Raw genomic sequence first — 57671 nt, forward strand, 5'->3', positions numbered from 1 at the left:
ATCACGATGGTGACGAAAACGATGGAGCCAAGTTGCACGGCCATTCCGGGAAAAACACCTAGAACAGGACCGGCGATCACGCCCGCCAGACCGGCCATCGCGGTGCCGACGCCAAAGACGCACATAAACACCAGCGGCACGTTGTGGCCCAGGTTTTGCACGGTTTCGGGATAGCTGAGCGCGGCCTGGATGGTCATGCCGATCCGGGTCTTGGTCAGGATGTACAGCAACGTCAGGAAGATCCCCATCGCCACGGCAATCATGAACACCTTGTAGGCAGGAAAGGCATTTCCGGCGATGGCGAAGGCCGCGAAATCTAGTGCTTCGGGCTCAGAGAATGGAAGTTGGCTTTTTCCCCAAAAGAACTGAACCGTTTCTTCGATCAGCAGGGCCAGACCGAATGTAAAGATCAGTTCCGGCACATGTCCGTATTTGTGGACACGTCTTAACCCGTACCGTTCGACCACGGCCCCTATAACTCCGACGATAAGTGGCGCGATCAGCAGGCCGGCCCAGAACCCGGTCACAAGACTGATCTGATAGGCGAAATAGGCACCCAGCATATAAAAACTGGCATGGGCAAAATTCAGAACGCCCATCATGGAAAAGATCAGTGTCAGACCGCTGCACAGCATGAACAGCAACAATCCGGTCACAAACCCATCCAACACGTTCACGAGGAACAGCGCCATTGCTTGTCTCCCTGCATTGATTGAGTGGTAGCCTGCTGGCCCGCCCGGATTTCAGGCGGACCACCAGAGTGGTTAGGGGTTTATGGGCGCTTCATCTCGCAAGTGGTGGCCGAGTCATTGGACGCCAATTCAACAACCGTCTCTGCAACCATACCACGGCCAGATTTGTCATATTCGAACGCGGCCTCTGGCGTCTGGCCCTGCACTGTCACGGTCTGGATAGTTTGGTGATCGCTTTCACGCATCACGGTCTTGCCGGTGACGATACTGTCGTACTCCATCCCCTCAAGAGCGTAGGCAATGGCCTTGATGTCAGTGGCGTTGCCAACCTCGTTGATCGCAGCTGCCAACATTGGCGCGACATTGGCCATTTGCGGCTGCCCAAAGTCCAGATCAGGGAAGCTCTCGTAGAATGCAGCGACAAACTCCTGCGCTTCGGGCGTTGCTGGCGGGTTCACTTGCCCGGCACCGACCAGCTTGACGATGCCGTCGCCTTCTTCACCGAAGGCCGCCGTGATGCCCGAGGTCGCGCCGTAGTAGGTGTAGATCGGCTTGTTAAAGCCGGCCCCCATGACCGCCTTGCCCAGACCGACCATGTCTCCGCCCCAGTTGCCGGTGATCACGGCATCCGCGCCAGAGCCGACGATCTTGCGCGCGTAGGGCGTGAAATCCTTTACCTTGCCGATCGGGTGCAGCTCATTCCCCACGATTTCGATATCCGGGCGCTTTTCCTTGAGGAAACGCTGCGCAGCCGCGGCGACGGCCTTACCAAAGGAATAGTCCTGGCCAATTACATAGACCTTCTTGATATCCGGGTTGGCCGAAATGTCATCGGTCAGCGCGTCCATCTTGATATCGGCATTGGCGTCGAAGCGGAAATGCCAGAACTGGCACTTGTCATTGGTCAACGCCGGATCAACGGCCGAGTGATTGAGGAAGATGACCGGGTCATCCGGGTTGCGGCGATTGTGTTTGGCAACGGCCTCGGTCAACGCATTGGCAACACCGGACGACGCGCCTTGCGCAATGATGCGGATCCCCTGATCCATGGCGACTTGCAGCTGAATCAGCGATTCCTTTGCACTGATCTTGTTGTCGAAGGGCACCATCTCAAACTCTGCCTGCCCATCCAGAAGCGCGCCGGGTTCGTTAACCAGTTCTTTGACGCTGTGACGATAGATCGCCAAGCCCTGCGTTCCAGTTGTGGCAAACGGCCCAGACAGCGGATCGATGAATGCGATTCGCACTTTCTCCTGTGCTGCTGCGGCGCCCGCAGTCAAACCAGCGGCAAGTGCGGTCGCCATCATCAAATTGAACTTATTCATTTCTTCCTCCCTGTTGACAGCAGGCGGTAGGTTTCAGCCTGTCCAAAGATCCACACATAGGTGAGTGATCGATCACTATATTCATTTCTACTTGTTAGTGTGTCAACGAATTACTGATGAATTTTAAAACTTCTGATCCGTCGGGGGCTGGTTTCGAAAAAGCGCTGAAAATTAACTCATTCCTATGAGGTCGCAGTCGCCAAATCCTATTTTGCCTCTGAAAACAAAAAGAAAAAACAAACTGAACAGCATTCAAGCCACAGACTGAATCCACCACAACCATCACTCAAAAACCGCACAAACAAATCGTTGACATTTTTTTTCATCACGTAATATCATTAGTGTACTAACGAGAAAATTCTCATCAGGACAGACACTTTGCGGTATCTCTCACCCTGCACGCTCGACGACGCGTTTAAATTGTTGGCCACCCAAGACCTGACGGTTGTCGCTGGCGGAACTGATTTCTTTCCGTCTCGGCAGCGTCATGAACTGCACACTGACATATTGGACGTGACTCGGATCGCTGGTCTTTCAGGTGTCACCCTTACGAAAAACCGCTGGAAAATCGGAGCCGCGACAAACTGGACCGATATCGTCCGGGCCGACCTGCCAGCTGCGTTTCGGGGGCTGCAAATGGCGGCACGGGAAGTCGGCAGCCTGCAAATCCAAAACAGCGGCACGATTGCAGGAAACCTGTGCAACGCGTCGCCCGCAGCTGATGGGGTACCCCCGCTTCTTACATTGGAAGCCAGCGTTGAACTTGGGTCAACCCACGGCCTTAGAGAAGTGCCGCTGTCAGAGTTCATCACGGGTGTGCGTCAGACAGCACGGACCAGCGACGAGATCGTAACAGCCGTCTATCTACCCCATCCTCCCAGCGGGGCCGTCGGGCATTTCGAAAAACTCGGCGCGCGGCGGTACCTGGTCATCTCGATCACAATGACATCGGCAGTCATCGGTCTCGATGAAAACCGCCGGATCAACTACGCACGGATCGCGGTGGGTGCTGCATCGGCCGTAGCGCAGCGGCTGGAAAATCTCGAAGCTGACCTGATCGGCAAATCCCCTGACGCCGTCGAAATTTCGCCAGATCACCTGGCGCCGCTCAGCCCGATCGATGACGTCCGCGGAGACGCCGGATACCGCTTGGATGCCGTGGCGGAGCAATGCGTCCGCGCAATAAGGGAGGCGGGCCAAAGCCATGGATAAGCGCGCAGACGAAGTCACAACCGAATTCACTCTGAACGGAACCCCGGCCAGCGCCGCGCCGCGCGTAGGCGAACGCCTGTCTGAAATGCTACGAGAGCGGTTGGCGGCCCGGGACGTCAAGATCGGCTGCAATGCGGGCGATTGTGGGGCCTGCACGGTGCTCGTTGACGGCGATCCGGTCTGCGCATGCCTAGTGCCCGCGCAGCAGGTTGCCGGACGGGTGGTAGAGACGGTTGCCGGACTGACACAAGCAGATCAGATCGCGGCCCGTCTGGCAGAAAGTTTTCAGAACCACGGGGCAGCGCAGTGTGGCATCTGCACGCCCGGCATGATGACCGCAGCGGTTGCGTTGCTGCGTGAGACACCAGAACCAAACACCGAACAGGTTCAGGATGCCCTTGGCGGCGTTCTGTGTCGCTGCACCGGCTATCGCAAGATCATCGACGCTGTCGTCGCCGCTGGCACAGTTCATCAACACGGTACGATAACCGGGCATGCGGGCGATGCCATCCGACGCGTTGACGGGCCGGACAAGGTTACGGGTGCCGAACTGTTCGGTGATGACGTGGCTCCGGCTGGCACGCTGGAAATTCTCGTGATCCGCTCACCGTATCATCGGGCAGGGTTCACTTTTGGCAATCTAAAGGCGTGGGTCAGCGCCACCCCGGGAATTGAACTGGTTCTGACGGCCGCCGACATTCCCGGCCGAAACGTGTTCGGCGTTATCCCCGATTTCGCGGACCAACCCGTGTTTGCTGAAACCGAAGCCCGATTCCGCGGCGAGGCGGTGGCCGCAATTGTCGGATCGCCCGAGGTTCTCGCGACCTTCGATCCCTCCAGTTTCCCTGTAACCTGGGAGGAACGGCCCGCCGTACTGGAATCCCTCGAAGCCATGACACCCGAGGCGGCGCAACTGCATCAGGATCGCGATGAAAATGTCATGTGCGGAGGGTTTGTAAAATGCGGCGACCCTGAAGGGGCGCTGGCCGACGCGGATGTCGTTGTCGAAGGTCGTTTTCGTTCCGGTTTTGTCGAACATGGATACATCGAACCCGAAGCCGGTTTCGCTGAAATCGTAAATGGCCGGGTTGAGGTACATGCCTGCACGCAGGCACCGGTGATGGATCTGGATGCACTTGAGATCATTCTGGGCATGCCCCGTGATCAGATCCGGATTGTACCAACCGGTGTTGGCGGCGGTTTCGGCTCCAAACTGGATATCTCAGTACAACCCTATCTGGCGCTCGCAGCGCTCAGAACCGGCAAGCCGGTGCGGTTGACCTATTCGCGGACCGAGTCGATGCAATCCACCACAAAACGCCACCCCTCTGATCTGCGGGTCAGGATCGGCGCGGCCAGGGACGGTCGGATCAGCGGTATGACCTTCGATGGACTATTCAATACGGGCGCTTACGCCAGCTGGGGTCCGACCGTGGCCAACCGAGTGCCGGTTCATGCCTCGGGTCCGTACAAAATCACCGACTACCGAGCGGAAGCCAAAGGCATCCACACGCATTGCCCGCCGTCCGGAGCTTTCCGCGGCTTCGGGGTTCCTCAGTCGGCCATCGCTCAGGAAAGCCTGTTTGATGAGCTTGCGGACAAGCTTGGCATCGATCCGCTCGATTTCCGCATCCACAATGCGCTGGATAACGGTGTGCCGACAGTCTGCGGGCAGGTCTTCGATCAGGGCGTTGGAATTCGCGCCTGCCTTGAGGCGCTGCGCCCATCATGGGCCAGCGAAAACGCGGCGGCCACGGCATTCAACGCGGAAAACGACACGCTCAAGCGCGGTGTCGGGTTGGCGGCCGGGTGGTATGGGTGCGGCAACACCTCGTTGCCGAACCCCTCGACCATCAAATCCGGCGTTCGGTCGGACGGCACTTTGGTCCTTCACCAAGGGGCAATGGATATCGGCCAAGGCGCAAACACGGTCATCACTCAGATTTTTGCTACGGCGGTCGGCGTTCCGGTGTCGCAGATTGAACTGATTGGTGCTGACACGGATGTTACACCCGACGCGGGCAAAACCTCGGCTTCGCGCCAAACCTATGTCTCAGGCAGTGCCGCGCGTCTTTCGGGCGAGGCACTGCGCGCACAGATCCTGTCGCGCGTCAATGCCGGTCCCGAGGCGGTGATTTCGCTGAACGCAGGCACAATAGGTGTGGACGACAAAGGTCAGAAGCACTCCATCGACCTGACCGCTCTGGCACCCGATGCCGAAGGTTACGTCCTGCGCGCCGAGGAAACCTATGATCCGCCCACAAAACCGCTGGACAAAAACGGTCAGGGGGTCCCCTACGCTCAGTTCGGCTATGCCGCGCATCTGGCGGTGGTCGAAGTGGATATGAAGCTTGGGACGGTGAAGCCCATCAAATTCGTGGCGGCACATGACGTCGGTAAGGCGATCAATCCGATGCTGGTCGAAGGTCAGGTTCAGGGCGGGATTGCCCAAGGCTTGGGTATGGCGCTAATGGAGGAATACCTTCCGGGGCGCACTGAGAACCTGCACGACTACCTGATCCCGACCATCGGTGACATCCCTCCGATCGAAACCCTCATCATCGAAGAAGAGGATGCCCACGGCCCCTATGGTGCCAAAGGTTTGGGTGAGCACGTTCTGATCCCGACCGCACCGGCCCTTTTCAACGCAATCAAACGCGCCTGTGGCGTTCGGCTGACCCAGGGTCCGGCCACGCCCGCAAAACTGCGCGCAGCAATCAAGGAACTTACAGATGGCAACTGAGCGCACGACACCGGAGAAAATCCGCTGCGACGCCTGCCCGGTGATGTGTTACATCGCAGATGGCAAGGCCGGGGCTTGCGACCGCTATGCCAACCTCGGCGGTGATCTGGTCCGACTGGATGCGCTTACCATCATCGAAAGCGCGGAAGACACGCGTCTTGTTCCATTCCTGAAAGATGGCAAAGACCCCGAAGACTGGGACGGCGACATCGTGCAGGGCAAGAGGCCCTTTGTGACCGCCGTTGGCGCGGGCACCACCTATCCCGATTACAAACCAGCGCCGTTTATCGTCAGTCAGGACGTGAAGGGCGTTGATATGGTCACCGTCGTGACCGAGGGGATTTTCTCGTATTGCGGTGTCAAAGTGAAGATCGACACGGACCGCCATATCGGCCATGAGCGCGACGTTGTTCGTGTGGATGGGGAACCGGTCGGGCATGTGATGACTTCGGAATATGGCTCGAAAATGTTGTCTCTGGGTGGGGTGGAACACCTGACCGGCGGCACCAAGAAAGAAGGCCGTATCACCTGTGACGCCTTGCTGCGCCTGTGCAATCGCGAAGCCGTAGAGATGGTGATTGGTGACGAAGGGCATGAGACAACTGTCGTCGTGCAAGCGGGCAAGGCCCCCATCATCAACGGGGTCGAGGAAAAGCTGATGCGCGTGGGCTGCGGCTCGGCCACCATTGGCATGTTCGCCAAGCAATGGGTCGATCATGTGGACGACGTCGTGGTCGTCGATGACCACATCACCGGCGTATTGTCCGAGCACCAGGCTGGCAAAATGCTGGATGTCAAACCTACGGGGATCAAAATTAATGGGCGGCGATCAACACCGGGCCGCTATTTTCAAGTGGCTGAACCCGGCACCGGTTGGGGCGGCACCGACATTGAAGACCCTTTGAAAATCCTTGGCGATTTCAACCCGAAATTCGCCCGTGAAGGCATGAGTCTTCTCATGGTTTCCACCACCGGTGAACAATATGGCTATTTCGAGTTGGACGCGGACCTGAAACCGCACTCGGCCGTGGTTCCACCCGCACTCAAAGCCTCTGCTGAATTGATCGCCGAGAATTGCGAACCGTCGGTTTGCTCGGTTCTGTTCATGGGCGGCGCGGGCGGCAGCCTGCGGGCCGGTGTCACGGAAAACCCAGTGCGGCTAACGAAATCCGTCAAGGACTCGCTGACCTTTGTGTCCTGTGGCGGGGCTGAAGCGTATGTCTGGCCGGGCGGCGGCATCACCGTGATGGTGGATGTCATGGACATGCCCACCGGGTCGTTCGGATACGTTCCCACCCCGGCGCTGGTCGCCCCCATCGAGTTCACGATGCGCGTCAGTGACTACAGCACGTTGGGCGGGCACATGAACGAAATCAAGCCGGTCTCGGAAGTCGTCTCGGATGAAACCCGCAAGGTGGACCAGTTCGAAAACCAGCCTGATCCGATGTCATCGACCAATTACCGCTGGGCGAAAGGAGCTTAACCGTAGATGCAGCCCGTGTCCGCCATATTACCCTGTGGTCGCAGATTGCACCTGCAACACGGCCCGATCGACCTTATAGTCGAGGCAGAGGGCGCGCGGGACATTGCTTTTGAAGCTGCGCGAACTCGGTTCCAGACCATCCTGCAGGGCTTGGTGGATGAACTTACGCTGTTGAAGACACCAATGACCCAAAATGGACCGCGACCTCAAGGGTTGGTAGCCCTGCGCATGGATGCGGCGGCACGTCCCCACTCAGACGTGTTCGTCACCCCTATGGCAGCCGTTGCCGGAGCCGTCGCCGACGAAATCCTGACCACTATACAACGGGCCACACCTTTGGATCGCGCCTCGGTCAACAACGGCGGCGATATCGCCCTGTATTTGGGACACGATCAGACTTTTCGCATCGCCATGAGCGGGCTCGACGGGCGCGATCTGGGCCGCATTGCCATCAGTGCAGCGGACGGCATCGGAGGCATTGCCACATCTGGTCGCGGCGGACGCAGCCTGAGCCTGGGCATTGCTGACAGCGTAACGGTGCTGGCACAAAATGCCGCGATGGCGGATGTGGCGGCGACGCTGATAGCCAACGCAGTGGACCTCCCAGGACATCCCGCAATTCGTCGCACGCCCGCCAATCAATTGAGCGACGACAGCGACTTGGGTGAAATGCTCATTCCAGTTTCCGTGGACCAACTCTCGCCGAAAGACACCCAAAATGCCCTGTTGCGCGGCCTAAACACTGCCAAACACATGCAAGCGCGGGGATTGATCACCGCCGCCCACCTGTCGCTTGGCCACCAATCCTGCCAAACCGGAGCATCCCGGTTGGTGACATCCTCCACTCAAAAGGTTCCTGAATATGCCTGAAGTTCAACTGCGTAAAAAACTGTTTTCGCTTGAAGAAATCTACCATGAAGGAGGACCTCTGTCCGACACGCCGCTGGTAAGGGTGGCGGCCCTGGCTGTGATCGCCAACCCGTTTGCAGGCCGGTATGAACCTGAGATTCAGGGCTTCATGGAAGATCTCAAACCGCTCGGACTGGAATTGGCGCAGACTCTGATCGACATGCTGGGCGGTCCGGAAAACGTCGAGGGTTACGGTAAGGGCTCATTGGTCGGCGAAGGCGGAGAGCTGGAGCACGGCGCGCTGTGGCATGCCCCCGGCGGTTATGCGATGCGGCAGCTGCTGGGCACGGCCAACGCCATTGTGCCATCGTCCAAGAAAGTCGGCGGCGTCGGGGCACGGCTGGACGTCCCAATTACACATATCAACGCCTCATACGTGCGCAGCCATTTCGACAGCATGGAGGTCGGCTGCAACGACGCCCCCCGCGCAAGCGAACTGGCTTTTGCACTGGTCATGACAACCGGTCCACGCGTGCATTCACGCTCGGGCGGGCTTGAGGCCTGGGATATCAAAGGAGAGGACGGGTTAAGATGACAAAGATCCGCAAGATCGCAGTCAATGTCGAGGAAACACATATCGAGGCAGGTCGTCAGATCTCGCCCGCGACGCGTAAGGCCGTAGCGGTTGCAGTGATCGAAAACCCCTTTGCCGGTCAATATGTTGAGGACCTGACACCGTTGATGGACACCGGTGCAGAGCTGGGGGCCCTGCTGGGCCGCCGCTGTGTCGAAGCGCTTAACATCACGCCAGAACAGGCTGAAAGTTATGGCAAATCAGCCATGGTCGGAGAGAATGGCGAGCTGGAACATGCGGCAGCAATTCTGCACCCAAAACTGGGCGCGCCGCTGCGCAAAGAGGTAGAGAAAGGAGCCGCGCTGGTGCCCTCATCGAAAAAGATGGGCAGCCCCGGACAAGTGCTCGACGTGCCCTTGGGGCACAAGGACGCGGCCTATGTCCGCAGCCATTTCGACGGGATTGAAGTGCAATTGAACGACGCGCCCCGCGCAAATGAAATCATGGTGGCCGTGGCGGTCACAGACAGCGGTCGACCACTGCCGCGCGTGGGTGGGCTGACAAGCGCGGAGGCAGAAGGCAAAGACGGGTTGCGCTAAATGCTGCAACTGCACTGTAAAGGGCTGACAATACATTAAGAAGCCAGGATAACTGGCCGTGAACAATGATCATTGGGAGGAAGTTGACATGAATCTGATCAGACGCACGGTACTGGGCGCGCTTGCCGCGTTGCCCCTGGCCGGTTTGACGGCCGGGTCCAGCCTGGCTCAGGACACGATCGTGTTGGGTGAGGTGAACAGTTACACCCGCCTGCCCGCATTTACCGAGCCTTACAAAAAAGGCTGGCAGTTGGCAGTCGAACAGATCAACGCCGCAGGCGGGATCAACGGCAAACAGCTTGAGGTGATCAGCCGCGACGATACCGGCGACCCGGCGACGGCGATCCGCATCGCCGAAGAGCTGGTCTCGAAGGACGGGGCCGTTCTGATCTTTGGCACGTTCCTTTCCAATATCGGTCTGGCGGTTTCCGATTTCGCCAAGCAGAAGAAGGTCCTGTTCCTCGCCTCCGAGCCTCTGTCCGACGCCATCGTCTGGTCGAAGGGCAATAAGTACACTTATCGCCTGCGCCCCTCGACCCATATGCAGGCTGCCATGCTGGCCGAACAGGCAGCCAAGCTGGACGCTGTGAAATGGGCTACGGTCGCGCCGAACTATGCCTACGGGCAGGATGCGGTGAAGGCGTTCAAGGCGGAACTGACTAAACTGCGTCCCGACGTGGAATTTGTCGAGGAACAGTGGCCGCCGGTCTTCAAGATTGACGCTGGTTCCACCGTTCGCGCGCTTGAGGCCGCGAAGCCTGATGCAATCTACAACGTCACCTTTGGTGGCGACCTCGCGAAATTCGTCCGTGAAGGTTCCCTGCGCTTCCTATTCGAAGATCGAGACGTAGCCTCGCTGCTGACGGGCGAGCCCGAGTATCTTGACCCTCTGGGAGCTGAAGCGCCCGAGGGTTGGATCGTCACCGGTTATCCCTCGACCGACATCGAAACGGACGACCACAAAGCGTTTGCGGATGCCTATATCGAGAAGTTCGGCGAAGCGCCCAAAACAGGTTCGATCGTCGGCTACAACTCGATCTTGGCCATTGCCGCAGCGCTGGAAAAGGCGGGTTCCACGGATACCGACGCTCTGCTGGCGGCAATGGAGGGCTTGTCCGTCGAGAACAGCCCGACCGGCCCCTTCACCTTCCGCGCCGCTGACCACCAGTCCACAATGGGGGCTTATGTCGGCAAGACCGGCATGGTTGACGGAAAACCGTCCATGGTCGACTGGGCCTATGCAGACGGGGCGGATTACCTTCCCAGCGAAGATGAAGCAGCGGCCTTGCGTCCGGCAGAATAAACCGGTTCTGGCGGGGCAATACCTGCCCCGCCCCACAATAAGAACACAAACAAGGGACGGTGGCCCGATGGGGTTCTATTTTGCACAGCTATTGACTGGATTGGCGAACGCTTCCTCGCTGTTTCTGATAGCGTCCGGGCTTTCGATCATCTTCGGCGTCACGCGGATCGTGAATTTTGCGCACGGTTCATTCTATATGGTGGGCGCTTACCTCGCCTACACGCTGGTCACGCTCTGGAGCGGCAGTATTCTGGGCTTTTGGGTCAGCGTCATTCTGGCCGCCATGATCGTCGGGCTGATCGGCCTGTTGATCGAATTGACCATCCTTCGGCGCATCTATCACGCGCCCGAGCTGTTCCAACTGGTTGCCACTTTCGGCGTCGTCCTGATCTTTCAGGATGCGACATTGGCAATCTGGGGTGCCGAAGATCTATTGGGCCCCCGGGCACCGGGCCTGAATAGTGCAGTCCGGATCATGGGCGAACCGATCCCTGAATATGACCTCGCCCTGATCGCGATCGGCCCGGTCGTCTTGTTGGCTATATGGCTTCTGTTTCACAAAACCCGCTGGGGTGTTCTGGTGCGCGCAGCCACGCAAGATCGTGAAATGGTCGGAGCACTTGGCGTCAATCAAGCCTGGCTGTTTTCGGCCGCCTTTGTATTGGGATCTTTCCTGGCCGGCCTGGGCGGAGCGCTGCAAATACCGCGTGAGGCTGTGTCTCTGCAAATGGACCTGTCAATCATCGGCGAGGCGTTCGTCGTGGTGGTAATCGGCGGCATGGGAAGCGTCTCCGGCGCGTTTGCAGCCGCGGTTCTGATCTCGGTCCTGAACGCATTTGCCATCCTTATTTTCCCGCAGATATCGATCGTCTTGCCGTTTGTCATCATGGCCATTGTCCTGATCTTCCGCCCTCATGGCCTGTTCGGCAAACCCGGCAGCGAAAAGGGTGCACCGGAAGAGCCGGACCAGCCGCTAAAGCTTATGGATCAGAAATCCACGATGGTATTGGTGGCTGCACTCGGCGTATTGGCGCTGAGCCCGGTGTTCACTGCGGATTTCACCACCGTCCTCATGGTGGATGTGATGGTGGCCACCTTGTTTGCCGTGTCGCTGCATTTCATGATGGGAATTGGGGGCATGGTCAGTTTCGGGCATGCCGCTTACTTCGGTGTCGGGGCGTATGGGGCTGCAATGGCCGTTAAGTTTCTTGGTCTGGGAATGATCCCGGCCATGATCTTCGGACCGATCTGCGCAGTTTTTGCGGCCCTGTTCTTTGGCTGGTTCTGCGTGCGCCTGTCAGGCGTCTACCTCGCCATGCTGACACTGGCTGCTGCTCAGATTTTGTGGGGCGTCACCTTCCAGTGGCAGGAGTTTGCAGGCGGGGACGATGGCATCCTTGGCGTCTGGCCCGCGAAATGGGCGAGCGCGGACAAGGTGTATTTCTACATCGCTTTCGTCCTGTGTATTGGTGGTATCTGTGCTCTGCGACGTGTTGCGTTCTCGCCCTTTGGCTACACCCTGCGCGGCATTCGCGACAGCCAGACCCGAGCCGAAGCCATCGGGGTCGATACCCGGTTCCACCAGTGGATGGGCTTTGTGCTGGCGGGCGGTTTCGCTGGCCTCGCCGGCGTCGTCTTTGCCTTTTCCAAAGGCAGCGTCTTCCCCGACAGCCTAGGCATCGCACTCAGCATCGATGGCCTGATCATGGTCCTGCTGGGCGGCATTCATGCGCTGGCAGGGCCGATCTTTGGTGCAGGCGCATTTGTGCTGATCGAAGATTGGGTTACGCGGCTGGACTATTGGCGCTTTATCTTTGGCGCGATTATTCTGGTCGTTGTTCTGCTGGCGCCTGACGGCATCGCGGGCGGTGTCCAACGCCTGATGCGCGGGCTGAAAGGAGGTCGGGCATGACCAATGTTCTCGAAGTCCGCAACCTGTCCAAGTCCTTCGGCGGCGTACAAGCGGTAAAGGATGTCAACTTCGACCTCAAAGAAGGCGAATTCCTCGCCCTGATCGGCCCGAACGGTGCAGGAAAAACAACCTGTTTTAACATGTTGAACGGCTATCTTAAACCAAATACGGGATCAGTGTCCCTACGCGGACAGGCGCTGATCGGCCACCCTCCGCGCAAGATCTGGCGGATGGGCGTGGGCAGAACGTTCCAGATTACGGCGACATTTCTGTCGATGACCGTTGTCGAGAACGTGCAGATGGCGCTGATCTCGCACCACCGGAGGGTGTTCGATCTGTTCTCGCGTGCGACGCGCTTGTACGTGGACGAGGCGATGGCGTTGCTGGAGCTGGTATCAATGCAGGATCAAGCGGGGCGAGCCTGTTCCGAACTTGCCTATGGCGACCTCAAGCGGCTGGAGCTGGCGATTGCACTCGCCCATGAACCTGCCTTGTTGCTGATGGATGAACCAACGGCGGGCATGGCCCCGTCCGAGCGCCTTTCCCTTATGGCCCTGACCGCTGAGATCGTGGCCAAGGGGGGCGTCAGCGTGGTATTCACCGAACATGACATGGATGTTGTCTTTGCCCATGCCCACCGCATTCTGGTCCTGAACCGGGGGGAGTTGATCGCCGAAGGCACCGGGTCGGAAATCCGCACCAACCCGCTGGTGCAAGAGGTGTATCTCGGCGGGGGGACCGTCTTTGAAGCGGAGAGCGTCCATGCTTGATGTTACGAACCTTGGGGCTTGGTATGGCCGCGCGCAGATCCTCAATGGTGTTTCGCTAAGCGTCGGCGAAAACGAGGTGGTCGCGCTGATGGGCCGGAATGGTGCAGGCAAGTCGACCACCATGAAATCCATCATGGGATTGGTGCGTCACATTGATGGCGGCATTAGGTATGGGGACCATGACATTCAGGGCAGTACGCCCCACGCCATCTGCCGTGCCGGCGTGGGCTATGTTCCCGAAGACCGCCGGATTTTTGGAGATCTGACGATCGAGGAAAACCTCGAAGTGGGTCGCAGGGCACCACGCCCCGATGCCCCCGAGTGGACGCAGGAGCACTTGTTCGAACTATTTCCAAACCTTGCAGAACGCCGCAAAAACCTGGGTAAGCAGTTGTCCGGCGGGGAGCAACAAATGCTGACCATCGCTCGCACTCTGATGGGTAATCCAAAACTTGTCCTGCTGGACGAGCCGTCAGAAGGGATCGCGCCCGTCATCGTCGAACAAATGGCCCGTGTCATCGCCGAACTGAAACGCGAAGGGCTGTCGGTTCTGATCAGCGAACAGAATCTGCATTTCGCGCGGATCGTCTCGGATCGCGCCTACATCATCGAAAAGGGGGAAATGCGGTTCGAGGGCAGCTTCAAAGACCTCGATGAAAATCCAGAAATTTCAAACACCTACCTTGCGGTGTAATATGTTAATCTTGTGAGGGTCGTGGCTTTGTTTATTATAGCACAAACAATTGAATCAGGCAGGGACCGTCATGACGGAATCCATTGAAAACTACGCGCTGGACGAGCAGGTTGGCTATTTGTTGCGACTGGCCAACCAACGCCACGCGTCGATTTTCCAGTCGCATACGTTGGAAGGATTAACGCCTACACAGTTTGCAGCGCTGATCCGCATCGCCGAACTGGGTAAATGCTCACAAAACCGGCTGGGGCGGCTGGCGGCGATGGACGTGGCAACGATCAAGGGAGTCGTCGACCGGCTGCGTCAGAAAGGGCTGACGATCATCGAGCCTGACCCGGACGACAAGCGGCGAACACTGATTTCCCTGTCCCCTGAAGGCGAGGCCTTGGTCGCGCGAATGAAGGACATCGGCCAGAAGATCACCAACGAAACCCTCAAGCCGCTGACCGCAGCCGAGCAGCGCAATCTGATCCGGATTCTGCGCAAGATCTCATGATCTGACTGGTCGTTTGGCCGAGGCTTTTTCCAGTTGCAATTCAGACCGCGAGAACCGGATTGGCGTGCGCAAACCAGGCACACCCTCAGGGGTGATCTGCATCCCGCGATGTTGGATCTGCGGATCATTCAACGCCTCTTGCACGGAATTGATAGGACCACCTGGCACACCATGTTTTTCAAGGGCCGATAACAGATCGGTTTTTGGCCATCCGAGGCAGGCTTGCGTCAGAGCTTCGGCCAGAACGGTGCGGTTTGCGACCCGGTCCGCATTCGACAAGAAACGTGCGTCATCAATCAATTCCGGCAAGTCAAGTATTCCGCAAAGACTTGCAAATTGCCGGTCATTTCCACAGGCAATGATGATGTGACCATCCGCCACCGGAAACACCTGATACGGTACGATGTTGGGATGCGCATTCCCCAAACGCGTCGGACACTGGCCCGAGGCAAGATAGTTCATCGCCTGATTGGCCAGAACACCGGTCATGCAATCCAGCAGGCTCAGATCCACATGCTGGCCAAGGCCAGAGCGTTCCCGTTCAGCCAGTGCAGCCTGAATACCGATCACCCCATAAAGGCCAGTAAAGATATCGGCAAATGCGACACCGATCTTTTGCGGCTCTCCCTCTGGGTCGCCGGTCAGGTCCATAATGCCGCTCATGCCTTGTATCAGAAAATCATAACCGGCCCGATGGGCATAGGGCCCGTCCTGCCCGAACCCGGTGACCGAAGCATAAACCAGCCGAGGGTTGATCTGCTTGACGCTGTCATAGTCCAGACCAAATTTTTTCAGTCCGCCGACTTTGAAGTTTTCGATCAGAACATCCGCATCCCGGATCAGTTTTAGCAACTGATCCCTGTCGCCCTCTTCCCGGAAATCCAGCGCAATGCTGTCTTTTCCCCGGTTTGCTGAATGAAAATAGGCAGCAGTTTTGTCACCATCACGCTCAATGAACGGCGGTCCCCATTTGCGGGTGTCATCTCCGTCCGGACTTTCGACCTTGAGCACTTCGCCCCCCAGATCGGCCAACGTCTGTCCGATCCATGGCCCGGCCAGAATCCGCGCCAGCTCAATCACTTTCAAACCTTGCAATGGTGTGCTCATAGCCTGAACCTTTCAAAAAAATCCCCAGAGGTTCAAGACCTCCGGGGGAACTACTGGGAGTATTTCGTGTTAGCTGACGACTTGTGGCAACCGAGTGGCAGGCGGGGTGTTTCGGCTGCGCTCCGAACGCACGATGCCATCGATGATCGTCATTCCAACGCCCGGCAGATTGCCCAGTTGCACGGATTCGAGAATGTTCTTGCCCGGTGCGTGCTGCGCCTGATCCATCAGGACAAAATCGGCACAATACCCTTTCTCAATCAAGCCCGTGCCCAGTTCGCGTTGCCGCGACGTGTTGCCATTACCAAAGCAGAACGCAATCTCGGCTGGGACATTGCCCAGGGACGACAACATCGCGACCATCCGCATGATGCCCAGCGGTTGCACACCTGACCCTGCGGGGCCGTCGGTGCCCAGAATAATCCGGTCCATCTGTTTTAGTTCGCGCGCGGTGTTCAGCGTCAGGAGGGCTGCGCGTTCGTTCCCGTTGTGCACGATTTCCAATCCTGCGGTGCAGCTTTCGCACAGACACACGATCTGATCGTCGGGCAGTGCGGAATGACCGCCATTGATGTGCCCGATAACGTCTGTTCCTGTTTCCAGCACCATATCCGCATCAATCAGGCCAGAACCGGGAATAGAAGGACCGCCGGTATGGATTGTGGATTGAATTCCATATTTCCGCGCCCAGTCGACCATCTGCTTCGCGGTCTTTCCGTCCTTGACAGTACCCAGGCCGACCTCACCCAGCAGCGTGACGCCGGCATCAGCCATCTCCTTGAAGTCTTCCTCGACCATGCCGTGTTCGATCACTGGGGCACCGGCATGAACCTTAACGCCCGAAGGGCGGAAGTTCTCGTACCAACGCTGTGCGGCAATCGCCATCGCCTTGAGACCTACAACATCCTTGGGCCGCCCTGGCATGTGCACCTCTCCGGCGGAAATCAGAGTGGTCACGCCACCGTGCAGCGTCGAGTCGATCCAGTGAAGCTGTTGTTGGCGCGGGGTATAATCCCCCACCACCGGATGAATATGGCTGTCGATCAAGCCCGGTGCCAGCGTGACGCCATTGGCGTCCACCACCGTTTCCGCGCCTTCGGTGTCCAGGTCTTTTTCATAACCCCACTCGGAAATCTTGCCGTCGACTGCGATCAGGCAATCTGCCTCCAGAATCGGCTCCTCCATCTTGCCTGACAACATGAGCCCGATGTTTCTGATGACCAGTTTTTCTGCCATTCCGCCCTCCCGATACGTTCCGGATATCGTTAGCACACTAACTTGTTTCGATATTTGGTCAAGAGCTGAACGTTTGAAATATTCGTTAGTATAGAAACGTATTGACAGCCGAGAAAATCTCATAGTACTCATTCGTATACTAACAATTAGGCGACCACATGACCTACGTCGTTACCGAAAACTGTATCAACTGCAAATTTACTGACTGTGTGGAGGTCTGCCCCGTGGACTGTTTCTACGAGGGTGAAAACACACTGGTCATTCATCCCGACGAATGCATCGACTGCGGCGTCTGCGAACCGGAATGCCCGGCCGACGCAATCCGCCCGGACACCGAGGACGGGATGGGAAAGTGGGTCGAGCTAAACGGAAAGTTTGCCGAAACCTGGCCCGTAATCACCGAAAAGAAAGATCCCCTGCCTGACGCTGACGAATGGAACGGCAAGGAAGGTAAGCTGGCGCATTTTTCAGAAGTCCCGGCAGAATAGGAGACCAAAATGTCATTGGACACCTCACCCAAAACTGAGTTTCCCGTTCCGGCGGGCGTCTTCGCCCAAACCGTGACTGAAGTGAAGCACTACACCGATCGGCTGTTTAAGTTCCGCATCACGCGTCCTGCTTCGTTCCGGTTCCGATCTGGTGAATTCGTCATGATCGGCCTGCCCAACGCGGAAAAGCCCGTGTTCCGCGCCTATTCCATCGCATCGCCTAGTTGGGATGAAGAGATCGAGTTCTACTCGATCAAGGTTCCCGGCGGCCCACTGACCGAACACCTGCAGAAAATCCGCGAAGGCGACACGATTTTGATGCGCAAAAAGCCCACCGGCACATTGGTCAATGACGCCCTGTTGCCGGGCAAACGACTGTGGATGTTCTCGACTGGCACCGGCATTGCACCTTTTGCGTCGCTGATCCGCGGCCCCGAAACCTATGAGAAGTTCGACGAAGTGATCCTGACTCATACCTGCCGCGAAAAAGGTGAGCTGGACTATGGCAAGGACCTTGTCGCAGCGCTCAAATCTGATCCGCTGGTTGGCGAGCTGGCACAGAATTTGCGGCACTATTGCACCCTGACGCGTGAGGACTATCCGTTCAAAGGCCGGATCACCGATCTGATGGCATCCGGCAAAGTGTTCGATGATCTGGGCCTACCGCCGATCTCACCTGAAACGGATCGCGGGATGATCTGCGGCTCGATGGCGATGCTGCAGGATACTAAAGCCGCGCTCGAAGGGTTCGGGCTTGAAGAAGGCGCAAACAACAAACCCGCTACTTTCGTGGTCGAACGCGCCTTCGTGGATTGACCAACCGGGGCATTGCCCCGCCCGACACCGGGATCCGGTGAAACGCTCTCACACCGGATTCCGCGTGTCTTGGGACTTACTGATTGTCCCGCTTTCCTGTCTTGTTTAGAAACGCCTCCATCCCTGCCCGCGCCTCGGGAGAGGATTGGGCAATTGCCGCCGCCAGGCTTTCGGTAAAGAAGCCATCGCTGGCCGACATGTCGTTAATGCGCGTGATCGCTTGCATCATCATGTAATTGGATAACGGAGCGTTCTCGGTCACGCGTCGGGCCAGTTCCATCGCCTTGTCGAACACAGTTCCGTCCGGCTCAACATAATGCGCCAGCCCCAACTGCAAGCCTTCGTCCGAGCCATAGCGGCGACCCGTCAGCATCATCTCCATCATCCGGCTGGCCCCGATGATCCGGCCAACACGAACGGTTGCGCCCCCGCCGACAAAAATCGCTCGGCGTCCCTCGGGCAGTTCATAAAACGTACGCCGCTGTGACACCCGAATGTGTGCGGTCATGGCAAGCTCCATCCCGCCGCCCAGGACACCGCCGTTCATTGCGGCGACGACTGGCACCCGGCCATACTCGATCTTGTCGAAGATCCGATGCCACAGGCGGCATTCGTGCATCGCCCCCGCCGCATCGCGCATCGAATGCTCTAACAGGTCTAACCCGGCGCAGAAATGCTGGCCCGAACTGCGGATCACGACCGCGCCGACCCCATCCGGCAGAGTGTCGAAATAGTGCTCAATCTCGAACAGCAGCCCGTGATTGATCGCATTGAACTTGGCGGGCCGATCCAGCGTCAGAATTCCGATCGCGCCGTCTGTTTCTGAGGTTATATGTGTGTAGTCCATAGCAAAGCCTTACTTGGGTTCCAGACGGATCGCGCCGTCCAAACGCACGCATTCTCCGTTCAGCATGGTGTTTTCGATCATATGCCCCGCCAGCCGCGCGAATTCCGCAGGCTGCCCAAGACGCGGGGGAAAGGGAACCTTGGCACCCAAACTGTCTTGAACCTCTTGCGGCAGCAAATCCATCATCGGAGTCGAGAAAATGCCCGGAGCTATTGCCATCACCCGCACCCCCGAGCGTGCGAATTCCCGCGCGGCTGGCAGGGTCAGGCTAGCCACACCACCTTTTGATGCTGAATAGGCCGCCTGTCCGATCTGCCCCTCAAATGCCGCCGCTGATGCAGTGTTTATGATGATGCCCTTCTCGTTATCCTCGAGCGGTTCGTTCCGCATCATCCTTTCAGCAGCTAAACGCATGACGTTGAATGTGCCAATCAGGTTGATCTGAACGGTTCGTGCAAATGCTTCAAGCGAGGCCGGGCCGTCGCGCCCGACGATCCGCTCTCCGTGAGTGACCCCAGCGCAGTTGACGACGATGCGCGGCGAACCATTCGCGGCAATCGTGGCGTCCAACGCTTCCGTCACCTCGCCCTCGCTTGTCACATCGCAAGGCGCGGCAACGGCGCCAAGATAGGCGGCCGCCTCCTCCAGTTTGTCCCCCGGCAAGTCGAACAGCGCAACTTCCGCCCCGCGCGATGCAAGATACTCCGCAGTGGCATATCCCAATCCCGAAGCACCCCCCGTCACGATTGCAGATACGTTTTCGATTCTCATTTCCTGTCTCCATGTGCAGTTCGGGCGCAGTGACGCAACGAAATCAGGCCGCAAACTTGCGAGAATTCCTGCCGCATCTTACCCCTCAGATTCACCATTAGTGAACGATCAATAATACATTTGCATACTAACAAATTTTTGGATAGCCTGATTTTTATAAGCCGCACCGTCAGTGACCGGGTGACAGAGGGAGGACAGATGAACATTTCGGCCCAGCAAAGCGACGAAACCGCAATGCGATCAGAAAAATTCGCGCCAGCTAGGGTATTGCGCGAAGATTTGGGCGAAGGTGCCTTTGTGCTGCGCAGTCCATACCCGCTGCAAATAGCCGTTCAGTGCGCCTCTGAATACCTGGAACGCTGGGCTGAAACGACGCCAGATCACCTGTTTCTGGCAGAGCGCGGCGCGGGCGGAAACTGGATCGGCGTTACCTATGCCGAAGCCTTGGCGCAAGCCCAAGCATTGGCTTCGTTTCTTCTGAATAAGGGCCTGAGCAAAGACCGCCCGCTGTTGATTCTGTCGGGCAATTCTGTTCGCCATGGCCTGCTGATGCTGGCAGCGATGCACGTGGGTATACCCGTCGTGCCCATCTCTGTCCCTTACTCACTGTTCGACGAGTCGCTGGCCAAATTGCGCCACATCGTCCAGACCACCAATCCCGGCATGGCCTATGCCGACGATGCCGAAAGCTTTGCCCGGGCATTTGAATTTCTCGCTTCGGAAGGCATCGAACAGCTGTCGGACAACGGCGCGCTGACCTTTGAGCACGCACTGGAAACCGATACGGACGCACAGGTTGCCGAAGCGCGGGCCAAAGTGGGTCATGACACGATGGCCAAGATCCTGTTCACCTCGGGCTCGACCGGGTTGCCCAAAGGGGTCATAGTCACGCAACGCATGATGTTGGCCACGCAAGAAGCGGTGGTACAGATTTGGCCGTTTCTGGAAAATGCCCCGCCGATAGTGGTGGATTGGCTGCCCTGGAACCACACGTTCGGCGGCAATTTCAACTTCAACATGATCCTGCGCAATGGCGGCAGTTTCTATGTCGATGATGGCAAACCGGTACCGGGCGAGATTGAAAAGTCGATCCGCAATATGCGCGACGTCTCTCCGACCCTGTTCTTCAACGTCCCACGCGGTTTTGACATGCTGTTGCCCGTCCTGCGCGAGGATGCCGCCTTTCGCAGTGCCTTTTTCAAACGGCTCGACCTAATCTTTTTCTCGGGTGCCGGACTGCCGGATCACCTTTGGGAAGGCCTCGAACAGTTGGGGGTTCAGGAACGGGGTGAGACAATTCCGTTTGTCAGCGCCTGGGGCCTGACTGAGGCGATGATGGCAACGTGCGTGCACTTCCCCATAGACAAGGCAGGCGTGATCGGAGTGCCGGGGCCCGGATCCGAGCTAAAGTTTCTGCCCAATGGCGGCAAAATGGAAATGCGGGTGCGTGGTCCGCATGTGACAACCGGCTACCTAAACAACCCAGAAAAAACCGCCGAGGCCTTCGATGACGAGGGGTACTTCCTGACCGGTGACGCGGGACGGCTGCAAGACCCCCAAGACCCCTCGAAGGGCATCGTTTTCGACGGGCGCATTTCTGAGAATTTCAAGCTGATGACGGGCACCTGGGTCGCTGTCGGCAATCTGCGCGTGGCCTTGTTGCAGGCGCTCAGCCCGATTGCCTCGGACGCCGTTATCACCGGCCATGACCGGACCGAGATTGGCGCATTGGTGTTTCTCAACGCGGATGAGTGTAAGGCCCTGATCGGGCGTGATGACACTCTGGCAGGTTATGCAGACGATCCCGCAGTACGCGCCTTCATCGCCGAACGGCTGGTTGCATATAACGCCGGGCAAACCGGAAGCGCCACGCGGATCAAACGGGTTCGGATTGAGCGCGACGCCCCCTCGGTCGAGAAAAACGAAATCACAGACAAAGGTTACATCAATCAACGCCTTGCGCTGGAGCTGCGCGCCGAGGCGGTGACAGCGCTCTATGGCGGGGCAGAAGATGTAATCGTATCCGGAAAGGCCAAATCGTGATCGACTATACTGCCTCAGAGGCCGAAATTGCCTTTGTCCTGAAACACATCGGTCAGCCGGAACGCCTGCCGGGTTGGAGCGACGATCTGGCCGAAGCCGTGATCTTCACACTCGGCCGGTTTATCAACGCCGAGATCGCCCCGCTGGACAAAATTGGCGAAGAACAAGGCGCACGGCTGGAAAATGGCCGGGTGCGGATGCCGCCGGGCATGGTTGCGGCCTACAAACGCTATGCCGATGCCGGATGGCCCGGTCTTTGCGCCCCCGAAGAGTATGGCGGGCAAGAGCAGCCACACGTTCTGGGTGCGGTACTGGCGGATATGCTGGCTGGTGCGTGCATTTCCTATGAAATGGTGCTGAGCCTGGCCCAGGGCTGTATCCGAACGGTAAATGCCTCAGGCAATGAGGATCAAAAAGCACGTCTTTTGCCGCCGCTGATCTCGGGTGAATGGATGGCTTCGATGTGTTTGACCGAGCCGGATGCCGGATCGGATCTGGGCCAGATCAAGACCTTGGCGACGCCGGACGAGAATAGTTACACGCTCAGCGGCAACAAGATTTTCATCTCGGGCGGCGATCATGACTACACCGACAACGTTCTGCACCTGGTCCTGGCCCGTACACAGGGCGCAGCACCGGGGGTACGAGGCCTGAGCTTATTTGCCTGCCCCGCCGTTTTGCGGGACGGTACTCGCAACCACGTCCAAACCGTTAGAATAGAAGAGAAGATGGGGATGCACGCTTCGCCCACCTGCCAGATGGCCTTTGATGGCGCGCAGGCCGAATTGCTGGGTGAAGAGGGCAAGGGCCTTGCCGCCATGTTCACCATGATGAATGCCGAGCGTCTGGACGTGGCCCTTCAGGCTGTGGGTCAGATGGATGTGGCTTTTCAACGCGCCCGGATCCATGCTGCGGGGCGCCGCCAGGGCACAACGACAGAAGGCATTGCACGGATTACCGAACACGGTGATGTCCAGCGGATGTTGTTGGATATCTATGCCTACACGATGGGGTGCCGGGCGATGGTCTATCGCACCTTTGTCGACATGGATCTGGGCGCCGATCAGGGCCTGCTGGATATACTCACCCCGACCTGCAAGGCGTTTGCGACCGACGCCGTCAATGCAGCCTCAAGTCAGGCTGTGCAAATCCACGGTGGCTACGGGTTCTGTAAAGAGTACCGCGTGGAACAAATCATGCGCGACAGCCGTATCATGGCGATCTACGAGGGCACCAATGGCGTTCTGGCCACAGGTATTGCCCGCCGCGCCATCCGGACGAACAACGGCGCAGCTGCGGACGCTTTTGCCGAACTGGTTTCAACTGGCCCTGGCTCGATGGAACTGGCCGACGCAATCGACGCCTGGAAAGCGGCCACTCAGGCAATGCAGACGTGCGCTGACATTGGGCCTTCGGTCTCGGACTATATGCGCCTGACCGGGCTGGTTTACTTTGGACGGGTCTGGGCCGATCTTGAAGCCGCCGCAGAAGACGCCCCAGAACCCGAATTGTTGCGCGCAGCAGCCGCGCATGTCCGCGCCCGTATCCTGCCCGAAGCCGGGCTGCTGCGCCACCGCATCCTCAATCCTGAACCCACACATTCTGCGGCGATCTTTGCTGCCTGAAAACCAAGGACGACGAATGACTGACTTTACCCTCCCCGAAGCCAGCCCGCAGGCCGACGCGGCGTTCCGCGCAGGACTTGCGGCGGGCAAATTTCTGATCCAACGCTCCAAAACAACAGGCGAGTATAACTTCTACCCACGCGCCCTGTCGCCCACCACAGGCGCAGATGATCTGGAATGGGTCGAGGCCAGCGGCAAGGGCACCGTCTATGCCTCGACGATCATTCGCCGCCCAGAGAAATTCGGCGGAGACATCAACAATGTGCTGATCGATCTGGACGAAGGCCCGCGGATGTTCAGCCGCATCGTCGATGTGGACAACGAAGCGATCACCATCGGCATGAAAGTGCAGGCCGTGGTGATGACACCCGATTTCGGACCCAACGCAAAATCCGGTGAACCGGCTGTGTTTTTCAAGCCCGCGGAATAAGGAAACAAACATGGCACATGCACTTCGCGGTAAATCCGCAATCGTCGGCAAAGGCTATTGGGGCTTGGGCAAAACACCCAATACCTCACCCATGGAGCTGATAGCCAAAGCCACACAGAATGCGCTGACTGACGCCGGCATGGACCTGTCCGAAATCGACGGCGTCTGCGGCGGCACCTTCTACCACTTCTTCCCCACCCTCTCGATTGCCGAGTATCTTGGGATCAAACCAACTTGGGCAAACTCGGACATGGTTGGGGGGTCGTCCTTCATGTCCTATCTGGTCGAAGCGACGATGGCGATACAGGCGGGCCTGTGTAGGAACGTTCTGATTTGCTATGGATCGAACGCGAAATCTGCGCGTGATCTCAATGGCCTGATCGAAACTCCGCAATGGGAACGCGCCTATGAGCCGATGGTTCCGGTGCCGGGGTATGCCTTTACCGCGCAGCGCTACATGCACGAGTTCAACGTGCCTAAGGAACATTTTGGGCACGTCGCCATTTCCGCCCGGAAATGGGCGCAACTGAACCCTGACGCCACGATGCGATCCGATCTGACGATGGAGGAATACCTGAACTCACCGATGGTGGCCGATCCTCTGGCCGTTCTGGATTGCTGCCTGATGTCCGACGGCGGGGCCGCGATCATCGTCACTTCGGCCGATCGCGCCAAGGACTATCAGGAAAAACCCGCTTATTTCCTGGGTGGCGGCAACGCGATTTCGCATCGCGAGATCAGCCAAGCCGCGACACTGACCACGACTTGCGCCGCAGAAAGCTCGAAACGTGCCTTTGAAATGGCCGGAATCTCCACCAAGGACGTGGACGTGGTTGAACTCTATGACGCCTTCACCATCAACACGCTGCTGTTCCTCGAAGACATGGGCTTTGTGAAAAAGGGGGAGGCCGGAGCCTTTGTCGCCGATGGCAACATCGCACCGGGCGGGTCGCTGCCGGTCAACACCAATGGCGGTGGTCTCAGCTGTGTTCACCCGGGCATGTATGGTCTGTTCTGCCTGATCGAGGCTGCAACCCAGATCAGGGGCGACGGCGGAGACCGTCAGATCAACAACGTGAACATTGCCATCGCGCATGGCAATGGCGGGACATTCTCGAACGAGTTCACCACCGTTCTGGGCAGCGAGGCTGCGCTTTAAGCTACAAGGCTATGGTGTCGAAACGACGCTGCTGGTTTCAACGAAGCAACGACCGCATAACCTACGGCAACCCGCTACAAAAATGGCGGGTTGTTTTATGGGGACAAACGCAAAAACGCCGCCACATACCCACTGTCCGAGCCTGATGCTTAGCCGGTTTTGGGTAGTCGTCGGTGCGTAATAGTAAGCCGCCATTGACAAACACACGGATGAATATGCAAAAAAGCGGTATGACCGACAACAACACCAAGTTCAGGACGTATTACGGCCGCCTCGACTGAGCGCGGTGAACTTCTTTTTTGCCGCCGTATGGTGGCACAGATGTTGGCTCCTGCGGCGGATGGGGGCCTCAGATGACACGAAACTTCCTTCCATTTCGCACCAGTTTCGGAGTGATACGGGCCGCGCGACCTGCGGATATCGAACGCATTTGCCAAATGGTCAGACAGTTGGCCGCACATCATGGTGATACCCCAACCCTTACAAGGGAAGATCTCGCTCGTGACCTGTTCGGTGAACAGCCTTGGATCACGATCCTTGTCGCTGAGATGGGCGGCAAGCTGATTGGATACGCGGCGATGTGCGGATTGATCAGGTTACAGTTTGGGGCTCGGGGAATGGACTTGCATCATCTGTTCACCGAGGCGGACTTTCGGGGTCGCGGCGTGGGGCAGAGCCTAATCGAAGCCTGCAAGCTCGAAGCGACGGCACTGTCATGCCGCTACTTGGCGGTCGGCACCCATCCGGACAACCATGAAGCTCAGACGTTCTATACGTCACTTGGGTTCGAACGCAGAGATGCACATCCACCGCGTTTCTTTATCCAAATTGCCCCGTGATTGTCTGAGTTGCGCTCGAAATGGTCATCGGGCAATTAGGATACCTGCGAACGTGGCAAAACAGGCGGCGCAAAGGGTAACGAAAGCGCAGACTATAGGCCAATGGCTACTAAACAAGGGCCAGAGAACCCGCCCCTGTTTCTCTAATCAGACCATATCCGGCGATCAGGAAAACGCCTTGATCACCTCGGCGTAGTTGTCGAGCATCTCAAGCTCTTCTTCCTGAGTGAAGTATCCGACGTGGTGCCAGACCACGAACTCCTCGGTACCGTACTTCTCTTTCAGCGCGCCGACCTGATCGATTACCTGATTGACTGTGCCTTTCCAGACGCGGCCCATGGGTACGTGATAGGGCGGCGCGTTGTAGGCAAAATTGAATAGCTCTTCGAAGTCACGGTAATGCTGTTCCGCCTGTGCTTCGGTTGTACCGATTGTCAGGTGGCCGCCCAATACCAGCGTGTTTCCTACGGTCAGATCGGTATGGCCGTGATGATGCGCCTCTTTCAGATAGATCGGCATGGTCATGTCCATGAACTCGTCCCTGGACACGAACGAGACCAGCTTGGCACCTTCCTTGGCCCAGAACTTGGCCGTTTCCATGGACCACGAGAACGGCACGTAGAGCGGCGGGAAATCGCGCCCGTCGGTCCGTTTGCGAGGACGCGGGACAATGCCCATCTTGCGCAAAGTACCGTTGTCGTCGACCGCGCCTTCGCCGCCAAATTTTGCGGTCGGGGGGAAGGGCCATGTGATATTGTCAGCCGGGATGTTCCAGAACTCGCCATGATGGCTGAACGTTTCATTGGTCCAGGCTTTTTTCACAACGGCCCAGCTTTCTTCCATCAGCCGGCGGTTCCGGGCATCTTCCTTGGACCGGTCGGATTGAGTGGTGGTGATGTCGAGATGCTGTGCCAGCGTATTCAGCCAGCGCGGCGTGTTGCCTCGGACAAAGCCACAGAACAAACGCCCACCGGACATGTGGTCGATCATTGCCATATCCTCGGCCAAACGCATTGGATGGTGGGCCGTCAGCGCCATACCCACCTGCCCCACCATCAGGTTCTTTGTATTCGCCGCGATGTGCATGTTCCACAGTAGCGGATTGGTTGTGGTCTCGATCCCTTCGACCTGAAAATGATGCTCGGTCATACAAAAGCCCGCATAACCGTTTTCGTCGGCGAATTTCATCTGTTCGGTTGTCCGCTCCAACAGCGTTTCATACCGATCCGGATCCGACCCCGGCAGCACGACATCTTCGCCTTTTGAACGCATATAAGGTTGGACAAGGATATGGTTTTCATGGCTTTGCCTTAAGTTAGTTATCGTTCACTAACTTTTATTGCCCACCCTTACTGCCTGACTTGATTTGAATCAAACAACGCAAAAAGGGCGCCCTGTTTCCAGAACGCCCTTCAGCGCCGCTGACTGTGAAGAAGGAGGAGTTACAGACAGCGATCAGCCCGACAAACAACGCCGGGTTCACCGGCTTGCATGATCATTTCGTGGCTAACCGCACGAGGCAGCGCGCGGGCCATGAAAGCGCGCGCTGCATCTACCCGATCCGCATAGTAGTCAGGCGACTGGTCGCCGAATGCAGCCTTTGCCACCCGGGCGATCCGCGCGGACATCCAGGCCGACAGGCTTAGCGCCACAATTTCCAAATAGTCGCATGCCCCAGACAGCACATCGCCTTGCGCCGCCCCCAACACCCAGTCGGTTGAACGACCAAGCCGTGTTGCCGCTTCACGCAAGTGGGACTCGACATCAGAGAGATCAGGGCTCAGTTTGCCCGCTTCATCCAACATGTCGGCGATCAGCCCCTTGATGACTGCACCATTGTCGCCGCGCACTTTACGCATGACAAGATCCCGAGCCTGAACGGCGTTTGTACCCTCGTAAATCTCGGTAATCCGAACGTCGCGCACCAATTGCTCAACGCCGTAATCCTTGATGAACCCATGACCGCCGTGCATCTGCACAGCCTCGTTCGCCATGCGCGAGCCCATGTCCGACAGATAGGATTTAATCACCGGGGTCAGCAGTGACAGCCGCGTATCTGCTTCTTCGCGCAGTTCAGGGTTGTCGCCACGATGCGCCGCATCCAGCAGACCCGCGCCAAAATAGGCCAATGCTCGGGCTGCGTCCATCTCACCCTGTGCGGTCAGCAGGCGACGGCGCACATCCGCATGGGCGATCAGCGGATCGGCGGGACCGCTTGGGTTCAGAGGTTCCCCATCCGCGCGGCCTTGGAGACGTTCATGGGCGTAAGCCGCTGCCGTCTGCACCGCAGCCTCGGCCACGCCCAACCCCTGCAAGCCAACCGACAGGCGCGCGGCGTTCATCATCACGAACATTGCGGCCAGACCTTTGCCTTCTTCACCGACGATCCAAGCCTTTGTGCCCTCAAAGGAAATGGCGCAAGTGGGTGAGCCGTGGATGCCCATTTTATTTTCGATCCCGGCTATGGTGATCGTATTGCGTTGATCCGTCGTGTTGTTGTCTGCGTCCAGCATGTATTTCGGCGCCAGAAACAGCGACAACCCACGCGGTCCCGGTTGAGCGCCTTCGACCCGGGCCAGGATCAGGTGGGCGACGTTTTCCGACATGTCGTGATCGCCCCAGGTGATGAAGATCTTGTTGCCGGTAATGGCGTAAGATCCATCGTCGCAGCGCACCGCCTTGGTCCGGGTCAGGCCCAGATCGGTGCCGCAATGCGGCTCGGTCAGGTTCATCGTCCCGGCCCAGTTGCCTGACGTCAGCTGCGGGCAATAGACCGCCTTCTGTTCGTCCGAGCCATAGGCCATCAAGGCCTCGACCACGCCGAAGTTCAACTCGTGGATCAGAGCGAATGCCAGATTGGTTCCGGCCATCCCCTCGCGCAACGCTGCATGAAGGACGAAGGGCAGTTGTTGGCCGCCGAACTCCTCCTCCAATGCCAGCGCGTTCCAACCGTCTTCGCAGAACACCTTATAGGCGTCGCTAAAACCAGGCGCGGCATAGACCTGACCGTCTTCAAGCCGCGCGCCGTGACTGTCCCCCGCCTCGTTACACGTTGCGAGGTTGTCACGCACGAACCCGTTGATCGCATCGACGACGGCAAAGAACGTGTCCTTGTCGCAATGCTCGTACCCCGGCAATGCGAGCGTCTTGTCGAGGTCCAGCACCTCGTCCAACAAAAAGGTAATGTCCCGCTGCGGGAGTTGATAGTCCATTCCTAGAATCCCTCAATTTTTCAGCGGCTTACCAGTGGTCATAGTGTGACGCATCCGCTCGATGGTCTTGTCCTGCCGGATCAGGCGCATCATGCCGTCGGCTTCCAGTTTGTGCAGTGCCTCTTCATCCAAAGTACCGCCGTTCCCGCCGGCCAGCACATGCGCCGTCTCGCGGGCGATTTCGACCGTGTAGGGCGCGTCGGGCATGGCGTTAGCCAGGGCGGCCAGCTTCGGCTCCAGCGCGGCTTTGATTTCCGCGGCGTCCAGTGTGATCTCGGCCATGGGCGCAGGCTGATACCCATCGGCCAGCTCCAGCGCTGCCGCCTTTGCCTCGGCCAGCAGGCGGTCGCGATTCATCACCATTCCGTCGGTCGACCTAAGATATCCCGCATGCTGCGCCATCGGAGCAGAGCCGGTCATCAATGCCACCGAGATCACATCGAATGCAGCTTCGGCCCCTTTGACCGGGTCACCCAGTTCTGCCGTTTTGCGCAACAATAGCGCCGTTGTGCCACCCCACGCGGGCAGAAGGCCCACGTTGGCCTCGACCAATCCAATATTGCTTTCGAGCGCGGCCATCACCCGATCCGAGTGCATCAGAATTTCACAGCCGCCGCCCAAAGCCAGCCCACATGCGGCTGAGACCACAGGAAACGGCGCATACTTGATCTTGCGCGTCGTGGCCTGACCGATGGCCAATTGCCCTTCGACCAGATCCAGTTCCCCGGCATCGGCACGGTCCAACGCCTTTTTCAGGTTCGCACCCACCGAGAAATGGTTGCCGTCTGACCCAATGACCATCGCCTTGAAGTCGCGGCCAACCACGTCCAGAGCCTCGCTGACGCCGGTCATCACCTGATCGTCCAAAGCTGCGTTGGGCGCGGTGATCGTCAGCAAAGCAACGCCATCACCCATATCCCGCAGCGATACGGCCTCGGTCTGAAACACGGGGGCCTCCGTCAGGTCCGAGGCGAAGACCACTCCCGGTCCACGCGGCACTTCCGCCTGCTCGCCTGAAGGCAGCAGCACCTTACGGTTACGGCCCAATCCCGAGTAAATCCCGTCACGCTCGGCCGCAAGCGCCAGCAGCGGCGGCACATCCTGACCTTCGGCCTTCAGCCGGGCGACAATCTTGTCTGCACCGATCTTGTCGATCAGCTTGAAAGGACCCATGCGCCAGTTGTACCCAAGCTCCATTGCCGCATCGATATCGGCCGGGTTCGCGGTGATTTCGGGCACGCAATAGGCCGCATATGACAGCGTCGGCCCCATGACGGCCCAGGCATAGTCCGCCAGCCGATCGCCGGCTTGATCAATGAAGTCGACGCCGAAACTCTTGGGCAGGTCAGGTCCCTTGGCCTGTGCGCGATAGTCCAGCGTCGCCAGATCGACCGCCTCAGCCATGGGTTTGCCGTTTTCGTCCTTTGATCGTCGATAGAACCCTGCTCCAGCCTTGCGACCCGCCAACCCCTCGGCGGCCAACTGGTCGAACAGCTCCATACCCTCGGTGTGAAGTTGCTGTGGGTCATCGGCTTCAAGCAGCTTGCGCATGGAAAGGCGCGACTTGCCCATCAGGTCGATACCGATCAGATCCATCAATGCAAAAACGCCCGTTCCGGGCACACCGAAAGGCCAGGCCAGGACCGTGTCAGCCTCTTCCACTGTGATGCCACGGGCCACAGCCTCGCGGGCGGCGGCGTTCATCCACAAACCACCCAGTCGGTTGGCAATGAATCCCGGGCGGTCGTTACAGGGCACGACGGTCTTGCCCAAGCGCTCGTCGCTAAATGCACGGGCACGTTCCGCAGCCACCGGATCGGTGTCCGGTCCGGTGACCAGTTCGATCAAGCGCAAGTAACGCGGCGGGTTGAAGAAATGCACGATCACAAAGCGTTTACGCAGAGCTTCGTCCATCTGACTTACCAGATCGACCAGCGGGATGGTCGAGGTGTTCGAGCTCAGCAACGCGTCGTCTCGCAGGTAGGGCGCGATTTTCGCATACAGCGCGTGTTTGATGGCGAGGTCTTCCAGAACCACTTCGACGACCCAGTCACAGTCGCGCAGCTGATCCAGATCATCCTTGAGATTGCCCGCCGTTAGCCTCGCCGCGTAGGCAGGATCCGCCAGCTGGGGCGCGCGACCCTTGGTCATGCGCGCGATGGCACCCTTGGCCAGCATCGAGCGGTTTTCGGCATCGTTGGGCACGATATCCAGCAGGACCACATCGGCACCTGCATTGGCGAAATGCGCGGCGATCCCCGCCCCCATCACACCCGAGCCGATAACGGCGACTTTGTTGATAGCGCTCATTTATAGAACCTCGAACAGGCCAGCCGCACCCATACCCCCGCCAATGCACATGGTGGCGACAATGTATTTCGCGCCGCGCTTCTTGCCCTCGATCAGCGCATGGCCGACCATGCGGGTGCCCGACATGCCATAGGGGTGGCCCACCGAAATCGCACCACCATCCACATTCATAATCTCATTCGGGATGCCCAGCTTGTCACGGCAATACAGCGCCTGAGACGCAAAGGCCTCGTTCAGTTCCCACAGGCCGATATCATCCAACTTCAGCCCATTGCGTTCCAGCAGTTTCGGCACAGCAAAAACCGGGCCGATCCCCATCTCGTCTGGTTCACAGCCCGCCACTACGTAACCGACATAGCGCCCCAGCGGTTCAAGCCCGCGCTGCTCGGCCAGCTTTTCGTCCATCACCACCTGCGCCGATCCACCGTCGGACAATTGCGAGGCATTTCCAGCGGTGATCCACTTGTCCTCACCCATCACCGGAGCCAACCCGGCTAGGCTGTCCAACGTGGTCGAGGGACGGTTGCACTCATCCTGAGTCAGCGTGACTTCTTCGTAAGTGATCTCGCCAGTTTCTTTGTTCTTATTCGCTTTGGTGACTGTGATCGGAATGATCTCGTCGTCGAACTTACCAGCAGCCTGCGCCGCAGCTGTGCGCTGTTGCGACTGCAGGGCGTATGCATCCTGCGCCTCGCGGCTAATGCCATACCGTTCGGCCACGGTATCGGCGGTCTTGATCATCGGATCATAAAAACCGCGCACATTCTGGTCGAGCCAGTCTTCTTTCAGACGATAGGTGTTGTCGCGGCCCATCACCAACGAGATGCTCTCGGCACCGCCGCCGACGACCACATCACAGCCGTCCACCATCACCCGCGAACAGGCGCGTGCCAGCGCCTCAAGACCCGAGGAGCAGAAGCGGTTGATCGTCTGACCCGACGCCGTCACCGGAAGGCCCGCGCGCATGGCAACCTGACGACCCAGATTACCGCCGTTTGCACCTTCGGGGACGGCATTGCCGATGATCACGTCCTCAATTTCGGACGGATCAACACCCGCGCGTCTGACCGCTTCGGCAACAGCGTGACCACCATAGACGGCGGGATGAGTGTCATTGAAGGCGCCGCGGAAGGCTTTGCCAATAGCGGTACGGGCGGTCGAGACGATAACGGCAGAACGCATGGTAATGATCCTTGAAGGCAGAAATTAGTTGTCGGTGGGCAGCTTGTGGTCGGCGTATTGCTCGCGCAGATGCAGCTTTGAGACTTTGCCAGTGGCGGTGTGCGGAAGCTCGGCCTGGAACACCACGTCGTCGGGTGTCCACCACTTTGCGATCTGACCGTCGTAAAGCGCCAGAATATCCTCACGGGTAATCTCCGAGCCCTCGCGTTTGACCGCAACGATCAGCGGGCGTTCGTCCCATTTGCGGTGTTTGGCAGCGATACAAGCGGCCTCAAGTACATCCGGATGGCTCATGGCGATACTTTCCAGATCGATCGAGGAAATCCATTCCCCACCCGATTTGATGACATCCTTGGTCCGGTCGGTCAGGCGCAGATATCCCTTTGCGTCGATTGCGGCGACGTCACCGGTCGAGAACCAACCATCCTCGGTGAATGCATCGGCACCGGCTCCGCCCCAATAGCTGCCGGCAACCCAGTGGCCGCGCACCTGCAACATCCCAGCGGCAACGCCATCATGGGGCAATAGCTCGCCCGCATCATTAACGATGCGCATCTCAACACCATAGAGCGCGCGGCCCTGTTTGGTCTTGATCTGCAACTGCTCATCGATAGGCAGTTTGTCCTCTCCCCATTTGAGCATTGCCAGCGAGCCGACCGGCGAAAGCTCGGTCATGCCCCAACCGTGAACCACCTCGGTCTCGTGGCCTTTCTCGATCTTCTCGATCAGCGACAGAGGTGCAGCCGAACCACCCATCATTGCGCGCTTTACGGTCTTCAACCGCTCACCACGCTGGTCGAGGTATTCGTACAGTCCCAGCCAGACTGTCGGGACTCCCGAGATCATGGTGACCTCTTCGCCGTCCATCAGTTCCTGCAATGGCGCTGGGTCCATTCCCGGTCCCGGCAGAACCAGCTTGGTTCCGTTCATGATGCAGGCATATGGCAAACCCCAGGCGCAGGCGTGGAACATAGGTACTACAGGTAGAACCGCCTCGCGTGCGGTCAGAGCCAGCCATTCGCCGCCCGAAACGCCCATTGCGTGCAACACTGTACCCCGGTGGGAATAAAGCACGCCCTTGGGGTTGCCTGTGGTGCCAGACGTATAACACAGCGCCATAGCAGCGTTTTCGTCCAACTCGGGCCAGTCGTAAGTTTCGGGCTTGCCCGCAATCAGACTCTCATAGTCGCTAACCGGGGTCTTCATCTGCGGAACCTGATCCGGACCAGTCAGGCTGTACCAGCCCTGAACCGTCGGGCAACGACCAGACACCGCATCGATCAACGGTGCAAAGGTTGTGTCGAAGAACATGTGCGTGTCTTCGGCGTCGTTGATGATGAAGGCGATCTGTTCGGGGTGCAGACGCGGGTTGATCGTGTGGCAGATCGCGCCAATACAGGCGAGCGCATAATACAGCTCAAGATGCCGGTTGTTGTTCCAGGCCAGAGTCGCCACACGGTCACCCGGGCCCACGCCCAGTTCGGTCAGCGCATGTGCCAACTTCTGGGTCCGCCGCCCCATATCGGCAAAGCTGTAGCGGTCAATCGTCAGGTCCGAGTTACGCCAGACGATCTGCGCTTCGGGATGCGCGCGCATGCCATGACGGAAGATACTGATCACCGTCAGCGGCATCGTCATGATCTGGCCGGGGATTGTTGCCTTTTCAGTGCTCATTTTGCCTCCCAAATTTTTTGCCAGCATCTGCGTGGGTTACAGAGGCGCTGGTGTCATCTCTCCGATTTCCTGTTCAATCCGCCACGACATCTGTAAAACACCCAGGTCGTCGAAACGGTTTCCAACCAGTTGAATGCCGATGGGCAGCCCGTTGCGGTCCAAGCCCACAGGGATGCTGGATGCGGGTTGTTCTGTCAGGTTGAACAGGAAGGTGTTGGCCCAGCTTTCGAACGGTCTGTCGGGGTTAGATCCCGGCAGTTCGGCCGCAAAGGCTGTGTCCGGTGTCGATGGCAACAGGACAAAGTCATGGCCGTCAATTAACGCCAGGGCCCGTTCGCGCAGGGCCTGCGTGTGGTCGAAGTTCCGCTGATGCTCAACCGCCGACAATGTGCGGGCATCGTTGGTCCAGTCGCGGATAAAGGGCGTTTTTGCCTGTTCCGCCTCGGGCTGGCGCATCAGTTCGGATAGGGTTCGGATCTTGTAGAACGCCTCGGCGGGTTCCCAATCCGTTCGGCTGAACGGCGGCTTATCGAGATAGGAGGTATGAACGCCCATATCCCGCAAAACCAGCGCCGTCCGTTCGAGCGCGGTACGTACATCTTCGGCCACCGGTTCGCCCAACCCGAGCTCTGGAACAACAAGAACAGACAAGTTTTTTCGGTCGCCACGAGTCAGACGCGATACGTAATTCAACCCATCTCGTGCCAGGGCAGTGAAATCCCGAGAATCCTCGCCGGTCAAAACGTTCATATGCAGCGCGACATCACCGAAATTTCGCGCCAGCGGGCCCGCCGTTATGGCCGGGCTGTTGCACACGTAATAGGGAACCCGGCCCTGACTGGGTTTCAACCCGGCCAGCCCGCAATACGAAGCTGGCAGGCGGATCGAGCCCACGATATCGGTGCCTATCGACAAAGGCTCGATCCCGGCGGCGACACTGGCCGAAGCGCCCGAGGACGACGCGCCGGTCGTACGTGACAAATCCCAAGGGTTGCGCGTGACCCCATGTATGGAGCTGACGCCACCGGCCAGAATACCGTAGTCGCACATGGTGTTTTTTCCGAGGATGACGGCACCGGCCTCACGCATGCGAGCGATCGTGGGATGGTCGGTGGTGCTGACCGCGACCGCTCCTGCAGCGGAACCGCGATAGGCTGGCATGCCTATGCAATCCAAGGCATCCTTGACCGTCGTCGGCACACCATCGAGCGGCCCCAGCGCCTCATTATCATGCCAGCGCTGCTCTGAGGCGCGCGCAGCGTCCAGCGCGCGTTCGGCATCCAGATGATAGATCGCGTTGATCTGCGGATTGACTTCAGCAATCCGGTTCAGCGCGGCCTGCGTTACCTCGACCGGGGAAAGCTCCAGCCGGGCATAGGCCTGCACCATGGCACGCGCCGATAGTTGGAAATAAGGGGCCGTCATGGGTGAAAATTCTGGCTCGATCAGATAGGGGATCAGTCTTGGGTGCGCTGGACGTAGTAGACCTTGGCGGCGATCTTCCAGCCCTCGCCGGTGCGGACCAGCGACAGATAGTCGATAAAAAAACGCGGCTGAACGGCGCAATTGATCTTGACCATGGCCGTGTTCGGGCCTGACTGATCAATCGAGATCGTGTGACCGTAGACGGGATAGCCTTTGGACTTGGGGCTTTCGCGGCCGCCGATGACGTCTTTGTACTTGTCCAGCGTCATGTGGATATAGCTGCCATCTTCATTGGCGCAGGTCAGGTCACATTCCGGCAGGAACATCTGGTCTACTTTGGTGATGTCGCCGTCATGCAGGTTTTCGATATAGGCCTGCATCAGAGCTTCGATGTCGGCAAATGCGGTCATGGAATGTCCTCGGTCGTGAGTGTCTGGGGGTGTCGGCTGTCAGGCGGCCTTGGCGGCGAGCAGTGCCTGACGGTACCGTTTGAGGTCTTCGATCGTACCGACCTTGAGGCCGTGGCTGGCCCCAAATTCCAGCAAGTCCGGCAGGCGCGCCATTTCACCGTCATCCTTCATGATCTCGCAGATCACTCCGGCATCTCCTTGCCCCGACAACCGGGCCAGATCGACGGCGGCCTCGGTGTGGCCTTCCCGTTCCAAAACGCCGTCCGGCTTTGCCACGAGAGGGAAAAGGTGACCGGGCGAAACCAGATCAGCCGGTGATCCGGTGACTGACGCCAAAAGCGCGATGGTCCGCGCCCGGTCGCTGGCGGAGATGCCAGTGGTGGTGCCTTCCTTTGCGTCCACCGAAATGGTGAACGCCGTGTGATGCGGGTCGGTGTTCAATGCTGCCATCGGTCCCAAGCTGAACTGTTCAGCCTTTTCCGGCGGGATCGCCATGCAGATCAGACCCCGGCCAAAGCGCGCCATGAAGTTCACGGCGGCCGCGTCGGCGCAGGCGGCAGGGATCACCAGATCGCCTTCGTTCTCGCGGCTCTCGTCATCGACAAGAATAACCATCCGGCCCTTCGCGCAGTCCGCAATCACATCTTCGATAGGCGACAGCCGATAAACCTCGTGCAGGTCGAACATGTTCTTTCCCTTATCCGTTCAGAGGTTTGATGACGCCTTCGGCAAATTCGATCAGGGCTTCCTGCTCGATCTCGTCGCCGAAATAGTTCACGTGGTGCCACACGAAGAATTCGTCGATCTGATACCGTTCAGCCAGTTCGCCGACCTGATCCAGAACCTGCTGGCGCGAGCCATCCCAGACGCGACCCAGCGGCACGTGATAGGGCGGTGCGTCATAGGCCGAGAACCACAGGTTGTCGAACATCTCGCGATACTGCTGGGTCTTGGCGGGGGTCTTGCCCATCATCAGATGCGCCCCGAGTGCCAGAACATCATTGTTGGCGGTTTGCGTCAGACCGTTTTCATGCGCTGCCTGCAGGCAGTTTTCCAGGATCACCGGCATGAACTCTTCTTTGTCGGCGGTCACGAAGGACACCATCTTGGCGCCTTCCGAAGACCAGAACTTGGCGGTTTCCATCGAATACGAGAACGGCGCATACACTTTGGGGTGCGGTTTCTGCAGCGGACGAGGGACGATTCCCGATTTGCGCAGGGTCTTGTTTTCATCGACCGGGGTATCACCGCCCCACAGCTTGGTCGGGTTGAACTCCCACTCGACATTCGACGGAAAGTTCCAGAATTCGCCCTGATGCTCGGTCAGGTCATCGGTCCACAGCGATTTGATCAGGCGCCAGTTTTCATACAGCGCGCGGCGATTGCGTTGGTCGGCTTCGGACTTATCGGATTCAGCTGACGTAATGTCCAGATGCTGACCCATAGTGGCCGTCCAGCGCGGTGTGTTCCCACGCGAGAAACCAGCAAAGACACGGCCGCCGGTCATATGGTCCAGCATCGCAATGTCTTCCGCCGTCTTGATCGGGTTCATCGCGGTCAGATTCATGCCCAGCTGACCCACCGTGAAGTTCTTGGTGTGCTGTGCGATGTACATGTTCCAGAACAGCGGGTTTGTGGTGCATTCCACACCTTCGACCTGCATGTGGTGTTCGGTCAGGCAGAACCCGTCATACCCAAGCTCTTCGGCCAGAACCATCTGATCACGCAGGGTGAGCATCATCTTGTTGAACCGCGCTGGATCACGCCCGGCAAGCTGTGTGTCCTCGCCATGCTGGCGCGCGAATGGAATGGCGAGAATCTTGAACTTCATGCAGGCGTCCTCCGGTGTGTTATTGAACGTTCACTAACATTCTCACGAGGCCGGCAAATTCGTCAAGCCCCGAAATGGCTTTCCCTGCGTCGCCGGGGCACTGCGACGATTTCCAACTGGACAAGACATAAGGATTTCAACATGTTGCCTCGGGGCAAGATCCTAAGGAGGCAGGCCGGGTGTTTTTGTATTCCGCAGCGCAAGTCGATGAATTCATTAAGAAATCACAGCTGGACGGCGTATGCCTTGCACTGGCGATTGATGCGGCGCGGGAAGAGCTTAAGCGCCTGGGCGACACATTGCATCCGACTTTGATCAACACCTCGGCCACGAATCTTGCAACGCCTGGACAGGGACAGATCGAAGCCCAGGCCGTGCGTATGTCGCCAGAGGATTCGCCACTGACGTCTTACCGTGTCTCGATTGTTCAGGCCGGTCACAAACCGGGCGAGTCCGCCACTCTGATGGAAGTGACCTGTACGTTCTCGGTTGACACCGATCTGGCGGAGACACCGAAAACTACGCAAGTTGAAAAACCCGCCCGCGCCCTGTCCGACACAGCCGAGGAGCGGCGGCGGCAAATCTTCGAAGGTGCCTGCAAGGTGATCGCCAAACACGGGTTCGGAAATGCCTCGATGCGCGAGATTGCCAAGGAATCCGGATTGTCGGTTCCGCTCATGTACAAGTACATCAAGGACAAGGACGATATCCTGCATCTGATCACCACCATGTGCATGCAGGACATCATCGATTTCTTTGATACCGGAGAGCTGTTCACCGGGCCCGCGGATCAGAACCTTGAAAAGGCGGTAGACCGGTACATCGACTACATCGGTGAGAACCGTCGTTACATCAATCTGGTCTATTCGGAAACACGCTCCATGTCTGCCGAGAACCGCGCGCGCGTATTCGATATGGAGCGCGACTTTATGGGACGCTGGAAAGGCATTCTGGATAAAGGGGTCGAGCAGAAGGTGTTCCGCCCCATGAATACGGAATTGATGGCGAACTATCTGTATTTCCTGTGCAACGTCTGGTCCCTCAGGCACTGGAGCATTGGCAAGTTTCCCGAAAGTGAAATCCGCACCAGCCTGAAGGCCTTGATCATGGACGGCGTTCTGGCCGAGTCCAATCCTGCCAAAGCGGCAAAACCCTGAATTCTGTCGCTTCCAGGCAATTTGGTCGCAAACCAACTTGCGGCATGTTCCGGTCGCAGCAAAAATACGCCTATGACAATGATCTGTGCTCCAAATCGCCTGGACCGCCGCGCAACCGGTTGTGACCTCGTCGTCAGCGGGTGATCGCGGGGGCTGTGCGCCCTTTGCCTTCTGCCTAGACAACGGACAATTCGGAATACTTCATGACATCTCAATCGTTGCGCCTGGCCATCGACATTGGCGGCACCTTTACCGATACGGTACTCGTCTCGGGCGACGAGACTATATTGGCTTCGACCAAGACACTGACAACTCACCAGAATCCGGCCGATGGCGCGATGGAAGGCGCAAAGCGCGTCGTTGAACAATCGGGCCGCGCGCTAAGCGAGGTGACCGGTTTCATCCATGGAACAACACTGGCGACCAACGCGCTGATAGAACGGCGCGGTGCGGTTGTGGCGACGGTCACCACCGAGGGGTTCAGGGATATTCTGGAGATTGCCTACGAGCGGCGCTATTCGCAGTACGATATCAACCTGGAAAAACCCGACTTGCTCGTGCCACGCGAACGGGCGCTAACAATCCGGGAACGAATGTCGGCCGACGGTAACGTGTTGATTGACTTGGAAGACAGTGCCGTCGACGCACTGCTGGACGACCTTGATGCAAGCGGTGCCGAGGCCGTCGCAATCTGCCTTATGCACGCCTATGCCAACCCGTCGCATGAACGCAGATTGCGTGACATGATTTCGGAAAAACGACCCGATCTCACGGTGTCTATCTCGTCCGAAGTCAGCCCCGAGGCTCGTGAGTTCGACCGGCTTTGCACCACGGTCGCCAACGCATACATCCAGCCATTGATGGAAAGCTATCTGGCGCGGTTTGTGGCTCAGTTTGAATCTGAGGGCGTGGCCTGCCCAATCCTGATGATGACTGCAGGCGGCGGGATGTGCACCGTTCAGACAGCCGCACGCTTTCCTATCCGTCTTGTTGAAAGCGGGCCTGCGGGCGGAGCTATCCTTGCCGCGCGCATCGCGGCGCGTGCAGGGATCAACGAGGTTCTGTCTTTTGACGTTGGTGGCACGACCGCCAAGCTCTGCCTGATCGACAATGCCCGGCCTCAAACCTCGCGCCAGTTCGAAATCGCGCGGGCAGCGCGGTTCATCAAGGGCTCGGGTATGCCCGTGCGTATCCCGGTGATCGAGATGATTGAGATTGGTGCTGGCGGCGGCTCTATCGCCGGTGTTGACCGGCTGGGGCGGCTGACTGTGGGGCCGAAATCGGCCGGATCGGAGCCCGGCCCGGTGGCCTTTGGTCGGGGTGGCACCGAACCGACGGTAACCGATAGCGACATCGCTTTAGGCTATATCGTGCCGGACACATTTGCCGAGGGCTACATCAAGATCGATCCCCAAGCTTCCAAAGAAGCACTGAGCCGGGTGATTGGGTCTCGGCTGGAGACCGACGCGACGGGATCAGCCGATGGGGTCAGCCGGATCGTCGACGAGAGCATGGCCAGCGCAGGCCGGATGCACGCAGTAGAGTCGGGTAAAGACCTTGGTCCACGCACCATGATTGCCTTTGGCGGCAACGGCCCGCTTCACGCCAGTCGCGTGGCGCGATCCGCCGGAGTCAGCCGCATCGTGATCCCGCCCAATCCGGGCGTCGGCTCGGCAGTTGGTTTCTTGTTCGCACCAGTCAGCTTCGAGATCGTGCGCTCGCGCTACTCGTTGCTGAAGACACTGGACCTGGACGGAATCAACTCCCTGTTTGCGGACATGATAGCCGAGGCCAGTGATGTTGTCGCTCAAGGTGCGGGCGATGCCCCCACCGAGACGCAGCGCACCGCCTTCATGCGCTACAACGGTCAGGGCCACGAGATTGAAATCACGCTGCCCGACCGCGTCCTGACGGCCGATGACATCGATCCCCTGATTACTGCTTTTGAGGCGGAATACCGCAAGCAATTCTCGCGACCGGTGCCGGGAATGCAGATCGAGATCCTGAACTGGGCCGTGCGCGTGGCCACACCGGATTCCAAAATACCGGACCTGCCGGTAACGCCATCCCTAACCACGATCACGCCTGCTGAAACGCGGCCCATCACCTGCGACGTGGACGGCAATGCTAAGCAGGCAGGTTTTGTGCCGCGAGACAGCTTAGCTCCCGGTGACCGGGTCTGCGGCCCTGCGCTGATCACAGAACCGCAGACCACCACGCTGGTCTCGGCCGACTTCTCGGCCCATGTGGACGCCATAGGAAACCTCGTCCTGCTCCAGGACCAGAAAGGAGGCGCATGATGACCGCCGACCTATCCCCCGCCCGCCTTCAAGTCATGTGGAACCGCCTGCTGGCCGTGGTCGAAGAGCAAGGCCAGACCCTGATCCGCGCGGCGTTTTCACCTATCGTGCGCGAATGCGGTGACATATCTGCCGGGATTTTCGACGTTTCCGGCCGGATGCTGGCACAGGCCGTCACCGGCACGCCGGGCCATATCAACACCATGGCCGAAGCGGTGATGCATCTGCGCGAGCGTTTCCCGGTGCAAAACATGAAGCCCGGCGACATCTACATGACCAATGACCCCTGGCTGGCCTCCGGGCATCTGAACGATTTTCTATTAATGATGCCCGCCTTCAAGAATGGCAAAGTCGTGGGCTTTACCTCTTGCACATCACACCTGGTCGATCTGGGGGGCCTCGGTATGGGGCCAGAGGGCTCGGACATCTATGACGAAGGCTTGCTGATCCCGCCCTGCAAACTGGTCGAAGAAGGCGTACCGAATGCCCTGCTACTGGACATCGTCCGCGCCAACAGTCGCGAGCCGATTGCAAACGAAGGCGACATCTACGCGCTGATCGCCTGTTGCGAGGCGGGGGTGAACCGGCTGGTCGATATGATGGTCGAATTCGGCATCGACGATCTGGACCGTCTGGGCAGCTATATCATCGAGACCTCGCGACGCGGTACGCTTGAGGCGATCGCCGAGGTTCCGGAAGGCGTCTACAAGAATGCGCTGAAGATGGATGGTTACGAGAATGAGCTGGAACTGCACGCAACCCTGACCGTAACCAAATCGGGCATGCATGTGGATTTCACCGGCACTTCGGGCTGTTCGCGTAAGGGCATCAACGTGCCGCTCAACTATGCCACGGCCTATACCGTTTTCGCACTACGCTGCATCGTCGGCTCCGACATACCTAACAACGCCGGTTCGCTAGAACCGTTTACCGTGGACGGGCCAAAGGGCTGCATCCTAAACGCGCAACGCCCTGTTTCTGTTGCTATGCGGCACACGCTGGGGCAGGTAACTCCCGATCTGGTGCTGGGCTGCCTGCATCAGGCGTTACCCGATCAAGTGCCGGCCGAGGGCGCATCGTGCATGTTTGATCTGCCCATGCGCCACGCGCCCGAAGTGGCCCGCGATGGTGGTCGCGAATTCGCAGTCGAACCCGTACACAATGGCGGCACCGGTGCACGGCCTCATGCAGACGGGCTGTCCGCCACTGCCTACCCTTCGGGCGTTTTCGGCAGTCAGGTCGAGATCACCGAGAGCGTCGCGCCCGTCACCATCTGGCGGCGGGAACTGCGCTCGGATTCTGGAGGCGCAGGCAAGTATCGCGGCGGTCTTGGTCAACGGATCGAGATGACCTCAGCCAACGGCGCGCCTTTCATCGTGTTCCTTTCTGTCGAACGCTTGAAATTCCCGGCGCTTGGGCGCATGGGCGGTCAACCAGGTGCGCCCGGGCGCATTCGTTTCCGCGACGGCGAAAGTGACATCCCGGGCAAAGGCGAACTGCGGGTTGAGGGCGGCGATTACCTGATTTTCGAAACACCCGGCGGCGGCGGATTCGGCCATCCGGCGGAACGCGACGCACAGGCGGTTGCCTTGGATCTCAAGCGCGGGTTGATCAGCGAAGACAGCGCGAAAATCTATGGAGGTGCGACATGATCCGCCCGGTCCCCCATGTAGGCGCCATGGCCGCTTATGCTCTGGCCGATCTTGGTAGCGAAGGGACAATCTCGTTGGCCCAGAACGAAAGCGCCTTTGCCGCAAGCCCTGCCGCCATCGCGGCAGGACAGTCGGCAATGGATGAACTACCGCTTTATCCCGATCCGGAATGGCCCGAACTGCGCGCCGCCATCGCCGATGTGCACAAGTTGGAGCCCGCACGGGTGCTATGCGGCGCGGGTTCCATGGAGTTGATCGGCTGCCTGATCCGGGCCTATGCCGGGCCCGGCGACCGCGTTCTGGGAACGGACTATGGATACGCTTTTGTCTCATCCGCCGCAGCGCAGGTGCAGGCCGATTACGTCAAAGCCCGCGAGGTCGACCTGACCGTATCCGTGGACGACATACTCGCAGCGATGACACCCGAAACCCGGATCGTGTTTGTCTGCAACCCCGGCAACCCCACCGGCACCTTGATCCCGAATTCCGAGATCCTTCGCTTGCGGGACGGATTGCCCGAAGACGTTCTTCTGGTCGTGGATCAGGCCTATGCCGAGTTTTCGGACCACGCGAATGACCCAGCCGAGATTTTCGCTCTGACAGACCGGGGCGAGACCGTGGTGATGCGCACGTTTTCCAAGGCGTACGGCTTGGCAGGCGCACGCGCGGGCTGGGGGTATTTCCCTCCAGAGATAGCGAACGAATTGCGCAAGCTGCTTAACCCCAACAACATCTCCATCGCGTCGCAAGCTGCCGCCGCAGCTGCGATGCGCGATCAGGCCCACATGAAGGACGTGGTTTCCCGAACGGTCGAGATCCGAGACCGGTTTGCCGAAGACTGTCGGGCCTTGGGCCTGGCTATTCCAGAAAGCCACACCAATTTCGTGCTGTTGCGCTTTGCCTCTGACGCAAACGCGCAACGCGCGGATGCAGCCCTGCGCGCCAATAGCCTGCTGATGCGTGGCATGGGGGGTTACGGGTTGACTGACTGTCTGCGCGCCACGATCTGCGAGACATCGGCAATGGATCGTTGCCTGACCATCCTGAAAGGAGTTCTGACGTGACCGAGACCCGAACCACGGCGAAGATCGGAGTGCTGGTACCTTTCACCAACACCAACCTCGAACCGGATATGGAACTGCTGCGACCACCGAACACGACGATCCATTTCCAGCGCATGGGTGGCTATGACGTGGACGAGATTCCCGGCTCGGACCAGATGGCCGGATTAGGGGCATCCGATATCAGCCATGACCTGCGGATGATCTCGGGTGTTCGCCCAGATGTGGTGCTGTATGGCTGCACTTCAGCAACCCTGACTCATGGACCGTCTTTTGACGCCGATCTGGCACAACAGATCAAAGCAGGCTCGGGCGCTGTGTCATTCACCGCCGCCGGAGCGTTGATTGCCGGGATTAAAGCGGTGGGCGCGACAAAGGTCGGCTTCTCATCCCCTTACCTGGGTGAGATCAACGATCAGGCAATCGATTTCATGGCTCACAACGGCATCGAAACTGTCAAACGCGCCGATATTGGCCGCGAGCTTGGCAACTATGGGCAAGGAGAACTGACGCCGGACGAGGTGTTTGATCTGGCTTGTCAGGCCGATCACCCGGATGCTCAGGCCATTGTCCTGAGCTGTACCGACATGCGCTCGGTCGAGGCGATCGAACGTATCGAGATAGCGTTGGACAAACCGGTCGTCACGTCCAATCAAGCCATGATGTTTGGATTGATGAAAGCCCTGAACCTGCCCCGCCACGACGCCTTGCCCGGGCGTCTGTTCGACAACCTTTGAAATGGATCGGGGCACGGCAACTACCCTGCCCCGGTCGGCCCCTAGGGTTCTCCGCTGCCAATTTCTTCACGACGTTTAGCGATATAGGCGTCCAGCTCTTCGCGTATCGCCGAATCCATTTCCGGGGCCTGATATTCACGCAATGCCTGCTGCCAGATGTCTGTCGCCCGTTGAAGTGCATCTTTTGCCCCGGCGGCCTCCCAGCTCTCGTAGTTCTGCCAATCTGACAGCATAGGCTTGTAAAACGCGGTCTCATACCGGGCCATCGTGTGTTCGGTGCCAAAGAAGTGGCCACCGGTAGGCACTGAACTGATCGTATCAAAACCCAGTTCGGCGGCATCGAACTTCATCGGCTTGAGAAACTCCATCATGTTCTGGATGATTTCGACGTCCATTATGAATTTTTCGTAGGAGGCCGTCAGGCCGCCTTCGAGCCAGCCCGCCGCGTGGTAAACGATGTTCGCGCCGCCCAGGACTGCGCCCCAGGTTGCCATCATCGTCTCATATGCGGCCTGCAGGTCGACCACATTCGACGCATTGGCGTTCGAAGTCCGATATGGAATGCCATATCGCCGCGCCAGTTGACCGCCCACGATGTTGGCCTTGGCGTTCTCCGGCGTGCCAAAGGCCGGGGCACCGGATTTCATGTCTACGTTGGACGTGAACGAACCATACATGACCGGCGAACCGGGGCTGACCAGTTGGGTCAGCACAACACCAAACAGAGCCTCGGCATTCTGCTGCGCCAGCGCTGCTGGCAAGGTAACCGGAGTCATCGCCCCCATAAGGGTGAACGGCGTCACCGTTACCGGCTGACCGTATTCCGCCATCGCAATCAATCCATCCCCCATTGCATCGTCGAAGAGACGTGGCGAGTTGACCGAGATGATGGTGATCACACCGGGATCGCCGCGCATCTCTTCGGGTTTTTGCCCGCGCGAGATCGCCATCATGTTGATCCCATCCATCGCCCGCCCCCGCCCGATGGCGGTGCAGTGAAAGCTCAGGTCGCTAAACGTCAGATTGGCGTTATAGGTATCCAAGTGGCGGTTGTTAGCAGGCATCTCGATGGGTGCCATCACCTGGTTTCCGATCAGGTGTATCGCATTGAAATGATGGGCTAGCCGAATGAAATTACAGTAATCTTCGTAGTTACCCTGTCGTCGCCCGTTGATACAGTCGTGAACGTTCGGAGGCCCCGCCACCAGCCCAAAATTCACATGATTGCCGCCCAGCGTGATCTGCTTGGCGCGATTGCGCGAGGTCAGAGTGAATTCGCGAGGAACTGTTTTGAGAGCTTCCGTAACAATGCTCTCATCCATGCGGATTGTCTTTGTGTCCCGGTCAACGATAGCTCCGGCGCGCTCGAAAATATCCATAACGTTGTCGCCCATGACGCGGATACCCGCCTCGGACAGGATCCGCATTGAAGTCGCGTGCAACTGGTCCATCTGGTCAGGATTCAGCAACTCGAACGGCGGGTACTCATTGCGGATCTGTTGCCACGGCAACTGATCGACACCCGCTGCGCTGCGGCCAGATTTACCGCGCCGTCCGCCTCCGCGTCTTTCTCGTGCCATGTTTTGTCTGCCCCCGTTTCCGATTCTGGATGTAGCTGAAATGCGCCCAGCTGTGCGGTTCTGCACTTTCTAAACGTACCAACCGCAGAAGCCCTGTTTTGCCACTTAGCGACGCATTCATGTCGAAAAGAGAGCATGAGGATTTCTCACGCCTGGGCGAAAAAATTCCCGGGGCATTGGGTCGGGAATTTTTGCAGCTTAGCCGCCGCAACCTGTCGCATTTGAAACCTGCGAGGTGTCGCGATTGGACAAGATGCCTCACCGCAGCCTTTCCTATGCAGGTCATTAGCCGCTGGGAGAAACCCGATAATGATGAACCTGCCCCACCTTACGTTCCTACGGTCATTCGAGGCTTCTGCGCGACACCTGAGTTTCACCAGTGCCGCCGAAGAGCTGAACTGCACACAATCCGCGGTCAGCAACCATGTGCGTTCGCTCGAGGAGTTCATCCAACGCCCGTTGTTTGTACGCCACCCCCGCTCTCTGTCACTTACAGACGTCGGAGAAGCCTATTTGCCGTCTGTGCGACACGCTCTGCAAGAAATCGACGTCGCAACCCGATCCGTCAGCCAACGCCCGCACACGCGAAAAGTGGTCGTTTCTTGCCCGTTCAGCCTTGCGGAAAGTTGGCTGCCAGACGTGATCCGCGAATTCAACGCGGCTCACCCCGATATTGATCTGACTGTGCACGGGACAGTCTGGACCGACGTCGAAAACAGCGTTTCCGATGTCTCGATCACGATCCATCATGTCGACGAAGCGACCGCAGATATGAAACGGCTGTGGGAGGAAAAATTGACGGTCGTCTGCGCGCCGGGTTTTACAGTGAATGGAAAGCCGCTGCGCGATCCGGAACAGCTACGGCATGCCCGCCTGATCCATATTCTTGGTCGGCCAGCCTATTGGGAACTTGTAGGCAAATACTTCGACCTGACCGACCTGAACCTGAACGAGGGCCAGCGAACAAACGCCTCCAATCTGGCAATGGAATTGGCGGTGCGGTCCCTGGGCTGTGTCGTTTTGCCAAAATCTCTTACCCGTTCTTATGTGGAACGCGGAGTGTTGATCGAACCCTTCAAAATCGATCTGACCAGCCCATGGGCTTATTATTTCACGGCCAAGGACAAGCTTCCAACACCATCCGTCCAACTGTTTCGGAATTGGTTGTCGAAAGCTGCCGCTGACGAAAAGTGGTCCGATCGCGACATATCGAAAGCCTGAAAACCAAGTTTCGAAATGTCTGTTTTGGAAGCGGAATTGTCGCAAGTATTTCAGCGCAAAAACGGGTCGGAAATATCCTGTGCCTGTGAGGTGCCGCTGTTTGATTCTCAGGCAGCGGAGAATTGGGAAGCCGGTGAGATTCCGGCACTGCCCCCGCAACGGTAAAGAAGGTCAGGTACGGCAATCAACCACTGGGACGAGGATCCCGGGAAGGTGCCGATACCGGGCGAAGGCCCCTTCCAAGTCCGGAAACCAGCCTCGCAGATAAGTCAAACCGCGGGTGGCGGTGGGGGCGCATGTTTCGGACGTGATCCTCGCACGGCTCCGGACGGCTCTCCCTTGCCATCTGCCCAAGCAATGCCGCGGGGCGCGGCAGGAGAGCCAGAAGTGAGCATTATTCAAACCCTGTTGGCACGTCGAAACCCTGGTTATGCGCTGGAACAGGCGTTTTACACCGATCCCGAGGTTTTCCAGGCTGACCTCGAATCCATTCACTACCGTGATTGGCTGTTTGCCATTCCCGCCTGCGAACTGGAAAAGCCTGGCAGCTATGTCACCCATAATGTCGGAGCTTACCGCGTCATCATAGTGCGTGGCGCGGACAACCAGATACGGGCTTTTCACAACACCTGCCGCCATCGCGGATCGGTCATCTGCAAGGCCGCAAAGGGACATGCGCCCAAGCTGGTTTGCCCTTACCACCAGTGGACATATGAACTTGACGGATCCTTGCTATGGGCCCGCGACATGGGGCCGGACTTTGACCCAAAGCAACACGGATTGAAGACGGTTCACTGCCGCGAACTGGCCGGCCTCGTTTACATCTGTCTGGCCGATGAAGCGCCAGATTTCGATACATTTGCAGAACTTGCGCGTCCCTATCTGGAACCGCATGACTTGGCCAATGCGAAAGTTGCCTTTGAGAGTTCCATCATTGAAAAAGGTAATTGGAAGCTCGTTTGGGAAAACAACCGCGAATGTTACCACTGTGGTGGCAACCACCCGGCGCTATGTCGAACGTTCCCTGATGATCCGGCCGTGACCGGAATAGAAGGCGGCGAAACCCCAACCCATATGCAAGCGCATTTTGACCGCTGCGAAGCTGCAGGCATGCCCTCTCAGTTCTACCTGCATGGTGACGGGCAATACCGCTTGGCGCGGATGCCGCTGAAAGAAGGCGCGCAAAGCTATACGATGGATGGAAAATCGGCCGTGCGCCGCTGGTTGGGTCGTTCGCCGTTCCCAGATGCTGGTTCGCTCTTGAAGTTCCACTATCCGACCACATGGAACCACTTTTTGGCCGACCACTCTATCGTTTTCCGGGTCACTCCGATCAGTCCCACGGAAACTGAGGTCACCACGAAATGGCTGATCCACAAGGACGCCGTCGAAGGGGTCGATTATGACCTGAAACGCCTGACCGAAGTCTGGACCGCCACCAATGACGAAGACCGTCAGGTGGTCGAGGATAATCAGCAAGGCATCAACAGCCCGGCCTATGTGCCCGGCCCCTATTCGCCTTCGCAGGAATCCGGAGTTCTGCAATTCGTCGATTGGTATTGCAACACTCTGGCTGCCCGACTGGCACCGGACGCCATGGCTGCGGAGTAACGGCAATGAAAGACCTTAGCCCCTCAACACCATTGATCTGGCAAGACAGTGAAACACTGGAATGCGTCTCGGTCGTGCCAGAGATGCCAAATACCGCCAGCTTTACGTTTCGAGCACCCTCCGGTGCGATGTTCGCTTACCAGCCCGGGCAGTTTCTAACGTTGGAAATCCCTGCCCCGGGTCAACCTGGCGGTGTCGTTCATCGTACCTATACGATATCCTCCTCACCCTCTCGTCCCAGATCCATCACGATCACCGCGAAAGCGCAGCCTGACAGTATCGGCACACGCTGGATGTTGGATAACCTTCAACCTGGCATGAGGGTAAAGGCGCTGGGTCCTGCAGGCTTGTTCACCAACGGCGAGAGTAGCGCGCGAAAATACCTCTTCATTTCAGCAGGCTCTGGCATCACCCCAATGATGTCCATGACAACCTGCATGTGGGACGAAGGCCGCAATCTGGACATCGTTTTCATCAACTGCGCCAAACGTCCATCCGAGATCATTTTTCGCCAGCGACTTGAGCAGATGGCCAGCCGAACGCACGGCCTGGATTTGAAGTTCGTAGTGGAAGAGGCCGATCCCTACCGGCCCTGGACAGGCTATCAGGGCCAATTCAATCAGCTGATGCTCGGACTTATGGCCCCGGACTATCTGGATCGCGAGGTCTATTGTTGCGGTCCGGAACCCTTCATGCAAGCCGTGCGGGATGCGCTGACGGGCCTTGGTTTTGACTTGGAGCACTACCATCAGGAAAGCTTCGGTGCGCCCATTGAGACTGAGGCTGATCTGCCCGATCTGGATGACGTCATCCCCGATGAAGAGGCTAGCGCAGAAATTCACTTTGCAAGCTCGGGTGTCACCGCCAAGGTAGCCGAAACCGACACCGTGCTGGCAGCGGCACGTTCTGTTGGCCTCAACATTCCGTCAGGTTGCACCTTCGGCGTCTGCGGTACTTGCAAGGTCAGAAAAACTGCGGGCGAGGTTCACATGGTCCACAATGGCGGGATTTCAGAGGATGACATCGAGGCCGGCTTTATCCTTGCCTGTTGCTCCAACCCAATCGGCAAAGTCGAAGTCGAAGTTTGAAAAACGCGGAAGGCGCACCCCTTACGCCTTCCGTTTTACCCTCTTCGACCGGGTTTCAGACCCTGTACTGGCGCTGCCAGCCAAGCAGGCTGAAACACGCAAACAAGATAGCCGCCACGCAAACGATGGACGGGCCAGCCGGCGTGTCAAAGACATAAGCCGCCCGCAGCCCGGCCACAGCAGAGGTCGCGCCGATTGCAGCGGCGATCAGCGCCATCGTTTCCGGTGACCGCGCCAGGCTGCGCGCAGCCGCTGCCGGGATGATCAACATCGCCGCGATCAGCAACACGCCGACAACTTTGATAGCAACAGCCACAGTGACCGCGAGCGACAAGGTCAAGACCAACTGCTCGCGCTTGGGATCAAAGCCGCTGGCATAGGCCAACTCCTCGTTCAGCGTCGCAGTCAAAAGCTGGGACCAACGCCAAGTGATCAGGGCGACCACCAACGCGGCACCTCCCCAGATTACGATCAGATCTGAGCGGGAGACGGCCAAAATGTCGCCAAACAAGTAGGCCATCAAATCAATACGAACGCCGGACAGAAACGACACCGCCACAAGACCAAAGGCCAAAGCTGAATGCGCCATTACTCCCAGCAACGTGTCCATCGCATACCCACGGCCCGCCAACAAAGTGACAGTTAGAGCCATCAGAAGAGCAACGGCCAGCGCACCGGTGAAGACCGAGATCTGAAAAGTCAGAGAAAGCGCAACACCCAATATCGCAGCGTGCGCTGTTGCATCTCCAAAGTAAGCCATCCGCCGCCACACGACAAAACATCCAAGCGGCGCTGCGGCAAAGGCCACGCCAACACCCGCGAGCGTGGCACGGGTCATAAAATCATCAAGCATTATTCTGCGGCTTCCTGAGAGTTCGTATCGCAAGTGTGGTCGTGATCGTGATCATGGCGATAAAGGGCGAGCGCGCCGCCTGTTCCAGTCCCGAACAGCGCGCGGTACTCTGGGGCCGAGGCCACGACGGCCGGTGAGCCCTCACAACAGACGTGGCCGTTCAGACAAATCACCCGGTCCGAAGCGCTCATAACCACGTGAAGCTCATGGCTGATCATGATGATCGCACAGCCGGTTTCGCGGCGCACGCCTTCGATCTGGCGATAAAACGCGGCCGAACCGGGTTGGTCGAGGCCCTGGGTCGCCTCATCCAAAAGCAGGATTTCAGGCCGGTTGATCAACGCCCGCGCCAGCAACACCCGCTGGAACTGACCGCCGGAGAGCTGCGACATCTGACGTTTCATAAGGTCGGGAACGCCTGCGGTTTTCAGCGCAACTGCACAGTCCTTGCGCGAAACGCGATTTGTCAGGCGCATGAAGCGTTCAACCGTGATGGGCAGGGTCGGATCAATGTGCAGCTTTTGCGGGACGTATCCAATTCTCAGACCAGGCTTGAGTTTGACTTGCCCGGCAGACGGTGCCGCCGCACCGATGATCGCCCGCAGAAGGCTTGTCTTGCCCGAGCCATTGGGGCCGACAATCGTGACGATCTCGCCCGGCTCAACAGCCATGTCAACGTTACGCAGAACTGTATTGGCCCCATAACTTATGCTAAGGTCTTCTACGGTAATAAGGTTCATTTCTACGCCTTTTTGGTGCAGTCTGGGCAGACACCTTCGGCTTCTACAACTGTCCGCTCAATCTCGAAACCCACGGCGCGCGCGGCGGCACCCAACGCACCCTTGGCAGGTGCGGACTGCGCTTCGGCTACGGCGTCGCATTTTCTACAGATCATAAAGGCAGGCGAATGTGCGGCACCGGGATGCGCGCAAGCGACAAATGCATTCAAACGCTCAATCTTGTGTACGAAGCCATTGTCGACAAGAAAGTCGAGTGCCCGATAAGCTACAGGTGGCTGCGACCCGAAACCCGCCTCGCGCAACCGGTCAAGGATTGCATAAGCGCCAAGCGCCCGATGTTCCTGCAACAGCATTTCAAGCACCTTACGCCGAACCGGCGTCAGGCGCAGACCTTCGTCTTTGCACCGCGACTCGGCAATCGCCAGAGAACTATCGACGCAGTTCTCGTGGTCATGTTCTTGGAACCCAAGCAGCGCCGTGTCTTCGGCAGATGCGGGTATTGTCTCACTTGTCATGTTATTCCATATCATATATGCCGCTCGCAACGTTATAAAATCACACAGAGGGTCTGATGTCCAGAAAGCTTCTTCCTATTTCGATCACTGCTGCGTTAATGGGCGGCACAGCAATGGCCGATGTCCCGAATGTCGCGGTAGACATTGCACCAGTACACTCATTGGTAGCACGCGTCATGGAAGGTGTAGGAACACCGGATCTGATCGTACAGCCCGGCGGGTCGCCTCATGAATACAACCTGCGCCCTTCCGAAGCGTCGGCCCTGCAGGAAGCAAATCTGGTGTTCTGGATCGGCGAGGATCTGACGCCATGGATGGAAGGCGCGATTGAAACTCTGGCCGACGGTGCCACAGTCACGTCCCTACTGGAAGCGGACGGCACTGTGCTTCTCGATTTCCGCACAAGCGCCCTGTTTGAGGCGCATGACCATGGCGATGAGGACAGTCATGGCCGCGAGAAGCATGCCGAAGACAAGGATCACGACGACCACGACCATGATGACGAACATGGTCATGAGGATCACGCAGAAGACCAAGATCAAGACGATCATGACCACAGCGACGAGCATGCCGAAGGTGATGACCATGATCATGAGGACGAGCACGGCCACGACGACCACGCTGAAGGTGAAGACCACGATCACGAAGAACATGCCGGGCATGATGACCATGCACATGGCGACCATGATCCGCACGCCTGGCTCTCGCCGGAAAATGCCAACACATGGCTGAACGTGATTGCCGCACAGCTTTCCGCTGCGGACCCGGACAACGCAGGCACCTACTTCGCAAACGCTGCCGCCGCACGTGAAGAAATGGCAGCGCTTTCCGCAGAGGTGAACGAAATGCTGGAGCCGGTCCGCGACAGCAGCTTTATCGTGTTCCACGACGCTTATCAGTATTTCGAGAACGCCTTTGACTTCCCAGCCTCGGGCGCGATCTCTCTCAGTGACGCCTCCGATCCAAGCCCGGCCAGAATTGCCGAGATTCAAGGTCGCATTCGCGATGAAGGTATCGATTGCGTTCTGGCGGAACCGCAATTCAATCCGGGTCTGGTCGAAACCGTCATGGATGGAACCGAAGCAAAAACAAACGTGATCGATCCACTGGGCGCTGAACTGGAGCCCGGCAGCGGTCTGTACCCGGAAGTCATTCGGAACATGGCCAAATCACTGGCTGAGTGTCTTTGACATCAATGATCAGCTCATGCCACTTCGATGCGTGGAATGGACTGACTGTTGCTGGGGGCAACTCATTTACCCAGTTGGCTTAAGTTAACCAGTATCGTTGTCCCCAGCCCACTCAAACTGTGACGCCGTCCATCCACTTATCATTTCGCCGAATTTCAACGCACCAACGAAATCGGCAACTGCCCGAGGGTCGGGGTGTACCAAGCGTCTGCGTCAGGCGGCAATCGTCTTCATGGCACCAAGAAACTGCGCCACCTCGGCGACGCTGTTGTAATGGCACATCGAGACGCGGACACAACTGTCCAGCCCAAGTGGCGACAGAATGTTACCGGAATAGTGATCCGCCTTACGTAAATGGGTGCGGATACTTTGTTCGTTGAGTAACCGCACAACGTCTACCGAAGGGACGCCGTCCACAACCAACGAAACCAGACCCTCGCGCGCCGGGTTGTCGACGCCGCCGAGAATAGTCACCTTCTCCATCTCGGCCAGTCCGGGCAGGTTCCCGGTACCGTGAATCATCGCATCGGTCAGCGCCTTTTCCTGCGCATGGATCGCCTCGCCTGCGGCTACAAACTTTTTGCGCCTATCGTCAGAGTCGGTGACCTGCGACCCCAGCCATTCGAAATAGCCGACCACATCGGACATGGTGGCGTAGGAACCGGTGTCGCGCGTGCCCATCTCCCAGTTGTCGGCTGGGCCGTCGATCAGGCTGTTATGGGGCAGAGTGGTCAGCCGGTCCGAGATCCAGGCAACCCCATAGCCATGGCGCGAAAACACCTTGTAGGGCGAGATCACATAGCCGTCCACGTCATAGGCCGTCAGGTCGATCCGGCCGTGCGCGGCGTGCTGGATACCATCGACGATGATGTAGCAATCCGGCGCAACCGCCCGGATAGTAGCCGCCACGGCCGCCACGTCGACCCCCATACCGGTGACAGGCGAGGTGTGAACGATAGTTGCCACTTTGGTGTCGGGCGTGACATTTGCGGCATAGGCTTCGGCAGACACGGTGCCGGTGGCGTCATCATGCTCGACAAGAACATGGCTTTGGCCCGCGACACGTGCCCAGCGGTCACAAGCACTGCGGGTGGCGGGGTGTTCCAGCGTCGTGCCAAGAACCTGACCGGTGCCAGTACCCAGACACGCGTTCATGATCAGGCGGAACAGGAGCTCAGTTCCGCTTTCGCCAACGAAGAACTGGCCACCCGGCGCATTCATGAATACCGCCATATCCTCTTTGGCCTGAGTGATCACGCGCACCAGTTCGTGGCTGCCGGGATTGTCACGCCCCTGATTGTCAGGAATGGCCGCATAGTCCTGCGATGTTTCCACCACCGAGTTCAGCGTTAGCGCGCCGCCGGCATTTTCAAAAAAGATGCGCGGCCCCTGCTGCGGGCAATGGTCGATCTGGGCAAACCGGTCACGGATTTGCTGAAGCAGTTGGTCGTTGATCTGGGGCATTGGTACTCAATCGTGCAAGTGTTTCATTCTGACATGTTATATGTGTTGCAACCCAAAGTGCGCGCAAAAAAACCGGGGGCTATGCGGTAAAATTTTGTTCAGCATCGCGACAGTTCTGTGACACCAGATGATTTAACCGCCTTTCCAGTTTACTCCGCAGGCACGGCCTCGGTTTCTGAGTCCTGTCGACCAGCCATAACGCGAAACAGCGCGGGCACCAATGTCAGCGCAGCAATCGTTGCTGCGAACTGACCAAATATGATGGCAAGGCACAGTGGCCTCCACGCTTCGTCTGCCAGTGCCAAGGGTGCCAATCCGACCATGGTTGTCAGTGTTGTCGACACGATCGGGCGAAAGCGGTCTGCCGCCCCCTGGCAAGCGGCCTGCGCGATATCCATTCCCTTGGCTACGTGCCGGTTCATCGTGTCCACAAGAACAATGCCGTCATTCACCGCAATGCCGGCCAGAGCAATCATCCCGATGACCGCCGGAAAGCTGAGTTCAATCGCAAACAGGAAGAACCCGAAACCCACGCCGGACAGTCCGCAAACCACGGTGACAAGGATAATCGCCGGCTGCAGGAAGGATCGGAATTGCAGGATCAGCACTGACGCCACGCCAAGCATCGCCAGGATAAAGGCTTGCTGCGCGCCGCCATAGGTTTCGCCTGCCAGCTCGAACTCGCCCGCGAATTTATAGCTGTAGCCTGGTGGCCAGTCTTCCTGCATCGCCCTGAGTTCAGGATCGATCAAGTCGTGCAACTGGTTGAAGGTGTACGAAAAGCTTTTGCCCATGACCGTAGCGGTGCGCTGACCGTCTTTGTGGGAGATGGTCAGAGGGATGCGATCGGTGCGCTGCTCGGCCAGTAGTGAAACCGGGACCCAACGCCCATCCGGCACACGGATCTGGATGCTTTTCCATTCTTCCCAGGTTTCTGGCCCACCCAGTCGACCCTGTTTCGAGGGCCAGTAGGTCTCGACCCGGATCTCCAGATCATCCGCGTCCGAACTGGTGCGCATTTTGGCCGCCTCATAGTCGCCCAGGTAATGGGTCAACTGAGCGTTAAAATCGGCCTCGGTCAGCCCGTAGCGCTGCAAAACCTCGCGCCGCGGCTGGATCGTCACCTCGATCCGGGACTGACCGAGATTGTCACGGATATCACTAAGACCCGGAAACTGCCGAAGCCGCTGCTGCACTTGCTGGCTGATACGTTGAACACCCTCCAGCTCTGGCCCGAAGATATTGATCTGCAACGGGTCTTCGTTGGTGGACGCACCTGTTTCCGAGGTGATCAGCATTCGGTAGCCGGGAACATCGGTCAAGGCTAGCTCGATCTCCGCACGTAAAGCGGGCACGGTCTGAAATGCAAGTTGGTCTCGCTGCGCCTTGGGCTTGTACAGAACCGTAAACCCAACAATGTTGCGCGCGGTCGCAACCGACAGACGATCTTCGGCAGAACCTTCATAAACAAAGTCGCGCTGGCCAACGACCATCAAGGTGGAGGTAAGGTAGGGTTTGTCCTGCAGGATGTCAGCGATCTTCAGCGCGACGTCGCGTGTGTCCTCCAGCTTGTTGTCCGGAGACAGCTCTACCGTTATCCCCATGTTACGCCCATCCGACAAAGGATATAGCGTGACCGGCAGCAGTGACCCCAGCATGAAGCACGTGGTAATCACCGCGGCCCCACCGGCGATCCAGCCCCATGAGGTCGAGCGGCGGCGCACCACGGCGCGACCAAGCCACCCGCGCAGCCAGGTTTCCAGACGTTCGGTGATCCGGTCGACCAGCATTGGCTGAGCATTCTCGCGGCGCGACAGCAGGAATTGCGACAGCGGGATCGTGATTAGCAACGACACCGCATAGGACACCACCAGCAGCACGCCTGCCGTCACGGGAATGGAGCGTATGAACTTGCCATCCAACCCGCCGATCATGGCAAGCGGCACGAAGATCAACACGGTGGTTACCGTCCCGGCCAAGGACGGCACGGCGAATTTCTTAACTGTTTGAATGGCGGCTTCGCGGAATTTCAGTTTCTTGCGGTGAACCCCTTCGTGCATCCCTTCCATCATCAGGATGAAGTCATCTACCAATAGGCCGAGGGCCAGCACCATGCCGATGACCACCATGACGTTGAACGTGTATCCCAACATCCAAAGCGCAGCGAGCCCGCCCAGCATGGTGACTGGGATCGACAGCGCCGCCACAGTTGCTTCGCGCCATGTGAGCAGAAAGAACAGGATGACGAATACCGCTGCTACCGATTGCCAACCATTGACCAGCGTCTTGTCCAGTTCCTGTTGGATGATTTCGGCGTCGTTCGACACGATGTCGTATTGCAACCCGACCGGCCAGTCGCGCGCCTGCATGGCCGCATCGATCACCTGCGTGGCCGCATCGACTAGCTTGATCGTGTCCTGCCCATCCGCTTTGATCACCGACAGC

General features: G+C 58.3%; 48 protein-coding genes and 1 riboswitch (2 of these 49 only partly in view). Of the genes, 27 read left to right on the forward strand and 21 right to left on the reverse strand.

The genetic code is table 11. The annotated features are described in order from the left end of the window. A protein-coding gene (locus tag ACR0AA_RS13550) for a branched-chain amino acid ABC transporter permease (protein WP_480756230.1) crosses the window boundary here: on the reverse strand, positions 1 to 692 show its 5' portion. 265 nt of this gene lie to the left of the window's left edge; the window shows 692 of its 957 coding nt (coding positions 1-692); the start codon lies at positions 690 to 692; its stop codon lies off the left edge, out of view. Positions 693 to 772: 80 nt separating this feature from the next. Continuing rightward, on the reverse strand, positions 773 to 2017 hold the full coding sequence (locus tag ACR0AA_RS13555; protein ID WP_480756231.1) for a branched-chain amino acid ABC transporter substrate-binding protein: 1245 nt from the start codon (positions 2015 to 2017) through the stop codon (positions 773 to 775). Between the two features lie 378 nt (positions 2018 to 2395). On the opposite strand from ACR0AA_RS13555, the gene ACR0AA_RS13560 reads away from it, so the two are divergent. The 11 genes from ACR0AA_RS13560 (at position 2396) to ACR0AA_RS13610 (ending at position 14652) form a co-directional block, all read left to right on the forward strand. Continuing rightward, on the forward strand, positions 2396 to 3229 hold the full coding sequence (locus ACR0AA_RS13560) for an FAD binding domain-containing protein (RefSeq protein ID WP_480664598.1): 834 nt from the start codon (positions 2396 to 2398) through the stop codon (positions 3227 to 3229). Continuing rightward, positions 3222 to 5972, forward strand: coding sequence for a molybdopterin-dependent oxidoreductase (locus tag ACR0AA_RS13565; protein ID WP_480756232.1), 2751 nt, complete (start codon positions 3222 to 3224; stop codon positions 5970 to 5972). Before ACR0AA_RS13560 ends, ACR0AA_RS13565 begins: the two co-directional genes overlap by 8 nt. Beyond that, the gene (locus ACR0AA_RS13570; RefSeq protein WP_480664600.1) at positions 5962 to 7455 is read left to right on the forward strand and encodes a 6-hydroxynicotinate reductase; all 1494 of its coding nucleotides are present in this window, start codon (positions 5962 to 5964) and stop codon (positions 7453 to 7455) included. Before ACR0AA_RS13565 ends, ACR0AA_RS13570 begins: the two co-directional genes overlap by 11 nt. A 6-nt stretch (positions 7456 to 7461) precedes the next feature. After that, positions 7462 to 8325, forward strand: coding sequence for a UPF0280 family protein (locus ACR0AA_RS13575; protein ID WP_480664601.1), 864 nt, complete (start codon positions 7462 to 7464; stop codon positions 8323 to 8325). Beyond that, positions 8318 to 8899, forward strand: a complete 582-nt coding sequence (locus ACR0AA_RS13580) for an amino acid synthesis family protein (protein WP_480664602.1) — start codon at positions 8318 to 8320, stop codon at positions 8897 to 8899. Before ACR0AA_RS13575 ends, ACR0AA_RS13580 begins: the two co-directional genes overlap by 8 nt. After that, positions 8896 to 9477 carry an amino acid synthesis family protein gene (locus ACR0AA_RS13585; protein ID WP_480664603.1) on the forward strand — a complete coding sequence of 194 codons (582 nt, stop codon included), beginning with the start codon at positions 8896 to 8898 and terminating at the stop codon, positions 9475 to 9477. Before ACR0AA_RS13580 ends, ACR0AA_RS13585 begins: the two co-directional genes overlap by 4 nt. 88 nt (positions 9478 to 9565) lie before the next feature. Beyond that, positions 9566 to 10780 (forward strand): ABC transporter substrate-binding protein, encoded by a 1215-nt coding sequence (locus ACR0AA_RS13590; protein WP_480664604.1) that lies wholly within the window; start codon positions 9566 to 9568, stop codon positions 10778 to 10780. 67 nt (positions 10781 to 10847) lie between these two features. Then, the gene (locus ACR0AA_RS13595; RefSeq protein ID WP_480756233.1) at positions 10848 to 12692 is read left to right on the forward strand and encodes an ABC transporter permease; all 1845 of its coding nucleotides are present in this window, start codon (positions 10848 to 10850) and stop codon (positions 12690 to 12692) included. Next, positions 12689 to 13462: an ABC transporter ATP-binding protein gene (locus ACR0AA_RS13600; RefSeq protein WP_480664606.1), complete on the forward strand. Its 774-nt coding sequence runs from the start codon at positions 12689 to 12691 to the stop codon at positions 13460 to 13462. Before ACR0AA_RS13595 ends, ACR0AA_RS13600 begins: the two co-directional genes overlap by 4 nt. After that, positions 13455 to 14156 carry an ABC transporter ATP-binding protein gene (locus tag ACR0AA_RS13605; RefSeq protein ID WP_480664607.1) on the forward strand — a complete coding sequence of 234 codons (702 nt, stop codon included), beginning with the start codon at positions 13455 to 13457 and terminating at the stop codon, positions 14154 to 14156. The genes ACR0AA_RS13600 and ACR0AA_RS13605 overlap by 8 nt, the downstream gene beginning before the upstream one ends. Before the next feature lie 70 nt (positions 14157 to 14226). Then, on the forward strand, positions 14227 to 14652 hold the full coding sequence (locus ACR0AA_RS13610; protein WP_480664608.1) for a MarR family winged helix-turn-helix transcriptional regulator: 426 nt from the start codon (positions 14227 to 14229) through the stop codon (positions 14650 to 14652). On the opposite strand, the gene ACR0AA_RS13615 is transcribed toward ACR0AA_RS13610, so the two are convergent. After that, positions 14647 to 15759: a CaiB/BaiF CoA transferase family protein gene (locus tag ACR0AA_RS13615; RefSeq protein WP_480756234.1), complete on the reverse strand. Its 1113-nt coding sequence runs from the start codon at positions 15757 to 15759 to the stop codon at positions 14647 to 14649. The genes ACR0AA_RS13610 and ACR0AA_RS13615 overlap by 6 nt on opposite strands. Positions 15760 to 15828: 69 nt before the next feature. Next, positions 15829 to 16995, reverse strand: a complete 1167-nt coding sequence (locus tag ACR0AA_RS13620; RefSeq protein ID WP_480664610.1) for an amidohydrolase family protein — start codon at positions 16993 to 16995, stop codon at positions 15829 to 15831. Positions 16996 to 17153: 158 nt separating this feature from the next. Here ACR0AA_RS13620 and fdxA point away from each other — a divergent pair, with 158 nt between their 5' ends. Next, positions 17154 to 17483 (forward strand): ferredoxin FdxA, encoded by a 330-nt coding sequence (gene fdxA, locus ACR0AA_RS13625; RefSeq protein WP_480756235.1) that lies wholly within the window; start codon positions 17154 to 17156, stop codon positions 17481 to 17483. A 9-nt stretch (positions 17484 to 17492) separates the two neighbouring features. Next, entirely contained in the window at positions 17493 to 18299 is an 807-nt protein-coding gene (locus ACR0AA_RS13630) for a ferredoxin--NADP reductase (RefSeq protein ID WP_480756236.1), read from the forward strand. Between the two features lie 76 nt (positions 18300 to 18375). Here ACR0AA_RS13630 and ACR0AA_RS13635 read toward each other — a convergent pair whose 3' ends face one another. Together ACR0AA_RS13635 and ACR0AA_RS13640 are read right to left on the reverse strand one after the other, a co-directional pair. Further along, the gene (locus ACR0AA_RS13635) at positions 18376 to 19146 is read right to left on the reverse strand and encodes a crotonase/enoyl-CoA hydratase family protein (RefSeq protein WP_480756237.1); all 771 of its coding nucleotides are present in this window, start codon (positions 19144 to 19146) and stop codon (positions 18376 to 18378) included. Positions 19147 to 19155: 9 nt separating this feature from the next. Continuing rightward, on the reverse strand, positions 19156 to 19917 hold the full coding sequence (locus ACR0AA_RS13640) for an SDR family NAD(P)-dependent oxidoreductase (RefSeq protein WP_480756238.1): 762 nt from the start codon (positions 19915 to 19917) through the stop codon (positions 19156 to 19158). A 198-nt stretch (positions 19918 to 20115) separates the two neighbouring features. On the opposite strand from ACR0AA_RS13640, the gene ACR0AA_RS13645 reads away from it, so the two are divergent. The 5 genes from ACR0AA_RS13645 to ACR0AA_RS13665 all read left to right on the forward strand — a co-directional run bounded on the left by ACR0AA_RS13645 (position 20116) and on the right by ACR0AA_RS13665 (position 26013). Then, on the forward strand, positions 20116 to 21960 hold the full coding sequence (locus ACR0AA_RS13645; protein WP_480756239.1) for a feruloyl-CoA synthase: 1845 nt from the start codon (positions 20116 to 20118) through the stop codon (positions 21958 to 21960). Next, complete coding sequence (locus ACR0AA_RS13650; RefSeq protein WP_480756240.1) at positions 21957 to 23585, forward strand: acyl-CoA dehydrogenase family protein; 1629 nt, start codon at positions 21957 to 21959, stop codon at positions 23583 to 23585. Before ACR0AA_RS13645 ends, ACR0AA_RS13650 begins: the two co-directional genes overlap by 4 nt. A gap of 16 nt (positions 23586 to 23601) precedes the next feature. Next, complete coding sequence (locus tag ACR0AA_RS13655; protein ID WP_239338412.1) at positions 23602 to 24015, forward strand: Zn-ribbon domain-containing OB-fold protein; 414 nt, start codon at positions 23602 to 23604, stop codon at positions 24013 to 24015. Between the two features lie 10 nt (positions 24016 to 24025). After that, positions 24026 to 25174 (forward strand): acetyl-CoA acetyltransferase, encoded by a 1149-nt coding sequence (locus tag ACR0AA_RS13660; RefSeq protein WP_480756241.1) that lies wholly within the window; start codon positions 24026 to 24028, stop codon positions 25172 to 25174. Positions 25175 to 25527: 353 nt separating this feature from the next. Continuing rightward, positions 25528 to 26013: an N-acetyltransferase family protein gene (locus ACR0AA_RS13665; RefSeq protein ID WP_480756242.1), complete on the forward strand. Its 486-nt coding sequence runs from the start codon at positions 25528 to 25530 to the stop codon at positions 26011 to 26013. Positions 26014 to 26178: 165 nt separating this feature from the next. Here the strand turns inward: ACR0AA_RS13665 and ACR0AA_RS13670 are convergent, their stop codons facing one another. The 9 genes from ACR0AA_RS13670 to ACR0AA_RS13710 form a co-directional block, all read right to left on the reverse strand. Beyond that, on the reverse strand, positions 26179 to 27285 hold the full coding sequence (locus tag ACR0AA_RS13670) for an LLM class flavin-dependent oxidoreductase (protein WP_480756243.1): 1107 nt from the start codon (positions 27283 to 27285) through the stop codon (positions 26179 to 26181). Positions 27286 to 27455: 170 nt separating this feature from the next. After that, positions 27456 to 29225, reverse strand: coding sequence for an acyl-CoA dehydrogenase family protein (locus ACR0AA_RS13675; RefSeq protein WP_480756244.1), 1770 nt, complete (start codon positions 29223 to 29225; stop codon positions 27456 to 27458). Positions 29226 to 29237: 12 nt separating this feature from the next. Continuing rightward, complete coding sequence (locus ACR0AA_RS13680) at positions 29238 to 31535, reverse strand: 3-hydroxyacyl-CoA dehydrogenase/enoyl-CoA hydratase family protein (protein WP_480756245.1); 2298 nt, start codon at positions 31533 to 31535, stop codon at positions 29238 to 29240. After that, positions 31536 to 32717 (reverse strand): acetyl-CoA C-acyltransferase, encoded by a 1182-nt coding sequence (locus ACR0AA_RS13685; protein WP_480756246.1) that lies wholly within the window; start codon positions 32715 to 32717, stop codon positions 31536 to 31538. 24 nt (positions 32718 to 32741) lie between these two features. Further along, complete coding sequence (locus ACR0AA_RS13690) at positions 32742 to 34391, reverse strand: long-chain-fatty-acid--CoA ligase (RefSeq protein WP_480756247.1); 1650 nt, start codon at positions 34389 to 34391, stop codon at positions 32742 to 32744. Positions 34392 to 34427: 36 nt separating this feature from the next. Beyond that, positions 34428 to 35816 (reverse strand): amidase family protein, encoded by a 1389-nt coding sequence (locus ACR0AA_RS13695; RefSeq protein WP_480664625.1) that lies wholly within the window; start codon positions 35814 to 35816, stop codon positions 34428 to 34430. 32 nt (positions 35817 to 35848) lie between these two features. Continuing rightward, positions 35849 to 36226: a nuclear transport factor 2 family protein gene (locus tag ACR0AA_RS13700; protein WP_480664626.1), complete on the reverse strand. Its 378-nt coding sequence runs from the start codon at positions 36224 to 36226 to the stop codon at positions 35849 to 35851. A gap of 39 nt (positions 36227 to 36265) precedes the next feature. Continuing rightward, the gene (ribB, locus tag ACR0AA_RS13705) at positions 36266 to 36913 is read right to left on the reverse strand and encodes a 3,4-dihydroxy-2-butanone-4-phosphate synthase (RefSeq protein ID WP_480664627.1); all 648 of its coding nucleotides are present in this window, start codon (positions 36911 to 36913) and stop codon (positions 36266 to 36268) included. Positions 36914 to 36923: 10 nt separating this feature from the next. Continuing rightward, positions 36924 to 38057: an LLM class flavin-dependent oxidoreductase gene (locus tag ACR0AA_RS13710; protein ID WP_480664628.1), complete on the reverse strand. Its 1134-nt coding sequence runs from the start codon at positions 38055 to 38057 to the stop codon at positions 36924 to 36926. 179 nt (positions 38058 to 38236) lie between these two features. Between ACR0AA_RS13710 and ACR0AA_RS13715 the strand changes: the two genes are divergently transcribed. The 5 genes from ACR0AA_RS13715 (at position 38237) to ACR0AA_RS13735 (ending at position 44964) form a co-directional block, all read left to right on the forward strand. Then, positions 38237 to 39214, forward strand: coding sequence for a TetR/AcrR family transcriptional regulator (locus ACR0AA_RS13715; RefSeq protein ID WP_480664629.1), 978 nt, complete (start codon positions 38237 to 38239; stop codon positions 39212 to 39214). Positions 39215 to 39417: 203 nt separating this feature from the next. After that, positions 39418 to 41514, forward strand: coding sequence for a hydantoinase/oxoprolinase family protein (locus tag ACR0AA_RS13720; protein WP_480756248.1), 2097 nt, complete (start codon positions 39418 to 39420; stop codon positions 41512 to 41514). Then, positions 41514 to 43166, forward strand: a complete 1653-nt coding sequence (locus ACR0AA_RS13725) for a hydantoinase B/oxoprolinase family protein (RefSeq protein WP_480756249.1) — start codon at positions 41514 to 41516, stop codon at positions 43164 to 43166. Before ACR0AA_RS13720 ends, ACR0AA_RS13725 begins: the two co-directional genes overlap by 1 nt. Continuing rightward, positions 43163 to 44230 (forward strand): pyridoxal phosphate-dependent aminotransferase, encoded by a 1068-nt coding sequence (locus ACR0AA_RS13730; protein WP_480756250.1) that lies wholly within the window; start codon positions 43163 to 43165, stop codon positions 44228 to 44230. Before ACR0AA_RS13725 ends, ACR0AA_RS13730 begins: the two co-directional genes overlap by 4 nt. Then, on the forward strand, positions 44227 to 44964 hold the full coding sequence (locus tag ACR0AA_RS13735) for a maleate cis-trans isomerase family protein (protein WP_480664633.1): 738 nt from the start codon (positions 44227 to 44229) through the stop codon (positions 44962 to 44964). The genes ACR0AA_RS13730 and ACR0AA_RS13735 overlap by 4 nt, the downstream gene beginning before the upstream one ends. Positions 44965 to 45005: 41 nt before the next feature. Here ACR0AA_RS13735 and ACR0AA_RS13740 read toward each other — a convergent pair whose 3' ends face one another. Continuing rightward, entirely contained in the window at positions 45006 to 46544 is a 1539-nt protein-coding gene (locus ACR0AA_RS13740) for a trimethylamine methyltransferase family protein (RefSeq protein ID WP_480756251.1), read from the reverse strand. A 309-nt stretch (positions 46545 to 46853) separates the two neighbouring features. Between ACR0AA_RS13740 and ACR0AA_RS13745 the strand changes: the two genes are divergently transcribed. From ACR0AA_RS13745 to ACR0AA_RS13755, 3 genes are all read left to right on the forward strand, one after another. Then, entirely contained in the window at positions 46854 to 47765 is a 912-nt protein-coding gene (locus tag ACR0AA_RS13745) for a LysR substrate-binding domain-containing protein (RefSeq protein WP_480756252.1), read from the forward strand. Between the two features lie 71 nt (positions 47766 to 47836). Continuing rightward, positions 47837 to 48040: riboswitch (cobalamin riboswitch) on the forward strand. A 112-nt stretch (positions 48041 to 48152) separates the two neighbouring features. Beyond that, complete coding sequence (locus tag ACR0AA_RS13750) at positions 48153 to 49376, forward strand: aromatic ring-hydroxylating oxygenase subunit alpha (RefSeq protein WP_480664636.1); 1224 nt, start codon at positions 48153 to 48155, stop codon at positions 49374 to 49376. 5 nt (positions 49377 to 49381) lie between these two features. Further along, a complete protein-coding gene (locus tag ACR0AA_RS13755; RefSeq protein WP_480664637.1) occupies positions 49382 to 50464 on the forward strand; it encodes an FAD-binding oxidoreductase in 1083 nt (360 codons plus the stop codon). Between the two features lie 55 nt (positions 50465 to 50519). Here ACR0AA_RS13755 and ACR0AA_RS13760 read toward each other — a convergent pair whose 3' ends face one another. The 3 genes from ACR0AA_RS13760 to ACR0AA_RS13770 are packed head-to-tail and all read right to left on the reverse strand — an operon-like array spanning position 50520 to position 52572. Continuing rightward, positions 50520 to 51317 (reverse strand): metal ABC transporter permease, encoded by a 798-nt coding sequence (locus ACR0AA_RS13760; protein ID WP_480756253.1) that lies wholly within the window; start codon positions 51315 to 51317, stop codon positions 50520 to 50522. Further along, positions 51317 to 52057, reverse strand: coding sequence for an ATP-binding cassette domain-containing protein (locus ACR0AA_RS13765; RefSeq protein ID WP_480664639.1), 741 nt, complete (start codon positions 52055 to 52057; stop codon positions 51317 to 51319). Before ACR0AA_RS13765 ends, ACR0AA_RS13760 begins: the two co-directional genes overlap by 1 nt. Before the next feature lie 2 nt (positions 52058 to 52059). After that, a complete protein-coding gene (locus ACR0AA_RS13770; RefSeq protein ID WP_480756254.1) occupies positions 52060 to 52572 on the reverse strand; it encodes a Fur family transcriptional regulator in 513 nt (170 codons plus the stop codon). A 56-nt stretch (positions 52573 to 52628) separates the two neighbouring features. Between ACR0AA_RS13770 and ACR0AA_RS13775 the strand changes: the two genes are divergently transcribed. Then, the gene (locus ACR0AA_RS13775) at positions 52629 to 53762 is read left to right on the forward strand and encodes a zinc ABC transporter substrate-binding protein (RefSeq protein WP_480664641.1); all 1134 of its coding nucleotides are present in this window, start codon (positions 52629 to 52631) and stop codon (positions 53760 to 53762) included. A 213-nt stretch (positions 53763 to 53975) separates the two neighbouring features. Here ACR0AA_RS13775 and ACR0AA_RS13780 read toward each other — a convergent pair whose 3' ends face one another. Continuing rightward, positions 53976 to 55226, reverse strand: coding sequence for an aminotransferase class V-fold PLP-dependent enzyme (locus ACR0AA_RS13780; protein WP_480664642.1), 1251 nt, complete (start codon positions 55224 to 55226; stop codon positions 53976 to 53978). A 149-nt stretch (positions 55227 to 55375) separates the two neighbouring features. Further along, positions 55376 to 57671, reverse strand: the 3' portion of a protein-coding gene (locus ACR0AA_RS13785; protein WP_480756255.1) for an efflux RND transporter permease subunit. It continues 878 nt past the right edge of the window; 2296 of the gene's 3174 nt are visible here — the last part of the coding sequence; its start codon lies beyond the right edge, outside the window; it ends in the stop codon at positions 55376 to 55378.

The organism is Ruegeria sp. CE8, from assembly GCF_056537465.1.

Bases quoted from the DNA above. Each gene is read 5' to 3' on its own strand.
- ACR0AA_RS13610 (WP_480664608.1), top strand. From the start codon at position 14,227: ATGACGGAATCCATTGAAAACTACGCGCTGGACGAGCAGGTTGGCTAT.
- ACR0AA_RS13770 (WP_480756254.1), bottom strand. From the start codon at position 52,572: ATGACAAGTGAGACAATACCCGCATCTGCCGAAGACACGGCGCTGCTT.
- ACR0AA_RS13600 (WP_480664606.1), top strand. From the start codon at position 12,689: ATGACCAATGTTCTCGAAGTCCGCAACCTGTCCAAGTCCTTCGGCGGC.
- ACR0AA_RS13585 (WP_480664603.1), top strand. From the start codon at position 8,896: ATGACAAAGATCCGCAAGATCGCAGTCAATGTCGAGGAAACACATATC.
- ACR0AA_RS13780 (WP_480664642.1), bottom strand. From the start codon at position 55,226: ATGCCCCAGATCAACGACCAACTGCTTCAGCAAATCCGTGACCGGTTT.
- ACR0AA_RS13620 (WP_480664610.1), bottom strand. From the start codon at position 16,995: ATGGCAGAAAAACTGGTCATCAGAAACATCGGGCTCATGTTGTCAGGC.
- ACR0AA_RS13725 (WP_480756249.1), top strand. From the start codon at position 41,514: ATGACCGCCGACCTATCCCCCGCCCGCCTTCAAGTCATGTGGAACCGC.
- ACR0AA_RS13685 (WP_480756246.1), bottom strand. From the start codon at position 32,717: ATGCGTTCTGCCGTTATCGTCTCGACCGCCCGTACCGCTATTGGCAAA.
- ACR0AA_RS13755 (WP_480664637.1), top strand. From the start codon at position 49,382: ATGAAAGACCTTAGCCCCTCAACACCATTGATCTGGCAAGACAGTGAA.
- ACR0AA_RS13555 (WP_480756231.1), bottom strand. From the start codon at position 2,017: ATGAATAAGTTCAATTTGATGATGGCGACCGCACTTGCCGCTGGTTTG.
- ACR0AA_RS13665 (WP_480756242.1), top strand. From the start codon at position 25,528: ATGACACGAAACTTCCTTCCATTTCGCACCAGTTTCGGAGTGATACGG.
- ACR0AA_RS13730 (WP_480756250.1), top strand. From the start codon at position 43,163: ATGATCCGCCCGGTCCCCCATGTAGGCGCCATGGCCGCTTATGCTCTG.
- ACR0AA_RS13775 (WP_480664641.1), top strand. From the start codon at position 52,629: ATGTCCAGAAAGCTTCTTCCTATTTCGATCACTGCTGCGTTAATGGGC.
- ACR0AA_RS13760 (WP_480756253.1), bottom strand. From the start codon at position 51,317: ATGCTTGATGATTTTATGACCCGTGCCACGCTCGCGGGTGTTGGCGTG.
- ACR0AA_RS13590 (WP_480664604.1), top strand. From the start codon at position 9,566: ATGAATCTGATCAGACGCACGGTACTGGGCGCGCTTGCCGCGTTGCCC.
- ACR0AA_RS13745 (WP_480756252.1), top strand. From the start codon at position 46,854: ATGATGAACCTGCCCCACCTTACGTTCCTACGGTCATTCGAGGCTTCT.
- ACR0AA_RS13570 (WP_480664600.1), top strand. From the start codon at position 5,962: ATGGCAACTGAGCGCACGACACCGGAGAAAATCCGCTGCGACGCCTGC.
- ACR0AA_RS13655 (WP_239338412.1), top strand. From the start codon at position 23,602: ATGACTGACTTTACCCTCCCCGAAGCCAGCCCGCAGGCCGACGCGGCG.
- ACR0AA_RS13575 (WP_480664601.1), top strand. From the start codon at position 7,462: ATGCAGCCCGTGTCCGCCATATTACCCTGTGGTCGCAGATTGCACCTG.
- ACR0AA_RS13675 (WP_480756244.1), bottom strand. From the start codon at position 29,225: ATGGACTATCAACTCCCGCAGCGGGACATTACCTTTTTGTTGGACGAG.
- ribB (WP_480664627.1), bottom strand. From the start codon at position 36,913: ATGTTCGACCTGCACGAGGTTTATCGGCTGTCGCCTATCGAAGATGTG.
- ACR0AA_RS13670 (WP_480756243.1), bottom strand. From the start codon at position 27,285: ATGCGTTCAAAAGGCGAAGATGTCGTGCTGCCGGGGTCGGATCCGGAT.
- ACR0AA_RS13640 (WP_480756238.1), bottom strand. From the start codon at position 19,917: ATGAGAATCGAAAACGTATCTGCAATCGTGACGGGGGGTGCTTCGGGA.
- ACR0AA_RS13765 (WP_480664639.1), bottom strand. From the start codon at position 52,057: ATGAACCTTATTACCGTAGAAGACCTTAGCATAAGTTATGGGGCCAAT.
- ACR0AA_RS13700 (WP_480664626.1), bottom strand. From the start codon at position 36,226: ATGACCGCATTTGCCGACATCGAAGCTCTGATGCAGGCCTATATCGAA.
- ACR0AA_RS13595 (WP_480756233.1), top strand. From the start codon at position 10,848: ATGGGGTTCTATTTTGCACAGCTATTGACTGGATTGGCGAACGCTTCC.
- fdxA (WP_480756235.1), top strand. From the start codon at position 17,154: ATGACCTACGTCGTTACCGAAAACTGTATCAACTGCAAATTTACTGAC.
- ACR0AA_RS13630 (WP_480756236.1), top strand. From the start codon at position 17,493: ATGTCATTGGACACCTCACCCAAAACTGAGTTTCCCGTTCCGGCGGGC.
- ACR0AA_RS13580 (WP_480664602.1), top strand. From the start codon at position 8,318: ATGCCTGAAGTTCAACTGCGTAAAAAACTGTTTTCGCTTGAAGAAATC.
- ACR0AA_RS13710 (WP_480664628.1), bottom strand. From the start codon at position 38,057: ATGAAGTTCAAGATTCTCGCCATTCCATTCGCGCGCCAGCATGGCGAG.
- ACR0AA_RS13690 (WP_480756247.1), bottom strand. From the start codon at position 34,391: ATGAGCACTGAAAAGGCAACAATCCCCGGCCAGATCATGACGATGCCG.
- ACR0AA_RS13565 (WP_480756232.1), top strand. From the start codon at position 3,222: ATGGATAAGCGCGCAGACGAAGTCACAACCGAATTCACTCTGAACGGA.
- ACR0AA_RS13720 (WP_480756248.1), top strand. From the start codon at position 39,418: ATGACATCTCAATCGTTGCGCCTGGCCATCGACATTGGCGGCACCTTT.
- ACR0AA_RS13615 (WP_480756234.1), bottom strand. From the start codon at position 15,759: ATGAGCACACCATTGCAAGGTTTGAAAGTGATTGAGCTGGCGCGGATT.
- ACR0AA_RS13660 (WP_480756241.1), top strand. From the start codon at position 24,026: ATGGCACATGCACTTCGCGGTAAATCCGCAATCGTCGGCAAAGGCTAT.
- ACR0AA_RS13635 (WP_480756237.1), bottom strand. From the start codon at position 19,146: ATGGACTACACACATATAACCTCAGAAACAGACGGCGCGATCGGAATT.
- ACR0AA_RS13680 (WP_480756245.1), bottom strand. From the start codon at position 31,535: ATGAGCGCTATCAACAAAGTCGCCGTTATCGGCTCGGGTGTGATGGGG.
- ACR0AA_RS13695 (WP_480664625.1), bottom strand. From the start codon at position 35,816: ATGACGGCCCCTTATTTCCAACTATCGGCGCGTGCCATGGTGCAGGCC.
- ACR0AA_RS13605 (WP_480664607.1), top strand. From the start codon at position 13,455: ATGCTTGATGTTACGAACCTTGGGGCTTGGTATGGCCGCGCGCAGATC.
- ACR0AA_RS13645 (WP_480756239.1), top strand. From the start codon at position 20,116: ATGAACATTTCGGCCCAGCAAAGCGACGAAACCGCAATGCGATCAGAA.
- ACR0AA_RS13740 (WP_480756251.1), bottom strand. From the start codon at position 46,544: ATGGCACGAGAAAGACGCGGAGGCGGACGGCGCGGTAAATCTGGCCGC.